Annotated in this window: 40 protein-coding genes and 1 riboswitch (1 of these 41 only partly in view); of the genes, 18 read left to right on the top strand and 22 right to left on the bottom strand. The window is 74.4% G+C overall.

Annotated features, from left to right (window positions below; genetic code table 11):
* Nucleotides 1-371 carry the 3' portion of an RNHCP domain-containing protein gene (locus AC07A4_RS15950; protein WP_478598319.1) on the top strand. It extends 64 nt beyond the left edge of the window, so 371 of the gene's 435 nt are visible here — the last part of the coding sequence; the start codon falls outside the window, past its left edge; the stop codon is at nucleotides 369-371.
* Nucleotides 372-591: 220 nt separating this feature from the next.
* Here AC07A4_RS15950 and AC07A4_RS15945 read toward each other — a convergent pair whose 3' ends face one another.
* Together AC07A4_RS15945 and AC07A4_RS15940 are read right to left on the bottom strand one after the other, a co-directional pair.
* A complete protein-coding gene (locus tag AC07A4_RS15945) occupies nucleotides 592-1293 on the bottom strand; it encodes a response regulator (protein ID WP_478598316.1) in 702 nt (233 codons plus the stop codon).
* Nucleotides 1290-2585: a histidine kinase gene (locus AC07A4_RS15940; RefSeq protein ID WP_478598313.1), complete on the bottom strand. Its 1296-nt coding sequence runs from the start codon at nucleotides 2583-2585 to the stop codon at nucleotides 1290-1292. The genes AC07A4_RS15945 and AC07A4_RS15940 overlap by 4 nt, the downstream gene beginning before the upstream one ends.
* A 222-nt stretch (nucleotides 2586-2807) precedes the next feature.
* Between AC07A4_RS15940 and AC07A4_RS15935 the strand changes: the two genes are divergently transcribed.
* The 3 genes from AC07A4_RS15935 to AC07A4_RS15925 all read left to right on the top strand — a co-directional run bounded on the left by AC07A4_RS15935 (nucleotide 2808) and on the right by AC07A4_RS15925 (nucleotide 5159).
* Nucleotides 2808-3500 carry an ABC transporter ATP-binding protein gene (locus tag AC07A4_RS15935; protein ID WP_478598310.1) on the top strand — a complete coding sequence of 231 codons (693 nt, stop codon included), beginning with the start codon at nucleotides 2808-2810 and terminating at the stop codon, nucleotides 3498-3500.
* Nucleotides 3497-3976 (top strand): hypothetical protein, encoded by a 480-nt coding sequence (locus AC07A4_RS15930; protein ID WP_478598308.1) that lies wholly within the window; start codon nucleotides 3497-3499, stop codon nucleotides 3974-3976. Before AC07A4_RS15935 ends, AC07A4_RS15930 begins: the two co-directional genes overlap by 4 nt.
* A 67-nt stretch (nucleotides 3977-4043) precedes the next feature.
* Nucleotides 4044-5159 carry a MerR family transcriptional regulator gene (locus tag AC07A4_RS15925; protein ID WP_478598305.1) on the top strand — a complete coding sequence of 372 codons (1116 nt, stop codon included), beginning with the start codon at nucleotides 4044-4046 and terminating at the stop codon, nucleotides 5157-5159.
* Between the two features lie 35 nt (nucleotides 5160-5194).
* Here the strand turns inward: AC07A4_RS15925 and AC07A4_RS15920 are convergent, their stop codons facing one another.
* From AC07A4_RS15920 to AC07A4_RS15910, 3 genes are all read right to left on the bottom strand, one after another.
* Nucleotides 5195-5860, bottom strand: a complete 666-nt coding sequence (locus AC07A4_RS15920; RefSeq protein ID WP_478598302.1) for a class I SAM-dependent methyltransferase — start codon at nucleotides 5858-5860, stop codon at nucleotides 5195-5197.
* A 130-nt stretch (nucleotides 5861-5990) separates the two neighbouring features.
* A complete protein-coding gene (locus AC07A4_RS15915) occupies nucleotides 5991-7451 on the bottom strand; it encodes a hypothetical protein (RefSeq protein ID WP_478598299.1) in 1461 nt (486 codons plus the stop codon).
* Between the two features lie 36 nt (nucleotides 7452-7487).
* Nucleotides 7488-7913, bottom strand: coding sequence for a hypothetical protein (locus tag AC07A4_RS15910; RefSeq protein ID WP_478598298.1), 426 nt, complete (start codon nucleotides 7911-7913; stop codon nucleotides 7488-7490).
* A gap of 177 nt (nucleotides 7914-8090) precedes the next feature.
* Between AC07A4_RS15910 and AC07A4_RS15905 the strand changes: the two genes are divergently transcribed.
* The 3 genes from AC07A4_RS15905 to AC07A4_RS15895 are packed head-to-tail and all read left to right on the top strand — an operon-like array spanning nucleotide 8091 to nucleotide 13816.
* A complete protein-coding gene (locus AC07A4_RS15905) occupies nucleotides 8091-9455 on the top strand; it encodes a hypothetical protein (protein WP_478598295.1) in 1365 nt (454 codons plus the stop codon).
* Entirely contained in the window at nucleotides 9452-10825 is a 1374-nt protein-coding gene (locus AC07A4_RS15900) for a hypothetical protein (protein ID WP_478598292.1), read from the top strand. Before AC07A4_RS15905 ends, AC07A4_RS15900 begins: the two co-directional genes overlap by 4 nt.
* Nucleotides 10826-10828: 3 nt before the next feature.
* Nucleotides 10829-13816: a tetratricopeptide repeat protein gene (locus tag AC07A4_RS15895; RefSeq protein ID WP_478598289.1), complete on the top strand. Its 2988-nt coding sequence runs from the start codon at nucleotides 10829-10831 to the stop codon at nucleotides 13814-13816.
* Between the two features lie 4 nt (nucleotides 13817-13820).
* Here AC07A4_RS15895 and AC07A4_RS15890 read toward each other — a convergent pair whose 3' ends face one another.
* Nucleotides 13821-15245, bottom strand: coding sequence for a short-chain fatty acyl-CoA regulator family protein (locus AC07A4_RS15890; protein WP_478598287.1), 1425 nt, complete (start codon nucleotides 15243-15245; stop codon nucleotides 13821-13823).
* Between the two features lie 385 nt (nucleotides 15246-15630).
* On the opposite strand from AC07A4_RS15890, the gene aceA reads away from it, so the two are divergent.
* The 5 genes from aceA (at nucleotide 15631) to AC07A4_RS15865 (ending at nucleotide 24949) form a co-directional block, all read left to right on the top strand.
* The gene (gene aceA / locus AC07A4_RS15885; RefSeq protein ID WP_478598284.1) at nucleotides 15631-16932 is read left to right on the top strand and encodes an isocitrate lyase; all 1302 of its coding nucleotides are present in this window, start codon (nucleotides 15631-15633) and stop codon (nucleotides 16930-16932) included.
* A 104-nt stretch (nucleotides 16933-17036) separates the two neighbouring features.
* Entirely contained in the window at nucleotides 17037-18617 is a 1581-nt protein-coding gene (aceB, locus tag AC07A4_RS15880; RefSeq protein WP_478598282.1) for a malate synthase A, read from the top strand.
* The gene (locus tag AC07A4_RS15875; protein WP_478598280.1) at nucleotides 18614-19492 is read left to right on the top strand and encodes a 3-hydroxybutyryl-CoA dehydrogenase; all 879 of its coding nucleotides are present in this window, start codon (nucleotides 18614-18616) and stop codon (nucleotides 19490-19492) included. The genes aceB and AC07A4_RS15875 overlap by 4 nt, the downstream gene beginning before the upstream one ends.
* Nucleotides 19493-19558: 66 nt before the next feature.
* Nucleotides 19559-19782, top strand: a riboswitch (cobalamin riboswitch).
* 171 nt (nucleotides 19783-19953) lie between these two features.
* Entirely contained in the window at nucleotides 19954-22272 is a 2319-nt protein-coding gene (metE, locus tag AC07A4_RS15870) for a 5-methyltetrahydropteroyltriglutamate--homocysteine S-methyltransferase (RefSeq protein WP_478598278.1), read from the top strand.
* A gap of 175 nt (nucleotides 22273-22447) precedes the next feature.
* Entirely contained in the window at nucleotides 22448-24949 is a 2502-nt protein-coding gene (locus AC07A4_RS15865) for a M14 family zinc carboxypeptidase (protein WP_478598276.1), read from the top strand.
* Here AC07A4_RS15865 and AC07A4_RS15860 read toward each other — a convergent pair.
* The 5 genes from AC07A4_RS15860 to AC07A4_RS15840 form a co-directional block, all read right to left on the bottom strand.
* On the bottom strand, nucleotides 24859-26094 hold the full coding sequence (locus AC07A4_RS15860) for an MFS transporter (protein WP_478598273.1): 1236 nt from the start codon (nucleotides 26092-26094) through the stop codon (nucleotides 24859-24861). The two genes, AC07A4_RS15865 and AC07A4_RS15860, sit on opposite strands and share 91 nt — an antisense overlap.
* Nucleotides 26095-26097: 3 nt before the next feature.
* Nucleotides 26098-28626 carry a class III lanthionine synthetase LanKC gene (gene lanKC / locus AC07A4_RS15855; protein WP_478598270.1) on the bottom strand — a complete coding sequence of 843 codons (2529 nt, stop codon included), beginning with the start codon at nucleotides 28624-28626 and terminating at the stop codon, nucleotides 26098-26100.
* A gap of 239 nt (nucleotides 28627-28865) precedes the next feature.
* The gene (lanKC, locus tag AC07A4_RS15850) at nucleotides 28866-31403 is read right to left on the bottom strand and encodes a class III lanthionine synthetase LanKC (protein WP_478598267.1); all 2538 of its coding nucleotides are present in this window, start codon (nucleotides 31401-31403) and stop codon (nucleotides 28866-28868) included.
* Nucleotides 31400-32464 carry a radical SAM protein gene (locus AC07A4_RS15845; protein ID WP_478598265.1) on the bottom strand — a complete coding sequence of 355 codons (1065 nt, stop codon included), beginning with the start codon at nucleotides 32462-32464 and terminating at the stop codon, nucleotides 31400-31402. Before AC07A4_RS15845 ends, lanKC (AC07A4_RS15850) begins: the two co-directional genes overlap by 4 nt.
* Nucleotides 32465-32658: 194 nt before the next feature.
* Nucleotides 32659-33414 carry a helix-turn-helix domain-containing protein gene (locus AC07A4_RS15840; RefSeq protein WP_478598262.1) on the bottom strand — a complete coding sequence of 252 codons (756 nt, stop codon included), beginning with the start codon at nucleotides 33412-33414 and terminating at the stop codon, nucleotides 32659-32661.
* A gap of 362 nt (nucleotides 33415-33776) precedes the next feature.
* On the opposite strand from AC07A4_RS15840, the gene AC07A4_RS15835 reads away from it, so the two are divergent.
* Nucleotides 33777-34568 (top strand): polysaccharide deacetylase family protein, encoded by a 792-nt coding sequence (locus AC07A4_RS15835; protein ID WP_478598935.1) that lies wholly within the window; start codon nucleotides 33777-33779, stop codon nucleotides 34566-34568.
* 57 nt (nucleotides 34569-34625) lie between these two features.
* Here the strand turns inward: AC07A4_RS15835 and AC07A4_RS15830 are convergent, their stop codons facing one another.
* The 6 genes from AC07A4_RS15830 to AC07A4_RS15805 form a co-directional block, all read right to left on the bottom strand.
* Nucleotides 34626-35948 (bottom strand): cytochrome P450, encoded by a 1323-nt coding sequence (locus tag AC07A4_RS15830; RefSeq protein WP_478598260.1) that lies wholly within the window; start codon nucleotides 35946-35948, stop codon nucleotides 34626-34628.
* A gap of 64 nt (nucleotides 35949-36012) precedes the next feature.
* On the bottom strand, nucleotides 36013-37158 hold the full coding sequence (locus AC07A4_RS15825; RefSeq protein ID WP_478598258.1) for an XdhC family protein: 1146 nt from the start codon (nucleotides 37156-37158) through the stop codon (nucleotides 36013-36015).
* A gap of 55 nt (nucleotides 37159-37213) precedes the next feature.
* On the bottom strand, nucleotides 37214-38671 hold the full coding sequence (locus tag AC07A4_RS15820; protein WP_478598255.1) for an NCS2 family permease: 1458 nt from the start codon (nucleotides 38669-38671) through the stop codon (nucleotides 37214-37216).
* Nucleotides 38672-38898: 227 nt separating this feature from the next.
* Nucleotides 38899-41289 (bottom strand): xanthine dehydrogenase family protein molybdopterin-binding subunit, encoded by a 2391-nt coding sequence (locus AC07A4_RS15815; RefSeq protein ID WP_478598252.1) that lies wholly within the window; start codon nucleotides 41287-41289, stop codon nucleotides 38899-38901.
* A gap of 4 nt (nucleotides 41290-41293) precedes the next feature.
* Nucleotides 41294-41887: a (2Fe-2S)-binding protein gene (locus AC07A4_RS15810; RefSeq protein WP_478598250.1), complete on the bottom strand. Its 594-nt coding sequence runs from the start codon at nucleotides 41885-41887 to the stop codon at nucleotides 41294-41296.
* The gene (locus AC07A4_RS15805; protein WP_478598248.1) at nucleotides 41887-42777 is read right to left on the bottom strand and encodes an FAD binding domain-containing protein; all 891 of its coding nucleotides are present in this window, start codon (nucleotides 42775-42777) and stop codon (nucleotides 41887-41889) included. Before AC07A4_RS15805 ends, AC07A4_RS15810 begins: the two co-directional genes overlap by 1 nt.
* Before the next feature lie 514 nt (nucleotides 42778-43291).
* On the opposite strand from AC07A4_RS15805, the gene AC07A4_RS15800 reads away from it, so the two are divergent.
* Together AC07A4_RS15800 and AC07A4_RS15795 are read left to right on the top strand one after the other, a co-directional pair.
* Entirely contained in the window at nucleotides 43292-45010 is a 1719-nt protein-coding gene (locus AC07A4_RS15800) for a PucR family transcriptional regulator (RefSeq protein WP_478598245.1), read from the top strand.
* A 163-nt stretch (nucleotides 45011-45173) separates the two neighbouring features.
* Complete coding sequence (locus AC07A4_RS15795; RefSeq protein ID WP_478598243.1) at nucleotides 45174-45950, top strand: hypothetical protein; 777 nt, start codon at nucleotides 45174-45176, stop codon at nucleotides 45948-45950.
* Nucleotides 45951-46291: 341 nt separating this feature from the next.
* Here the strand turns inward: AC07A4_RS15795 and AC07A4_RS15790 are convergent, their stop codons facing one another.
* Nucleotides 46292-47080, bottom strand: coding sequence for a GntR family transcriptional regulator (locus AC07A4_RS15790; RefSeq protein WP_478598240.1), 789 nt, complete (start codon nucleotides 47078-47080; stop codon nucleotides 46292-46294).
* A gap of 285 nt (nucleotides 47081-47365) precedes the next feature.
* On the opposite strand from AC07A4_RS15790, the gene AC07A4_RS15785 reads away from it, so the two are divergent.
* Nucleotides 47366-48235 carry a (2Fe-2S)-binding protein gene (locus AC07A4_RS15785; RefSeq protein WP_478598238.1) on the top strand — a complete coding sequence of 290 codons (870 nt, stop codon included), beginning with the start codon at nucleotides 47366-47368 and terminating at the stop codon, nucleotides 48233-48235.
* A gap of 236 nt (nucleotides 48236-48471) precedes the next feature.
* Nucleotides 48472-49536 (top strand): DUF2637 domain-containing protein, encoded by a 1065-nt coding sequence (locus AC07A4_RS15780; RefSeq protein ID WP_478598235.1) that lies wholly within the window; start codon nucleotides 48472-48474, stop codon nucleotides 49534-49536.
* A gap of 227 nt (nucleotides 49537-49763) precedes the next feature.
* On the opposite strand, the gene AC07A4_RS15775 is transcribed toward AC07A4_RS15780, so the two are convergent.
* The gene (locus AC07A4_RS15775) at nucleotides 49764-50147 is read right to left on the bottom strand and encodes an ATP-binding protein (protein ID WP_478598233.1); all 384 of its coding nucleotides are present in this window, start codon (nucleotides 50145-50147) and stop codon (nucleotides 49764-49766) included.
* A 308-nt stretch (nucleotides 50148-50455) separates the two neighbouring features.
* Between AC07A4_RS15775 and AC07A4_RS15770 the strand changes: the two genes are divergently transcribed.
* Complete coding sequence (locus AC07A4_RS15770) at nucleotides 50456-53515, top strand: alpha-mannosidase (protein WP_478598230.1); 3060 nt, start codon at nucleotides 50456-50458, stop codon at nucleotides 53513-53515.
* A gap of 250 nt (nucleotides 53516-53765) precedes the next feature.
* On the opposite strand, the gene AC07A4_RS15765 is transcribed toward AC07A4_RS15770, so the two are convergent.
* The 3 genes from AC07A4_RS15765 to AC07A4_RS15755 all read right to left on the bottom strand — a co-directional run.
* Nucleotides 53766-55508, bottom strand: a complete 1743-nt coding sequence (locus AC07A4_RS15765) for a pyruvate dehydrogenase (protein ID WP_478598228.1) — start codon at nucleotides 55506-55508, stop codon at nucleotides 53766-53768.
* A 55-nt stretch (nucleotides 55509-55563) separates the two neighbouring features.
* Nucleotides 55564-56847, bottom strand: a complete 1284-nt coding sequence (locus AC07A4_RS15760) for a protein phosphatase 2C domain-containing protein (RefSeq protein WP_478598226.1) — start codon at nucleotides 56845-56847, stop codon at nucleotides 55564-55566.
* 577 nt (nucleotides 56848-57424) lie between these two features.
* A partial coding sequence (locus AC07A4_RS15755) for a hypothetical protein (protein WP_478598224.1) occupies nucleotides 57425-57671 on the bottom strand: 247 nt, incomplete at its 5' end.

The following is a 57671-nucleotide window of genomic DNA, read 5'->3' as shown; positions in this document are numbered from 1 at the left end:
ACGTGCTCCACGAGCACGGCGGGCACCGCGGACGCGACTTCACCTGCTCCGGATGCCGGCTCGCCGTGTCCCTCGACGCGCCGGGCACCGGGCACCGCAACCACTGCCCGAACTGCCTGGTCAGCCTGCACGTCGACGCCCGCGTGCCGGGCGACCGGGCCGCCACCTGCCGGGGCCGCATGGAGGCCCTTTCCATGTCCGCGCGCCCCGACGGCGAGTGGCTGCTCATCCACCAGTGCCTGAGCTGCGGCGAGTTGAGCGCCAACCGCATCGCGGGCGACGACAACCCGCTCGCCCTGGTGCGCCTGGCCCTCAGACCGCTCCAGGGCACGGGCACCGACATCGCCCGACACGCGCTGCTCGCCTTGTGACCGCGCCCCGGGCCACGGGAACCACCGGCACCACGCCGACCCCCGTGGCCCGCCCGCCACCGGCCGGACACCACCCCCAACTCGACGACACCACCACGACTGACGACACCACCACAGCTTTGGAAGGAACCCCTCACTACGAGGTCAGGACCGAGACCCCGGCCGACGCGGTCAGCGCCACCGGCCCGCTCCCATGCCGTACGTGATCAGCCGTACGTGATCAGCCGTCCGCGTTCCGGGCGCCCCCTCCCGGGGCGATCAGTCCGGTCTCGTAGGCGAAGACGACGGCCTGGACGCGGTCGCGCAGGTCCAGCTTCGACAGGATGCGGCCGACATGGCTCTTGATCGTGGTCGGGCTGAGGACCAGCCGGGAGGCGAGTTCGGCGTTGCTGAGGCCCGTCGCGAGCAGGCGGAGCACTTCCCGTTCGCGTGCGGTCAGGGCGGACAGGTCGCGGTGCGGGGCGTGGGGCTGTGGTGCGCTGTGCCCGGCGAAGCGTTCGATCAGGCGGCGGGTGATCGTGGGGGCGAGGAGGGCGTCGCCGGACCGCACCAGGCGCAGGGCGGCCGCGAGGTGCTCCGGGGAGACGTCCTTGAGCAGGAATCCGCTGGCGCCCGCCGTGAGCGCGGCGTACACGTAGTGGTCGAGGTCGTAGGTGGTGAGGATGATGACCCGGGTCTCCCGCGGTCCGTCGCCGCCGAGGATGCGCCGGGTGGCCTCGATGCCGTCCATCTCCGGCATCCGGATGTCCATGAGGACGACGTCGGGCCGCGTGCGGCGGACCGCCGCGACGGCCGCCGCCCCATCAGGCGCCTCGGCTGTCACCTCGATGCCCTCCGCGGCCAGGATCATCTTGAAGCCGGTGCGTACGAGAGCCTGGTCGTCCGCGATGACCACGCGCAGCGGCGCCCTGTCCGCCGTCATGGCGCGCTCCGCGGGATGCGGGCCGTGACCCGGTAGCCACCGGTGCAGGTCGGACCGGCCGTCAACTCGCCCTCGTAGACGGCAAGTCGCTCGCGCAGCCCCAGGTGGCCGCGGCCGTTGCTCTCCACCGGCGAGGAGCCCGTCGCGCCGCCCGTGTCCGTCACCTCGATGTGCAGGACGGTGTCGGTGTGGCCGATGGAGAGGGACGCCTCCGCGCCGCGCGCGTGTTTGACGGTGTTGGTCAGCGCTTCCTGCACGACGCGGTACGCCGCGAGGTCCACGCCCGGCGGCAGCGGCTCCGGCGGCAGCGACACTGCCACGCGCACGGGCGTCCCGGCGGCGCGCACCCGCGCGACCAGCGGGTCGAGCCGCGCGAGCCCGGGCTGGGGCTCGAGGCCTTCGGGCTTCTCGTGGTCCGAGGCCGCCAACAGGCCCATCACGTGCCGCAGTTCCGCCATGGCGGCCCGGCCGCCCGCCTCGACGGCCAGCAGGGCCTCCTTGGACTGCTCCGGCATCACGTCCATCACCTTGCGCGCCGCACCCGCCTGGATCACCATCACGCTCACATTGTGCGTGACGATGTCGTGCAGTTCGGCGGCGATGCGGGCGCGCTCCTCCTCGACGGCCCGGCGCGTGGCCTGCTCCTGAGCCGCCTGGAGTTCGGTGACCCGGTCCCGGCTGGCCGCGAGCCGCAGGTGCAGGAGGCGGACGAGGCTGGCCAGCATCCCGGCCACGAGCAGCACGAAACCCGGACTCGACCAGCCCGGTGCCACCGGGTCCGCGTGCCGGAAGGCGAAACCGGACAGTACGGCGGCGATCACCAGGACGGCGATCGCCAAGATCCGGTACCGGCTGTACACGACGGCGCTGTAGGCGGCGATGACACAGGCCAGGACGGTGATCCAGGTGGCGGAGCCGCCGATGGCCAGGCCCGCGCCCAGCACCGCCGCGAAGACGGCCAGCGGGGAGCGGCGCCGGAGCGCGAGCGGCAGCGTCGACAGGAGCACCAGGGCCCAGGGCACCGGAGGAAGGTCTTCCGCCACGGGTGCCTGAGCGGGGCCGGGCGGCGGCGGGGCCGGGACCCCGGTGCCGACGTCGATCGTGGGCGGATCGATGGTCACCGGCCCGTCGCCGGGGTAGCGCACCGCGACGAACAGGGCGACGACGGTCAGCACGACCGCAAGGGCCGCGTCGGCGCGCACCGCTCGCCTGGACAGCGGGGCGGCCTTCGCCTCGGGGCGGAGCGAGTCGATGAGCTGTCGCCGCCTGCCGCGCCGGTCTTCCGTCTCCATCCGCACATTGTGCTGAGCCCCGCGCCCGCCCCGCGTCCGCCTGTCCGGCCAGGGCGTCGTCCTCGGGTCCTCGTCCTCAGGGAGGAGTCCGCGGCCGGATCGTCCGCGGGGAGGGGGCGAGAGGGGTTTCGCGGTCGACGCGCCCCGCCCGTGGCCGCCCCTAGGTTCACGGGGCCAGCAGGCGGCAGGCGCCTGGCGCGATCGCAAGGACGGGCCTCTCGTATGACTCAGCTGATCGAACTACAGGGTGTGGCCAAGCGGTACGACAACTCCGGTGCGCCGGTGCTGGGACCGCTCACGCTCAGCGTCGCCGCGGGCGAGGCCCTCGCCGTGACGGGCCCTTCCGGCAGCGGCAAGTCCACGCTCCTGAACCTCGTCGCCGGTCTGGACAGGCCGGCCGACGGCGCCGTGATCGTGGCCGGGCGGCGGATCGACCAGTGGGGCGAGCGCGCCCGCGCCCGGTTCCGTCGCGAGCACATCGGCATGGCCTTCCAGTTCTTCCATCTCCTCGACGACCTCACCGTCACCGACAACATCCAGCTCCCCGCCCAGTTGACCGGGGTCAGCCGACGCGAGGCCGCGGCCCGCGCGGGTGAGCTCATGGAGGCGCTGGGAATCCAGCGGCACGCCCGCGCCTACCCGGGCCGGCTGTCCGGGGGCGAACGCCAGCGAGTCGGTGTCGCCCGGGCGTTGGTCAACCGGCCCGCGCTGCTGCTCGCCGACGAACCCACCGGCGCGCTGGACACCGCGTCGGGCCACGACGTCCGCGACCTGCTCCTCGATCTGCGCCGCGGCGGCCAGACCCTCGTCCTGGTGACACACGACGTGTCGCTGGCGGCGGCGGTCGCGAGCCGCACGGTCCACTTGGCCGACGGCCGCCTCGCCCACGACACGCACGCGCGGGCCGTCCGATGAGGCCGTACGGCAACGGCGCGCTGAGCCGGGTCGTGCGCTCCGGGGCGAGCCGACGGCGCGTACAGACGGTGGTGATCGCCATCGCCACGATGATGGCCGTGGCCTCGGCCGTGGTCGCCGGGTCGCTGATGGTCGCCGCGGCCGCGCCCTTCGACCGCGCCTTCGCCGGGCAGCGGGGCGCGCACCTCACCGCGCGGTTCGATCCGGACGAGGTGAGCGCGGAGCGGCTGGCGGAGACCGGCGTGACCGGCGGGCTGCTGGGCGTGCCCGTGGGACACGTCCTGCACGGCCTCGTCATGCCAGTGACGGCACGCGCCATCGGCACCACCATGCCGCCCTCGGTGCTCGATGTGTACGGGCCGACGCGGCTGGCCCTGCTGGGACTCGGCGGTGTCGTGCTCGCCGTGCTGGGGGCGCTGGTCCCGGCGGGCTTGGCGGCCATGTCCCGTACGGCCAGCGCACTGCGCGCCGAATAGCACCCGGGGCGCCGCTCATCCGGTCGCGCTTGACCCTCACGTGGCGTGATGCCGCATGGTCGGCGGCATGGAGGAACACCTGACCGTGGGGCGCGTGGCCGGGCTGGCCGGAGTGAGCGTCCGCACGCTGCACCACTACGACGAGATCGGCCTCGTGCGGCCGTCCGCGCGGACCGCCGCCGGGTACCGGGCCTACGCGGCGGGCGACGTGGAGCGGCTGCGGGACGTGCTCGGCTACCGGCGCCTCGGCTTCGGCCTGCGCGAGATCGCGGACCTGGTGGACGACCCGGCCACCGACGCGGTCGCGCGCCTGCGCCGACTGCGCGGCCTGCTGCGGGAACAGCGCGACCGCACCGCCGCCATGGTGGCGGCCATCGACGAGGAACTGGAGGCACGGGCCATGGGGATCAGGACGACGCCGGAGGATCAACTGAAGGTGTTCGGGGCCCAGTTGTACGAAACCATCGGGTCGGCCTACCCGGCGACGCGGCGCACCGAGCCGCGGATCGCCGCGCGGATCTGGGAGGCGCTCGGGGACGCCCGGACGGTACTGAACGTGGGCGCGGGCACGGGCTCCTACGAGCCCACCGACCGCGAGGTCACGGCGGTGGAACCGTCGGCGGTGATGCGCGCGCAGCGCCCCGCGGGCGCGGCGCCGTGCGTGGCCGCCAGCGCGGAGCGCCTGCCGTTCGCCGACCAGTCCTTCGACGCCGCGATGGCGGTCAGCACCGTGCACCACTGGCCGGACCCGGTCGCCGGGCTGCGCGAGATGCGGCGGGTGGCCCGCCGCGTGGTGGTGTTCACCTACGACGCCAGCACGACGGGCTGGCTCCAGCGGTTCTGGCTCACCCGCGACTATCTGCCGGAGTTCGCCGACCTGCTCACCGGCTGGCCTTCCCTGGCCGACATGACCCGCGCGATCGAGGGCCGCGCGGAGCCGCTGCTCATCCCGTGGGACTGCGCCGACGGCTTCTTCGAGGCCCACTGGCGCCGCCCCGAGGCGTACCTGGACGCACACGTGCGCCGCGCGGTCTCGGTATGGACCAGGGTCGGGCCGGTGGCCGAGCGGCGGGCGGTGGACACCCTCCGCGCCGACCTCTCCTCGGGCCGGTGGGCCGACCGCAACCGCGACCTCGTCGCCCTCGACGCGGCGGAGCTGGGGCTGCGCCTGCTGGTCGCCTGAACCAGCGCCCGCGAGGGCGGGCGCGGGCGCTGTCCTCAGCGGGGCAGGGACTGGGTGACCCGCCACAGGCGGCGGGGCAGCTCGCCCTCCTCGAAGGCGTGGACCTCGTCCAGGCGCCAGCCCTCGGCGAGCGCGTCGACCAGGGCGCGGGGGAAGAAGTGCACGGCGAAGCCGCCACGCTCATGGATGCCGTCGCCGTGGGCGATGCCGGTGCCGTAGTGCGCGTCGCCGGTGTGGCGGACGGTGTAGACGAAGGTTCCGCCCGGCCGCAGCACCCGGCGGACCTCGCCGACCAGCGCTTCGATCTCCGCCGTGGACAGCGCCATGCACAGCAGCATGTGCGCGAAGACCCCGTCCGCCGACGCGTCCGGCAGCGGCAGCGGCTCTCGTACGTCATGGACCGTCGTGCTCACCGAGGCGCCGAGGCCCTGCTGTCCGGCGCGGGCGCGGAGCTGCTCAAGACCGGTGGGGCTGAAGTCGGTGGCGTGGACGGTGAAGCCCTCGCGGGCGAAGTGCAGGGCGTCGCGGCCGTGCCCGGCGCCCAGTTCCAGCACGTCCTTCGCGCCCGTGGCATGGAAGGTCCCGGCCGCGTGGACGGCCGGTGCGGACGGCTCGTCGCCGTACATGCCCGGATGGTCGGCGTAGGTCCGCTGCCAGTGCGCCCGCTGGGCCGCCGCCAGGTCCTGGTCCCGCCGCCGCATCCGTACTCCCGTGGTCCGCGTCTCCCCGGGCCGGGGGCGCTGTCCAGCCGAAGATCTCCAGGACGCGGCCGTCGCACGCGTAGCGGTTCCCGCCGGCCGTGGCCGTGGTCTCGCCGTTCATGGAGGGACCCTACGGGTGGTGATCGGCCGGTGTCAGGCCCCTGTCCCGCAGCACTGCCATGACCGCGTCCGCCACCGCGCCCATGCGGCGCTTGCGGAGGTCCAGGACGGGGCTCGGGTTCGACAGGCCGTGGGACGCCAGCAGGTTCATCAGGGGCCAGAGGGCGTCGGAGCGTCTGGGGAGCGGGAACTCCCGGCCGTCGCGGGCGATGACCTTGGCCGTGGTGACGCCCGCGAGGAGGTTGGTGCGGTTCCAGTCGACCACGTATGACCTGCCGTTCGGGCTGATGGAGAGGACTGCCTCCGTGGTGTGGTGCAGGACCGCCAGGTAGTTCATCGGCACCGTCAGGCGGCGGGCGGCGAGGAAGGGGGGTGTGCCGTCCATCGAGGGGAGGCGCAGGACCGTGTCGAGTACGGGGCCGTGGTCCTGGAAGGTGGTCCGGCCGCGCATCTCCAGGAACCGGGCCCGCGCGAGGTGGCCGCCGCGCCGCGACCAGCTTCGGCCGACGGCGCCGAACTGGCCTTGCGCGCCCGGGAGATCATCCACCAGGAGGCGGGCCTCCTCGCCCGGCTCGGTCACCGGGGCCCGGTCCTCGGGGCAGGCGCGGGCCCGGTCGGCCAGGGCGCCGTACCGCGCCGCCGTCTCCGCGTCCAGGCGCCGGAGGTCGATCGTGTCGCCGTCCATGGTGACGCCTCCGGCCGCGCGCGAGATCCGCATCTGCGCCAGTTGGCGGCCGGGGCGCCGGGTCACCTCGGTCCACCGGCCTTCGAGGTCGATCACCCGGCAGGTCCGCGTGCCCGCCAGGAGCGCGCTGCGCGGCCAGTCGACGATGACCCTGCCGGGGCCCTCGGGGCCGACCGGGCCCACCAGGACGGCCAGGCGGCCCGCCGTGATCGCCGACAGGCACAGGGACGGCACCCGCCACTCGTCCGTCACCTCGAACTCCCCGTGCCCGGCGTCGTGTTCGGCGTCGTGCCCGGCGTCGTGTTCGGCGTCGTGTTCGGCGTCGTGTGCGGGTTCGTCCGCCGCGCGCACCCGCAGTCGCAGCCTGACCGTCGGCGTGAACTCCGCGGGAGCGTAGTCGCCGTGGTACGTCGTGAACGTCGCCTCCCCTTCGGGGCTGTACCGCACGAGCGAGGCCTCGAGGACGTCCGCCCGCAGCAGCCGCGCGCCCGCCGGGCCCGGGGCGGACCGCGGCGCCCGCATCACGAACGTGTCGTCGCCGTAGGGGAAGCCGCCGCCCTTCGCCCGGTCCCCGCGCGTGAGCCGGGGAAACTCCTTCCGCGTGGCGGTGGCGGCCAGGACCGGGATCGCGGCGGTGCCTGCCGCGCTGAGCGCGGTCACCGCCCAGGCCCACTCGGCGCCGTCAAGCCAGGCGGCGGCCCCCAGGACAAGGCAGAACGGGAACACCGACAGGCAGAGCGCGGTGAACAGCAGGTTGCCGATGAACACTCCGGTACGGCTGGGCATGTGTCTCCCCTCTTCTCTTCTCTCGTGGGGCCGACGTCACGGGGCCACGCCGTCCCCGGCGTAGAGGTAGCCGCCGGGGCGGGCGGGGTCGGCGATCAGCAGGACCTGGTCGCCGGTGCGGGGGACGCGCAGCTTGGAGACCAGGGTCTGGAGGGTGATCCGGTCGGCGGTACCGGCCGGTTGGAGGACCAGGTCGACGACCGGGTCGACGTTGACGAGGCGGCCGGTGTCGCTGATCGACACGACGAGCGCGGGGGTGGTCGGCGCTCCCGCGGCGAGCAACTCCCTGACGTCGTGGCCGGACTGGTAGGCGCCGATCGACTCCTGGACCTTGGCGAAGTCCTCCGCGCCGAGGAACGCGCGCGTGGCCCGTCCGTAGAAGCCCTTGCCGCTCGCCACCTTGCCCGCGATCTCCGCGGCCCGCTCCTCGCGGTTCTTGCCGCGCCTTCCGAAGATTCCCATGACCGCTCCTCCTTGTGGTGATGACTTGTGGTGATGACTTGTGGTGATGACTTGTGGTGATGACCCGCGTTCGGCCGCCGGGGTCCGGTGCGGTGTGCGGTGGGGACGCTAGGCGGGCCCGGGCGCCTACCGATCCCAGGTTCGCCCGCCTGTTCGTGCGCGACGTACGCTCCCCTCATGTCACCCCCGGGCCCGACGGCCGCCGAGCGCCGACCGCGCGCCCTGGTCATCGACCGCGCCTGGCGCGGCCTCGGTCCTGGCCTTGAGTCACTGAGCGGGCCCGGCGGGGCACCGCTCACCCGGACGGTGAAACTGATCGTCCTCCCGCTGGTCGTCAGGCCCGCGCTGCGCCCCGAACTCGCGGCGGACTTCCTGGGACCGGACGAGGGCGCGCGGCTTGACGCGCTGATCCACGAGTGCGGTGCGCGGCTCGCGGCGACGGCACAGTGGTTCACGCTCCTCAAGAAGGCCCGCAGGGCGCTGGGCGTCGTGGCGGGCAACCCCCAGGACCTGTACTTCCAGCGCTGCTTCGAGCTGGCCACCGACCACGGCGCACCCGCGGCCGGGGCGGACGCGGTGGCCCGGGCCGTGGTCCAGGACGTGGCGGACGCGGGCGGCGGGCGCACCGTGGAGGCGCTGAAGACCCTGCTCGCGGACGCCGCCCTGCGCGCCCGGCTCGACGCGGAGCTGGCCGGCGCGTGGGAGAGCCGTCGGCCCGCCGGGGACGCGGCCGGGGCGGTGGCGCTGGCCGCCGAGGCCCTGGCAGCGTGCGGCACGCCGGAGCCGACGGCGGGCTCGGCGGCGTACGCCGCCATGGTCGGGGCGGCGCACGGCGGGCGGTTCGGCCGGGTCCTGTGGGCGCGCGCGAGCGGCGTCTGGGGCGGCGCGGACCCTCCGGCGCACCTGGGGCTCAGCGCGCGGCCGGTGCCGTCGCGGCCCGAGGTCGGCCGGGGCGCCTCGACGGCCACGCTGCCCGCGCCGCTGGACCGCACGCTCTTCGAGCGGCTCTTCGTGGTGCTCCAGTCGTCGGCGCGGCGCGAGGAGCTGCCGACGGTGCCGGAGCTCGTCACCTCCGAGGTCGGCCGCAGTTGCGCCCCTCTCGGCCTGTACGACGAGAGTTTGCGCGTCGCCGTCCTCCTCGGCGGATCGCTCGCGGTCGGCCTCGATCCGCTGGGCACCGGCGGCGCCTCCGCCGGGAGCACGGCCGCGCACCGCGCCGTCAACAGCCGGTGGCGGCGCGAGGCTTCGGTCCTGCGCGCCCGCAGGATGACCGTGTCCCCCCGCCCCGACCCGGACGGCGGCGCCCTGGACGCCCTCGCCCAGGACCTCCGTACCCCGTGGGCGGCGTACATGCGGCGGCTGTGGGTGCGGCTGCACGGGCGGGACGTCCACGGCGCGCCGCTGGGGGATCTCGCGGCGGCCTGGGCGGTGCTCGACGGGGTCGCCCGCTCGGTGATGATGGACCACCGCGCCAGGGTCCGGTCGGCGCTGCGCGCGCTCACGGCCACGGCCGTGGACCCGGCCGAGCGGAGGAGCGCGTGACGGCGGGGGCCGGGGCGGACGCCCACGTCGTGCGGGGCGAGGGCGGCGTGATCCGGGTCGCCACCGGTTCGGCCTACGACGACATGGCCGCCGGAGGCCCGGACTTCACGCGGTCCGTGCTCGACGTCGCGGGGGCGGTGCTGATGTGGCCGGTTCTCGCGGGTCCTGGACTGCCGGTGGCGGAGGTCCATGACGCGGGGCGGGCGCAGCAGTGGCTGTGGGCGGTCCACGGCGAGCGCGTCGCGGCCGCTGTGCACGCGGTCGCGGGGACGGGGGCGCTGGAGCCGGTTGAGCCGGTTGAGCCGCTGGTCGTACGGGAGTCGCCGGAGCGGCCCACGGCGCTCGCGGACGCCGCCGCGCGGCTCGCCTTCGGGCACTGGGCGGCCCGATGGTGGCCCGCGTCGTACACGGACGGGATCGCGATGCTCGAACCCGGAGTGCTTGGCCTTGAGCTGGCGGCGCTCACCCATCAGTGCCAGCAGCTCTTCGACGACACGGGCGGCGCACGTGACTTCGGGGACTCCGGCGACCAGCCCGATGACTGCGTGGCCGAGCTGGTCGAGGAGCACCGGGCCGCCCTCGATCCGCTGATCCAGTGGTGGCGTACGGCAGCCCAACCGGCACACACGGTGGGGCACTTGGAGTACGTACTGCGGCTGGTCGACGACGCGGCGGACTGCGCCGGTCTTGACGGTCCTGAGCTGCGCCGCCTGCGCTCGGCGCTCGGCCAGGAGCGGGGCCACGGCCGGGGCTCCGCCGCCGGTGTGCCGGTCGGCCCCGGCGCGCTGTTCGCGCGGCAGGACGGCTACGCCCTCGCGGCGGGCGCCCCGCCCGGCGGCGGGGGCCGGGTGATCGCGCGGGGTTCCGGGGTCAACGACTGGCGCCGCTGTCCGCCGGGGTTCGTCGACGCCGCCGAGGACGCCGTGTCCTGGACCGCCCGGGCGCTCGGTGCGCGGCGGCGGTTCGAGGTCGAGGCCGTCGCGCACGGCACGGCGCCCGCAGCCGTCGACGTGCCGCTGGTCGCGGAGGTCCGGGTGAACGGCGGCCGCCCGACCCGGGTGCCCCTCGCCCGGCGGGACGACGTGTGGGCGGGCCGGGCGGACGTGGAGCAGGCCGCGTACGCGCAGCTGTCGTCCGCGACGACGCCGCCGCGCATCGAAGCCGCCGTCCTGCTGCCGGGCTTCGACCCGGGCCCCGGGCCCGACGGCCGCGCCGACCGTGACGCGGTCCGTGCCCTGGCCCGGCGGCGGCTGACCGACGCGGCGCGGCCGACGCCGTACGACGGGTCCGGTTCCCCCTACGGCGGGTCCCCCTCGGGACCGTTCCTCGCCGAGGTCCTCGCCGCCCACGCCACCAGTGAGGACTACTGACGGATGCCGGACGAGAACAGCGGCCCGTACGAGACCGACAGCGGGCGCGAGACCCGTGGCGAGCCGGAGGCCACCGCGCCGGTCCCGCTGTACGGAGAGCCCTTCGACAGCGGCTTCGCCCGGGCCCACGAGCACCACAGGGACGCCGAGTTCGAGGCCGCGTCCGCCGTGTACGACGAGTTGCTCGGCCTGGCCGGGTCCCTGGAGGACTCCCCCGACGTACGGTTCCTGCGCGCGCACGTCCTCGCCGACCTCGGGGCCGTCCTCCTCGGGGCCTCGGACCTGCCCCGGGCCGAGGACGCCGTGGACCGCTCCCGGGCCCTCCTCGACGGCATCGCGGCGGCGCCGATGGGGCCCCGGGGCCGCCAGCTGTGGCTGGAGACACTCCTGAAGACGCTGGTCGCGCGGGCCGACCTGCTGCGCAGGACGGGGCGTCTGGACGAGGCGCTCGCCTGTCTCGACGAGGCGGCGGCCCGGCTGCCCGAGTTCGACGACCCCGACGGGCTGCGCGGCGCGGAACTCGGCCTGAACCGGGTGCTCCTGCTGATGGACCGGGGCGCGTGGGGAACGGCCGAGGAGCAGGCCGCGCTCCTGCTGTCCAGCACCCCGGCGGGGGCGGCGGAGGCCGTGCCCCGCCTGCTCTGCGCGCTCGGCGTGATCTGTTTCTCGACCGGACGGTACGACGCCGCCGAGGACCACTTCGCCCGCGCCGAGGACGCCTTCCGGGCGCTGGGGGACACCGGTGAGCGGCAGACGCTGCTCGCGCACCGGGCGTCCCTCGCCCTGCTGCGCGGCGAACCCGACCGCGCGGAGCGGCTGTTCACCGAGGCCTCCGCGCTCTTCGAGCGGCAGCGGCGGTTCGGCGAACTCGCCGTCTGCGAGCAGGCCCGGAGCTTCCTCGCCGACCGGCGCGGCGACGCCACGGGCGCGCGCGACCTGCTGGCGGCGAGCCTGGACCGGTTCGGGCGGCTCGGCGCCGCGGTCGCCGCCGCCGACTCCCAGCTCCTTGGCGCCCAGCAGGCGTACGACCGGGGCGACATCGAGGAGATGAAGCGGCTTGCCCAGGCGGCCCGCGACGTCTACCAGGAACGGGAGATCTTCGAGCGGTGCGCGCAGGTCGACCTCCTGCTCGCGCGGACCCTTGAGGACAACCTGAACCGGACGGACCACGGCGAGCACGAGACGCGTTCCGTCGACACCGCGCTCTCCCTCGCCGTCCCCGCCGCCCTGGCGCTTGCCGCCGCACGCCATGACTTCGTCACCGCCCACGCGCGCGGCCAGTGGCTCGAACTCGCCGACGACGCCCTGCGGTTGGCGTTCCGGCTCGCCGTGCGCCGCCAGGACCAAGGGCTCCTCTTCGAACTGGTGGAACACCGCTGCGCGGGTGCGGCACTGGCCCTGGGCGGTGGGTCAGGGCCCGCGCCAGTGTCGCCTTCCTCCGCGCCGGTCTTCCCGGACGCGGCGATGAAGACGTACGGGGACAGAGACCGAGACGGAGACGGGGGCGAGGGCGGAGACGCCGACAACGGCGTGACGGCGCTCGGTGGCGTGGCCGCCGAGGCCGCCGCCTCCGCCGGGCTGCGCGTCGCGCCGCCGCCGAAGGTGCGGATGTCGGCGGACACCGGCCGGATCGCGCTCCAGGAGTTCATCGCGGCGGCCGAGTTCCGCTACCGCCGACGGATCGTGGACGAGGAGGAGGTCCCGTTCTGGCACACCGACGACCTGGCGGACCGCCCGGTGGTCCAGATCCGCCTCGCCGACGCGGGCGACCTGTTCATGACGTGGACGTGGGCCGGTGGCGCCCGCGGGTTCGGCACCGGGCGGGCGCCCGCCGCCGACGTGGACCGGGCGGTGGGCGAGCTGGCCGCCGCGCTGCCCGGGGCGGACGAGGGAGCCGCGGGCCTGCGGCGGGCGTTCGCACCGGGCGCCCTCGCCGACCCCCGCGCCGAGCGCCGACTCGCCCGCACGCTGGCCGACGCGCTGTGGCCCGAGGGGCTCACGGCCCAGATACGCCAGGTGTCGCAGCGCCTGGGCCGCCCGCTGCTGCGCGTCCAGCCGTCGCCCCGAGTCGCCCAGGTCCCCTGGGAACTCCTGGCCGTCGACGACGCGGACGCGTCCGACGTGCGGCTCATCGACCTCGCGGACGTGGTGACCACCACGGCGACGTCGCTGCGAAGGCGGCAGCACGCCTCAGTACCTCCGGTGCGGGACGGCCGCCCCGTCGTCCTCGTCCTCGACCCCCGGGTGCCGGGCTTTCGGGCCGAATCGGCGCTCGGCTCGGTCCTGGGGCCGCCCGGCGCGGACGAGGACCTCATGTCGCTGGTCCGGGCGCGGCTCGACGCGGGGGCCGTCGAGCCGCCCCTCGCCGCCCCCGCCGAGGCCTTCCGCCGCACCGACCTGGACCGGGACTGGCTGAGCGGGGTGCTCCGGAAGGGGGCGCGCAGGCTCCTGTACGTCGGGCACGTCAGCGGCGCGCCGGTCGAGGGCGGGCAGAGCGAGGACGGCTCCCTGCACCTGTGCTGCGGTACGCGGAGCACGGGCCTGGCCGACGCGGTCCGCGCTCATCGGCCGCTGACGGCCAAGGACCTCCTCCTTGGCACGCTGCCCCTGCGGCCGGACGGGGAGGCGGGCGCGCGGATCTGGCCCGCGCCGCCGCGGGTCGCCCTGATCGGCTGCGAGAGCGGCGGCGACCTGCGGTTCGCCGAGTCGTTCGGGCTTGCCACCGCGATGATCCACAACGGCGCCGAGCTGGTCACCGCGACCCGCTGGGCCCTGCCGACCAGCTTCGCCTTCCACCGGTTCGCCGGGCTGCCCGCGTCCGTGCGCCCGCTGTCGGAGGCGATCGTCGCCGTCGACGCCGCGCACGAGGACCCCGACCCCGTGCGGCGGCTCGGCGCCTGGCAGCGCGAGCGGCTCGACCGCTGGCGCGCCGACGGCCGGATCGAGCACGCGCCGCTGTTGTGGGCGGCCCTGACGAACATCGTCACCTGACCGTTCAGGTACGGGACTCCGTCACCGGGTACGGGACGAACGTGCTGGTGTTCTCGTCGATGCGCAGGGCGTGGCCCAGGGGCGGTGCCGCGCGCTGGGGGCAGTCGAGGCGTTCGCAGACGCGGCAGCCCATGCCGATGGGGGTGGCCGCGGCGGTCCTGGCGAGGTCGAGGCCGTCGGAGTAGACGAGCCTGTGGGCGTGGCGGATCTCGCAGCCGAGGCCGACCGCGAAGGTCTTGCCGGGCTCGCCCCAGCCGCCGCGGTGGCGGGTGAGGGCGCGGGCGGTCCACAAGTAGCGCTGTCCGTCGGGCATTTCGGCGATCTGGACGTGGATGCGGCCGGGCGCGGCGAACGCCTCGTACACGTTCCACAGCGGGCAGGTGCCGCCCGCCCGGGAGAAGTGGAAGCCGGTCGCCGACTGGCGTTTGGACATGTTGCCCGCGCGGTCGACGCGCACGAAGGAGAACGGCACGCCGCGCAGGCGCGGGCGCTGGAGCGTGGACAGGCGGTGGCAGACGGTCTCGTAGCCGAGGCCGTAGTGGTCGGTGAGGCGCTCGATGTCGTAGCGCGCCTCCTCGGCCGTCGCGTGGAAGGCGCGGTACGGCAGGATCAGCGCGGCGGCGAAGTAGTGCGCGATGCCGATGCGCGCCAGGGCGTGGGCGGGCGCGCCGGGGGTGAAGTCCTCGGCGGCGTGCCGGTCCAGGTCGTCGGCGTGCTCCAGGAGGGCCAGCTGCGTGGCCATGCGGAAGGCCCGCTGGCCCGGGCGCAGGCGCGTCGACAGGTGCAGCGTCGCGGAGGCGGCGTCGTAGCGGTGCAGGCGCTCCCCCGCCTCCGTGCCCAGGCGCACGCCGTGCCGGGCCGCGAGCCGGGCCGTCAGCGCGCTCAGGACCTCGCCGGGGCGGATGCCGATCGCCGTGGCGAGGTCCTCCGCCGCCAGGTCGATCTCGTGGAGGTAGTTCTGGCGGCGGTAGAAGTAGTCGCGGATCTGCCCGTGCGGCGAGTGCGGCGCGGCGTCGCCGTGCGGGGAGCCGCGGCCCCCGGCGTCGCGGTCCCCGGCGTCCCCGACGAGTTCCGCCAGGCGCTGGTTGCGGCGGCCCAGGTCAAGCAGCACGGAGGCGACCGCGGGCATCCGCGAGGCCAGTTCGCCCAGGTCGGCCGGGGACACCCGGGCCGCGTCGAGCTCACCGGCCAGGGCCTCGCGCAGATCCGCCACCAGGCGGCTGGTGTCCCGCTCGGAGAAGAACCCCGGGTCGACGCCGAAGACCTCGGTCAGACGCAGGAGCACCGGGACCGTGAGAGGGCGCGAGTCGTGCTCCATCTGGTTCAGATAGCTCGGCGAGATGGCGAGCGCCCGGGCCAGCGCGGCCTGGCTCAGGCCGCGTTCCTCGCGCAGCCTGCGCAGTCGCGCCCCCGCGTACGTCTTGGCCATGCCCCTCCCCCTCCGAAGGCCCTCACCCTACGGGAGCGGGGGGTGTCACGAGGCTTGGCAACCTTGGCAGTCCGGGGCCGGAAGATTCACAGAAGTTGGCATGAAGCCATGGTTGTTGGCACTCAGTGCCAGTGCCAGAGTTCCTGTGCGGCCCACCGGTCCTCCGGGCGGGAGCCCACCGGATCCGGGGCACGACTCAGGCCCTGACGTCGGAGATCCCGGCGACGGTCGGCCCCGCGTCGGCAGCGTTGCTCAGCTCGGCCGCACGGCGGGCCGCTGGGCCGCGGCTTCACTTCCAGCCCCACTAGGACACGTAGTGCCACCCTCCCGCCGACATGCGGCGGGCGTCACTCACTTCGCAGCCCCGCAAGGAGACGTGCACCCCATGACACAGAAGCAGACACAGCACCAGACGCAGCCGCAGACAGCCGCCGACCTCGCGCGCCGCTGGGCCACGGACCCCCGCTGGCAGGGCATCGAGCGCACCTACAGCGCCGAGGACGTGCTGCGGCTCTCCGGCAGCGTCCGCGAGGAGCACACCCTGGCCCGCCGCGGCGCGGAGCGCCTGTGGCGGCAGCTGCACGAGAGCGACTACGTGCACGCGCTCGGCGCGCTGACAGGGGGCCAGGCCGTGCAGCAGGTCAAGGCCGGGCTCCAGGCCGTCTACCTGTCCGGCTGGCAGGTCGCCGCCGACGCCAACCTCGCCGGGCACACCTACCCCGACCAGAGCCTGTACCCCGCCAACTCCGTTCCCCAGGTGGTGCGCCGCATCAACAACGCGCTGCTGCGGGCCGACCAGATCGCCACCGCCGAGGGCGCCGACGACACCAGGGACTGGCTGGCGCCGATCGTCGCCGACGCTGAGGCCGGGTTCGGCGGTCCCCTCAACACCTTCGAGCTGACCAAGGCGATGATCGCCGCGGGCGCGGCGGGCATCCACTACGAGGACCAGCTCGCCTCGGAGAAGAAGTGCGGCCACCTCGGCGGCAAGGTCCTCGTGCCGACCTCCCAGCACATCCGCACCCTCAACGCGGCCCGCCTCGCCGCCGACATCGCCGACGTGCCGACCCTCGTCGTGGCCCGCACCGACGCGCTCGCCGCGAACCTGCTCACCAGCGACGTCGACGAGCGCGACGCGGAGTTCGTGACCGGCGAGCGCACCGCGGAGGGCTTCTACCGGGTGCGCCAGGGCATGGCCCCCGCCATCGCCCGCGGCCTCGCCTACGCCCCGTACGCCGACCTGCTCTGGATGGAGACGGGCACGCCGGACCTGGCGCAGGCCCGGGAGTTCGCCGAGGCGATCCACGCCCGCTTCCCCGACCGGATGCTGGCCTACAACTGCTCGCCGTCCTTCAACTGGAAGGCGGCGCTCGACGACGACCAGATCGCCAAGTTCCAGCGGGAGCTCGGCGCGATGGGGTACCGCTTCCAGTTCATCACCCTGGCGGGCTTCCACTCCCTCAACCACGGCATGTTCGACCTGGCCCGCGGCTACGCCGAGCACGGCATGACCGCCTACGTCGACCTCCAGGAGCGGGAGTTCGCCGCGCAGGCCCACGGCTTCACCGCGGTCAGGCACCAGCGCGAGGTCGGCACCGGCTACTTCGACCTGGTCTCCACGGCCGTCAACCCGGCCTCCTCCACCACGGCCCTCGCCGGGTCCACCGAGGAGGAGCAGTTCCACTAGGCCCCCTGGGACCCCTGGGACCCCCTGGACCGCTAGGACCCCTGGGGCCCTAGCCCCGTCGCCCGCCGACCGCCACCCCGCCCGCCCGCCCGCCAGGAGATCCGATGCCGCAGCTCCTCACGCACCGCGTCCGCGTCCTCGCCGCCCCCGGCGACCGCCACGACGAGATCCTCACCCCCGCCGCCCTCGACTTCGTCGGCGCGCTCGCCTCGGCCTTCCGCGAGCGCCGCCGGGACCTGTTCAAGGAGCGCGGCCGCCAGGCGATCCGGCTCGCCGCCGGGTCCCCGCTCGACTTCCCGGCGGTGACGCGCCGGGTGCGCGAGGACCCCCACTGGCGCGTCGCCCCGCCGGGCCCCGGGCTCCTCGACCGGCGGGTGGAGATCGCGGGGCCGCCCGAGCGCCGCGCGGCGGCGGCCGCCCTCGCCTCCGGCGCGCGGGTGTGGGTGGCGGACTTCGAGGACGCCACGGCGCCGACCTGGGCGAACGTGATCGACGGGCAGGTCGTGCTCCTTGACGCCGTCGAGCGGCGCATCGGCCACCCGACTCCCGTGGGCGCGGAGCACAGGCCCCCGGCCACGATCACGGTCCGGCCGCGCGGCTGGCACCTCGACGAGGAGCACCTGGAGTACGAGGGGAGCGCCGTGCCCGCCGCGCTCGTCGACTTCGGCCTGTACTTCTTCCACTGCGCCCAGCGGCAGCTCGACGCCGGGCACGGCCCGTACTTCAGCCTGCCCAAGCTGGAGAACCGCTACGAGGCCCGCCTGTGGAACGACGTGTTCGTCCTGGCGCAGGAGCTCCTCGGCATCCCGCGGGGCACGATCCGGGCGACCGCGCTCATCGAGACGGTCACGGCGGCCTTCGAGATGGAGGAGATCCTCTACGAACTCCGCGAGCACGCCGCCGGGCTGACCGCGGGCCGCTGGGACTACCTCTTCAGCGTCATCAAGACCTTCGGGCACCGCACGGACTTCCTGCTCCCCGACCGCGCCAGGATCACCATGACCGCCCCGTTCCTGCACGCGTACACCGACCTCATGGTCAGCACCTGCCACCGGCGCGGCGCGCACGCCATCGGCGCCATGGCCGCCCAGGTCCCGGACGGGGAGCCGGAAGCCGCCGCGGCCGCGCTCGCCGCGGTGCGCCTGGACAAGGAGCGCGAGGCCGAGGACGGCTTCGACGGCTCCTGGGTCGCCAACGCGGCGCTCGTCCCCGCGTGCCGGGAGGCGTTCGACGGCGTGCTCGGCGACGCGCCGCACCAGCTGGACCGGGCCCGCGGCGACGTGGACGTGACGCCCGCGCGACTCCTGGCCGTGCGGCGCGTCAGCGGGCCGCCGACGCCCGAGGGCGTGCGCGTCAACGTCTTGGTCGCGGTGCGCTACTTCGCCGCCTGGCTGCGCGGACAAGGCACCGTCGTCGTGGACGGGGTGACGCAGGACGCCTCGACCGCCGAGATCGCACGGGTGCAGATCTGGCAGTGGCTGCGCCACGGGGCCGTCGCACGGGAGGAGGTGCTGCGGGTCCTCGACGAGGAACTCGACGCGCTGGTGGCCGCGTTCCCCTTCGCTCCCCTGGCCGAGGTCCGCGGCCTCTTCGAGCGCTGCGCCCTCGCCGCCGAACTCCCCCGGTTCTTCACGCCCGACGCCTACAGCCGCCACCTCGTGCGCACCACGGAGCCCCGGTCATGAGCGCCGCCATCCAGCGCGTCGGAGTCGTCGGCGGCGGCCAGATGGGCGCGGGCATCGCCGAGGTGTGCGCGCGGGCGGGGCTCGACACGCTCGTGTGCGAGGCGGATGCCACCGCCGCGCACGGCGCCCGCGCACGCGTCGCCGCCTCCCTCGACAAGGCCGTACGGCACGGCAAGTCGACGCCCCGCGAGGCCGAGGCCGCCCTGGAGCGGCTCACCTTCACCGGGCAGCTCGACGACCTGGCCGACCGGCAGCTCGTCATCGAGGCCATCGTCGAGAACCCCGACGCCAAGACCGAGGTGTTCGCCGCCCTGGACAAGGTCGTCGAGGACCCCGAGGCGATCCTCGCCACCAACACCTCCTCGATCCCGGTCATGCGGCTCGGCATGGCGACCCAGCGCGCCGACCGCGTGGTGGGCCTGCACTTCTTCAACCCCGTGCCGGTGCTGCCGCTGGTGGAGGTCGTCACCTCGCTGCACACCTCGGCGCGGACCACGGACCGCGTACGGCACTTCGCCACGGCGACGCTCGGCAAGACCGTCGTGCACTCCCGCGACCGGGCCGGGTTCATCGTGAACGCGCTCCTCATCCCGTACCTCCTGGCGGCGATCCGGATGACCGAGTCCGGCTTCGCCACCGCGGCCGACGTGGACCACGGCATGGAGCTCGGCTGCGCCCACCCCATGGGCCCGCTGCGCCTCGCGGACCTGATCGGCCTCGACACCGTCGCGGCCATCGCGAACTCGCTGTACGAGGAGTTCAAGGAACCGCTGTACGCGCCGCCGCCGCTGCTCCAGCGCATGGTCGAGGCGGGCCTCCTTGGCCAGAAGTCCGGGCGCGGCTTCCACGTCTACGACCGGCGCCAGCGGGGCTGAGGCGGCCCAGGGCCCGCGCTGTCCGCATCATGGACAGCGCGTCCCCACGGCGGCGCGTTCCCGCCTAAGCTGACCCACGCAGCTGGTTCGCCCCGTCCGCCAGGCGGGAGCGTCGCAAGAGGGAACCCGGTGGGAATCCGGGACTGCCCCGCAGCGGTGAGCGGGAACGACCGCCGTCACACGCACTGGGCCCGACGAACGGGGCCTGGGAAGCGACGGCCAGTAGGAGTCCTCCGTCAAGGAAGGGCGTGCCCGCGAGTCCGAAGACCTGCCAACTGCCCGTGCGCGGACCCCTTCGCGCGCGGACATCCCGGTGACCTCGAGGGCGGGTCGGCGTACAGAGCGAACGGACGACCGCGCGGATATCGCGCCAGGTCGTATCCCTCCGTCCGCTCCGTCACCCTTCGCGCCCCCGTCCCGTCGCCGGGACCTCAGGGACTCATCTCGCGAAGGAGATCTCCGTGACCAGCAAGCCCGCAGCCGCGGCAGCACGGGCCACCGTGTACGGCTACCCCCGCCAGGGCAAGGACCGGCAGCTGAAGAAGGCCATCGAGGGCTACTGGAAGGGCCGCGGCACCGCCGACGCCCTCCACGCCACCGCCGCCGAACTGCGCAGCACCCACTGGCGCCAGCTCGCGGAGGCGGGCATCCACGAGGTCCCCACCGGCGACTTCTCGTACTACGACCACGTCCTGGACACCACCGTCATGGTCGGCGCCATTCCCGCGCGCCACCGCGACGCCGTCGCCGCCGACGCCCTGGACGGCTACTTCGCCATGGCGCGCGGCACCCAGGACGTCGCCCCGCTGGAGATGACCAAGTGGTTCGACACCAACTACCACTACCTCGTCCCCGAACTGGGCCCCGACACCGTCTTCACCGCGAACTCCGTGAAGCAGGTGGCCGAGCTGAAGGAGGCGCTCGCGCTCGGCCTCGACGCCCGCCCGGTCCTGGTCGGCCCCGTCACGTATCTGCTGCTCGCCAAGCCCGCGCCCGGCGTCGCCGCCGACTTCGAGCCGCTGACGCTCCTGGACCGGCTGCTCCCGGTGTACGCCGAGGTCCTCGCCGACCTGCGCGCGGCGGGCGCCGCGTGGGCGCAGCTCGACGAGCCCGCCCTGGTCCAGGACCGCACCCCGGCCGAACTCAACGCCGCCGCCCGCGCCTACCGCGACCTCGGCGCCCTCACCGACCGGCCGAAGCTGCTCGCCGCCTCCTACTTCGGCCGCCTCGGCGAGGCCCTGCCCGTCCTGGCGAAGGCCCCGGTCGAGGGCCTGGCCCTGGACTTCACCGAGTCCGCCACCGCGAACCTCGACGCGCTCGCCGCCGTCGGCGGGCTGCCCGGCAAGCGCCTGGTCGCCGGGGTCGTCAACGGCCGCAACATCTGGATCAACGACCTGGAGAAGTCCCTGGCGACCCTGGGCACCCTCCTGGGCCTCGCCGAGCGGGTCGACGTGTCGGCCTCCTGCTCGCTCCTGCACGTCCCCCTGGACGCCGCGGCCGAGCGCGACATCGACCCGCAGATCCTGCGCTGGCTGGCCTTCGCCCGGCAGAAGACCACCGAGATCGTCACCCTCGCCAAGGGCCTGTCGCAGGGCACCGGCGCCATCACCGCCGAACTCGCCGCCAACCGCGCCGACCTGGCGTCGCGCGCCGGGTCCGCGCTCACCCACGACCCGGCCGTACGCGCCCGCGCCGCCGCCGTCACCGACGCCGACGGGCGCCGCTCCCAGCCGTACGCCGAGCGGGCCGCGGCCCAGCGCGCCCACCTCGGCCTGCCGCTGCTCCCCACCACCACCATCGGCTCCTTCCCGCAGACGGGCGACCTGCGGGCCGCCCGCGCCGACCTGCGCGCGGGCCGCATCGACACCCTCGGCTACGAGGAGCGCATCAAGGCCGAGATCCAGGAGGTCGTCGCCTTCCAGGAGAAGACCGGCATCGACGTCCTGGTGCACGGCGAGCCCGAACGCAACGACATGGTCCAGTACTTCGCCGAGCAGCTGACGGGGTATCTGGCCACGCAGCACGGCTGGGTCCAGTCGTACGGCACGCGCTATGTGCGCCCGCCGGTCCTCGCGGGCGACATCTCACGCCCCGTGCCGATGACGGTGCGCTGGACCACGTACGCCCAGTCGCTCACGAGCCGCCCGGTCAAGGGCATGCTGACCGGCCCCGTCACCATGCTCGCCTGGTCGTTCGTCCGCGACGACCAGCCGCTCGGCGACACCGCCCGCCAGGTCGCGCTCGCCCTGCGCGACGAGGTCGGCGACCTGGAGGCCGCGGGCACCTCCGTCATCCAGGTCGACGAGCCCGCCCTGCGCGAGACGCTGCCGCTGCGCGCCGCCGACCACGAGGGCTATCTGGCCTGGGCCACGGAGGCGTTCCGGCTCACCACCAGCGGGGTGCGCCCGGACACCCAGATCCACACGCACATGTGCTACGCCGAGTTCGGCGACATCGTGGCCGCCATCGACGACCTCGACGCCGACGTCATCAGCCTGGAGGCGGCCCGCTCCCACATGCAGGTCGCCCGTGAACTCGCCGCCCACGGCTATCCGAGGGAGGCGGGGCCCGGCGTGTACGACATCCACTCCCCCCGCGTCCCCAGCGCCCAGGAGGCGGCGGCGCTCCTGCGCACCGGCCTGGAGGCGATCCCCGCCGAACGCCTGTGGGTCAACCCCGACTGCGGCCTGAAGACCCGCGGCTGGCCGGAGACCCGCACCTCCCTGGAGAACCTGGTCGCCGCCGCCCGTGCGGTGCGCGGGGAGCTGTCGGCCCCCTGACCGCAGGTGGCCGATCGCCCCGTTTCCCGTCTCCGCCCGCCGTGCTACACACGACTCACCCGGCGCGGCCACGAGGTGAGCGCGTGAGGGGGAGCGGGGAGGAGGCGGGGGTCGCGTGCGCGAGGGCCGGAGGCCGAGGGGCCCGCGCGGCAGAGCCGCCGGGGTCTGCCTACTCGTGAGCGCGGGCGCGGTCGTGGCGTCCCTGCTCGCCGTGGACTCCGGGGGCGCCGCCCGCGCGGCCCCGCCGGACGTGCTGCGGGCCGAACGGTCCTTCGCCCGGGCCTGTTTCGCCCGGCCGCTGGCCGCCGGGGCCGCGGGCGCCGACCGGCGCGAGGTGACCGCCACGGCCGACGGCCTCGTGCGGGCGCGGCTGTCCCCCGTGGCCCGGACGTCGCCCGGCGGCGCGCGGGGCGACTGGGACGTGGCCGTGTTCGACCGCGCCACCGGCGATGTCGTCGCCGCCTCGGCGGGCCCCCGGTCCCGGGAGCTCGCCGAGGGGTTCGTCGAGCGCGGGCAGCGGCTCGTGGTGCAGGGGTGCCGCTACGGCGGGCCCGCCGCAGCGGCACGGCTCGGCCTCGACTTCCTGGCGACGCCGCCGAGCGCGACCGGCGCCGCGCGGACGGGCACGCCCCGCGGCGCCCCGTCCGCCGCCGCGCCGCCGCCCCAGCTCGTCCGCGTGCGCGCCCCCGCCCGCGCCGACCGCGACCGGCTCGTAGGGCTCGGCTTCGACGTCACCGGCAAGGGCGACGGCGAAGGACTCGACGTCGTGCTCGCCGACGGCGGCGACCGGGCCGCCCTCGCCCGCCACGGCTTTAGGTGGCGGGTGGTGGAGCGCGACCTGGCCGCGCGGTCCGTGCGCGACGCCCGCGCCGACCGGGCCTACGCGGCGCGCACCGCCCGCTCGCCGCTGCCGTCGGGGCGGACCGGCTACCGGCATCTGTACGACTACGAGTACGAGTTGAAGGAGCTGGCCCGTAAGCACCCCCGTCTGGTGCGGGTGTTCACACTGCCCGAGCCGACCTGGGAGGGCCGGGACGTCGTCGGCGTGGAGATCACCGACGGCGTGCGGCACGCGGGCGACGGCAAGCCCGTCGACCTGACGATGGGGGTGCACCACGCCCGCGAGTGGCCGAGCGGCGAGGTCGCCATGGAGTGGGCGCACGAGCTGGTGCGGGGGTACGCGCTCCATCGCCCCCTGCGCCCGCTCGTCGCGCGCACCCGGAGCGTGGTGGTGCCCGTCGTCAGCCCGGACGGGTTCGCCGTGTCCCGCGAGGCCGCGCCCAAGGGCGACCAGTCCCGCTTCGACTACGAGTCGAAGCGGAAGAACTGCGCTGTGCGGGACGCGCCACCGCCGTACGCGACGGGCGTGTGCGCGGCCAACCCCGCGGGCCGCCTTCGCGGCACCGACCCCAACCGGAACTACGGCGGCTTCTGGGGCGGCCCGGGCGCCGGGCCCACCTGGAACGGCGACGCCTACCGGGGACCGGAGCCCTTCAGCGAGCCGGAGGCGCGCAACGTCCGCGCCCTGGTGTCCTCGCGCCAGGTGACCCATCTGACCACGCTGCACACGCCCGCCGCGCTCGTCCTGCGCCCGCCAGGACTCGCCGACACCCGGCCGCCGCTCGACGAGCCCCGCTACCGCGCGCTCGCCGAGAAGGTGGCCGCCCGCACCGGCTACCCGTCCCGGCCGAGCTGGCAGCTGTACGACAACACCGGCGCCACCGAGGACTGGTCGTACTGGGCGACCGGCGGCTGGGGCCTGACCGTGGAGCTCGCGGGCGGCGGCTTCCACGGGCCCTACGCCGAGGCCGTGGTCGCCGAGTACGCGGGTCTTCCCCCCTCGCCCGGCGCGGGCCGGGGCGGCAACCGCGGGGCGCTGCTCGCCGTGCTCAAGGACACCGCGGACCCGGCCGCGCACGCGACGCTGACCGGGCGGGCGCCCAAGGGGCACGTCCTGCGGCTGCGCAAGACGTTCCGCACGCCGACGTCGCCGGTGCTGCAGCCGGACGGCTCGACGAAGCCGCCGCTCCAGGTGACGGACCGCCTCGAGTCGGTGCTCGAGGCGCGCGGGGGCCGGTTCCGGTGGGCGGTGAACCCCTCGACGCGGCCGTACGTCGCCGGGCGGTACGGGCGCGACCCGCAGGGCCCGCCGCAGGACGGCCTCGCGGTGACCAATCCGCCGGGCGTGCCCCCGGTCAACGACGGCTACCCGGGCGACCCGGCGGCGGAGAGCTCCACGTTCCGCGTCGGCGGGCCGCCGGACGTCGACAACGGCAAGCTGACGGTGGGCGTCTCCTGGTCGTCGCCGCGCACGCACTGGGACCTGTACCTGTACGACGCGTCCGGGGCGCCCGTCGCCTCCGACACCAGCGGGGAGACGTCCGCGCGCGCCGTCCTCCTCGATCCGCCGCCGGGCACCTACCGGGCGGTCCTGGTGAACTACGCGCAGGCCGACCCGGCCGCCGTCGACGACTGGAGCGGGCGCGTCGACTTCGCCCCGCCGCTCCCGGCGACGTACGGCGAGAAGGAGGCGTACCAGCTGTCCTGTACGTCGCCGACGGGCCGGGTGGTCGGGCTGACGGACGTCTACGCCGAGCGCGGCGAGAGCGTCGACGTCGGTGACATCTGCGCGGTGCACAGCGTGAGCAGCAGGAGCAGGCCGCCGAAGGCGAGGTAGGAGACGGCGTCCGGGAACCATTGGAGCAGCGCGCCCGCGAGGGTCGCGCCGAGCGGCGGCGCCGCGAGCAGCAGCAGCCCGACCCCGCTGTGGACGCGGCCCTGCAACGCGTCGGGCGTGCGCGCGACTTGGGCGTACGTCATCAAGGAAGCGGACAGCGAGACGGCGGCCGCGCACGCGCACAGCAGCGGTGCGAGGAGCACCGGCGCGGCGCTGAGCGCCATCAGGGGCACGGCGAGCGAGCAGGCGGCTCCGCAGGCCAGGAGCACCGCACGGGCGGGCACCCGGTCGATCAGGCGCGGCGCGAGGAGGGCGCCGGCGAGCGCTCCGGCCGCCCAGACGTCGTACAGCACACCGATGGTGAGGCTGGAGGTGCCGTGCCGCCCGCTGACCACGACGACGGTGAGGGCGACGCCGTCGACGGCGAAGTTCTGCGCGGAGGCGACGAGGGTGAGGCGGCGCAGCACGCGGTCGCGCCACAGGAAGCGGACGCCTTCGGTGAACGCGGCCCACCAGCGGGCCAGGGTGCGCTCGGCGGCGTCCAGAGGGGTGCGCAGGGCGTGCACGGTCGCGGCGGAGACCAGGAAGGAGGCCGCGTTCAGCCAGAACGGCAGGCTGTGGCCGCCGGTGAACAGGGCGCCGCCCACGAGCGGGCCGAGCAGGGCGGCGACCTGGCCGCGGACGCGGCTGGCGGCGAGGGCCGTGGCGAGCCGGTCGGCGGGGACGATCCGTTGGAGGGAGGCGAGTCCGGCGGTGCCGAAGGGCGCGGCGAGCAGACCGAGGAGGACCCCGGCGCCGCACAGGACGGGCAGCGAGGCGTGGCCGAGGGCGATGGCGGTGGCGAAGGCGGCGCTGACGGCGGCGCGGCCGTACTCGCACCCCAGCATGACCGCGCGCCGGTCGCAGCGGTCGGTGACGGGTCCCGCGGCGAGGCAGGCGAGCGCGACCGCGCCCGTCCAGACGGCCTCCACCAGGCCGACCCGCAGCGGCGATCCGGTCTCGGCGAGGACGAGCAGCGGCAGGGTGAGGGCGGCCGCGCCGGAGCCGAGGACGGACAGGCCCTGGCCCCACAGCAGGAGCTGGAAGTCGCGGTTGCGGCGCAGCCGGTGCGGCGGCGTCGCGCGTTCGCTGCCCGGAGCGGTCACGGGTCACGGACCGGTGGTCGTCAGGAACGGCAGCGCGCCCGGGGCGACGCCGAAGCGCGCGGCGTGGACGGCGAGCAGGACGCCCGCGGTGCCGGTGGCGAGGTCCATCGACAGGCGCAGGCGGCCGTCGAGGGCGAAGGCGGTGCGGCCCTGGTGGCGCACGGCGTGCAGGCCGAGGGACCTCAGGTGCGGCGCGGTGGGCGCGCCGAGGTGGGCGCTGGCGTACAGGACGCCCGCCTGGCCGCTGAACAGGCCGCTGTTGAGGAGGAGTTCGGTGTCCAGGCCGTCGCGGACGCGGTCGCGCGCGTGGGCCAGGTGGGCGTCGTCGCGGACGCGCAGATAGGCGTCGAGGGCGAGGCCGATCCCGGCGCTCCCGGCGTCGAGCCCGCAGCGCCACAGCGGCCCGGAGCGGACCTGGAGGCGGCGGCCGCTGGGGACGCCCAGGTGGCCGAGGTCCCGGGCCAGGGCGGTGCCCGCGTACCGCAGCCACGAGGAGTCGCCGGTGGCCTCGTACAGGCGCGTGAACAGCAGGGCCGGTCCCGACCAGCCGCGCATCAGGCCGGTCGCGCCGGACTCGGCGGCGAGCCTGCGGGCGAGCGCGCGGCCGATGGCGGGCGCTCCCCCGGCGCTGCCGCGCCCTGCGGCCGTGGCCGCTTCGGGGCCGAACCGCAGCAGTGCGAGGCCGATGCCCGCGAGCCCGCCGAACAGCGATGACCCGCACCGCTGAAGGTCGAACTCCCGTAGCCGGGCGAGGACTTCGAGGGCTTCGGCGCGCAGGCCGAGGTCGTCGAGTACGCACGCGACGCCCGCCACGCCGTCGTACAGGCCCGGCCGCGGCCAGCGCTCGGCGCGGGCGGCGCGGACGAGCCAGTCGGCGTGTTCCGCGGCGCCGGGGTGCGGGGCGCGGCCCGTGACGCGCAGCGCGTGCAGGACCCCGGCGGCGCCGAACGCGAGGGACGCGCCCTGGTGCTCCAGCTGCCGGACGTCGCCGGGGAAGAGCCGGTCGTGGCGGTCGGGGGTGGCGCTGGCGAGGACGGCGGCGCGCAGGTCGTCGACGAGGGCCTGCCAGGCGGCGTCGTCGTCGCCGTCGGGCCAGGTCGCGCGTGGCGCGTCCGGCTCGTGCGGGGGCGCGAGGCGGCGGCGCAGCGACGGGCCGAAGTCGTCCGGCACCGCGAAGCGGTCCTCGGCGGCGGCGATGAGCTCGCGGTGCTTGCCGGGCGCGAACCGCAGCAGTTCGGTGAGCGGCAGGTACAGGGCGAGGCGCAGGCAGGCGAGGGCGTGCTCGTCCGCGGCGCGGCCGCTCCGCGCCCAGGGCGCGCTGAAGCCCTCGGTGGCCAGGGCGCTCGCGCCCTCCGCGCCGCTGTCGCGGTCGGCCTCGCGTGCGGTCTCGAAGTCGACGAGGCAGACGGAGCCGTCGGGGCGGACCATGACGTTGCCGGGCTTCAGGTCGCCGAACACGAGGCCGCGCTCGTGCAGCGCGGTGAGCGCCCGCTCGATCCTGGTGTACGTGGTGTGCGCCCACGCGGCGTAGGCGTCGCGCTCGGCGGCGGTGGCGCCGGGCCGCAGCAGCGGGTGGCGGCGTCCGATGGCCTCGTGGAGGGGCTCGCCCTCAATGAACTCCTCGACGAGGAAGTGGTGTTCCCAGTGCCGGACGCGGCCGTACGTCCTGGGCGCCTGCCCGTCCAGGCCGTCGAGGGCCTCCAGCACCGCGTGTTCGTGGGCGAGCCGGGCCACGGCGTCCGTGCCGCGCAGGTCGAGCCCGGCGTGCGGGCGGGCCTCGCGCAGCACGACGGGCCGCCCGGTGGCGGTCTCGACGGCGCGGTAGACGCCGCCGCCGTTGCTGAACAGGAGTGCCTTCTCCACGCGGTAGGGGAACGTGCCCGCGCGCCGCTCCCGCGCGGCGGTGGCGATCTGCTCCTGGACGAAGGCGGGCACCTCGGCCCACTCGGGCACCTTGAACGAGGCGCCGCGCGTGTCCGGGACGAGGACGCCGTCGGGCCGCTCGACCGCCGCGACGTAGGCGCCGTCCGGGGCGAAGCAGTAGCGCTCCTGGAACGCGCCGTAGCGCACGTACAGCGGTCCTGGGCCCCAGCGCAGGTCGTTGAGGACGTAGGGTCCCGCGACGCCGTGCAGGAGCGACGTCAGTTCCTTCAGGGTGAGTTCGAGGACCGCGTCGTCGGCGGGGTAGAGGGTGACGAGCTTGCCGCCCGACGAGCGGGGCGCCGGCTTTCCGTTGATCTGCTTCAGGAGGGCGCCGCCGCGCAGGAACTTGAAGGCGATGTCGCGGGCGACGCAGTAGTCCCAGACGGTGTCGACGACCCGCTCGGCGTCGGCGGCCCTCGCCGAGGCGTGCGCCTTCCAGCCCTGCCGGGGCAGGAGGGCGCCCTGGGGCCGCAGATTGACCCAGATGCCCTGGTCGGCGCGCTCCCAGCCGTCGGGCACGGGGGCACGGCCGCGGGCGAACCAGGTCGCCTCGTCGTCGAAGTGCTCAAGGCCGTCGGTGAACAGGGGGGCGTCGCCGGGGTAGCTCATGACGGGTGCGTCCTTCCGTTGCCGGGGCCGGTCGGGCGGCAGGGAGTGCGCGGAGAAAGCGGAAAAAGGGGCGGAAAAAGGGGTCGAGCGGCCGCGACCAGGGCGTCGCCGTCGGCCGCTCGACCGTCATGTGCTCCGTGGGCTTCAGAGGAACGCGAAACCGCTCTGGCTGCTGCCGGTGTTGCACGGCCACAGCGACGCGCTCTCCTCTTCGAGGTCCTGGAGTTCGAGGATGTCCGTCATGACTTCACCTCCTTCCGAGCGTCCGGGCGGACGGCTGGCCGGGGCGGCAGCAGGGGCAAGGCGGTGACCCCTTCGTACGCCGCGGCCAGGGCGAGCAGGACACCGGCGGAACCGGTGGCCAGGTCCATGGAGAGGCGCGGCATCCGCAGGCCCGGGAAGGCGAGGGCGCCCTTCCAGGTGCGGGCGTGCCAGGCGAGCAGCCGGATCTGCTGCTCCAGGGGCGCCCGGTGCGCGGCGTCGCGCGCCGCCGCGAGGGTGGCGATCGCCCCGGCGCGGCCGCGCAGCAGGCCGGGGAAGCGGACGTACAGGACGCCGCAGGCGCGGTAGACCCCGGCGAGGAGCGCGGCGCGGGTGTCGTCGGGGCGGTGGCGCAGCAGGTACGGCAGGACGGCGGCGAGGCCGCTGCTGCCGCCGTGCAGATACGGCAGCGTGGTGGTCGCGTGCCGCAGCTGGACGCCGCCGTCGGGCGCGGTCACGCAGCGGGCGAGGTCGTGCGCGAGGGCCCGCTCGGCCAGGTCGAGGTAGCGCTCCGCGCCGGTGTGCTCGTGCAGGCGGCAGAACAGGGCGGCCGCGCCGGTCGGGCCGTGCAGCAGCCCGATGGGTTCGTAGGCGTCGGGGCGCCCGGGCGCGGGGGCCTCGTCGGCGAGGGTCTCGGCGATGCGCAGGGCCTCGTCCTCGTGGCGCCGCTCGCCGGTGACGGCGGCGAAGTGCAGCAGGTTCAGGGCGATGCCCGCGCGCCCGGAGAACAGGTCGGCGCCGACCCGCCCGGTGGCGGAGGCACACCGGCCGAGCAGGTCGAGCGCCGCCTCGCGGTGGCCGAGGACGTCGAGGGTGTACGCGACGCCGTGCAGCCCGTCGTACAGGCCCGGCGGCGGGTCGCTCGCCGCGCGGGCGGTCGCGGCCAGCCAGCGCGGATAGGCGTCGGGGAGTTCGGCGCCCGCCTGGTGCAGGGCGTAGAGGACTCCGGCGGCGCCATAGCCGAAGGCGGCCCCGCCGAGCCGCCGGGGCCCGGTGGGGGTCCCGGGGAACAGCCGGTCGGCGCGTTCCGGCGTGGCCGCCTGGTGGATGCCGCGCACCAGGGCGTCGCGGACGCGCGGCCAGTCCAGGGGCGTCTCGGTGAACAACTCCCCTGCGGTGTCGGCCCTTTCGGGCCCGCCCTGGGGCAGGAGCGCGGTGAGCATCCGCTCGCCGTGGCCGGGCGGCACCGGGTGGTGGCGGCCGATCTCGGCGACCAGGGTGGGCACCTTCACCGGGTCGCCGTGGTCGACGGGCAGCAGCAGCGCCATGCGCACGCAGTTCAGGAGGTACGCGTGCGCCTGGGCGCCGGTCAGGCCCGGGGGCACGGTGAAGCCGGGGTCGCCGTGGGCGGGCGGCCGGTCGTCGTCGAGGGCGGTCGCCGACGCCAGGTCGATCAGAACGATGTCGCCGTCGCCGCCGGGCCGCAGCACGACGTTGTGCGGCCGCAGTTCGCCGAGCCTGAGGCCCCGTGCGCGCACCGCGTCGAGGGCCCGCTCCAGGCGGTCGAGGACGCCGAGCGCCCAGCGGGTGTAGCCGGGAATCTCGCGGCGGGCGTACGCGCTCGTGCCGAGCGGCAGGCGCAGGCTCTCGGCGAACAGGTTGGTGCCCTCGACGTGCTCGCGTTCGAGGAAGTGGTGCCCGCCGACGGTGCGGTAGGGGCCGGGCGCGGGTACGCAGCCGAGGCCCGCGAGGCGGGTCAGGTTGTGGTGCTCGCGGGCGAGCCGGGTGGCGGCGTCGTCGCCCCGGGCGTCGAGACCGGCGCCGGGGCGGGCCTCCTTCAGGACGACGGTCCGTCCGGCGCTGGTGCCGGTGCTGGGGGCGGCGGGCTCGGTGGCGGCGAGGTAGGTGCCGCCGCCGCAGCCGAGGCGCAGGGCGCTCTGGACGCGGTACGGGAAGTCGGCCGCGGGCCGGGTGCGCCGGGCCGCCAGGTCATCGGCGAGGACCGGGGGCAGCGGCCGGTCCTGGGGCGGCGCGAAGACGGCGCTCGGGGGCCCGGCGCGGGTGCCGGGCGGGGCGTAGGCGTCGTACCGCACGTGCAGCGGTCCCTCGCCGTGGGTGAGGGCGCCGAGGACGCGCGGTCCGCTCATGCCGTGCAGGAGCACGCCGAGGTGGTGGAGCGTCTCGGTCAAGGCGGTGTCGTCGACGGCGTAGACGGTGATGAGCTTGCCGCAGCCGAAGCGGTCCGCGCGGTCGCCGTTGACCTCGCGGGCGGTGGTGGTGCTGCGGATGAAGTCGAAGGGGACGCCCCGGTCGAGGCAGTGGCCCCGGACGATCTCGACGGCCTTCTCGACCTCCGTCAGGCCGACGGAGACGTGCACGAGCCAGCCCTTCTCGGGCAGGGCGGGGCGCGCGGGGCGCAGCTGTATCCACCAGTCCGACGCGGTGCGCCGCCAGCCCGGGGGCGCCGGGACGTCGCAGGCCGCGAACCGCTCGGCGGTGTCGTCGAGCAGTTCGGGGCGTTCGAAGAAGTCGGGGTCGGCGAGGCTGAACCGGTGGAAGTCCTCCGGTGTCATCATCGGGCGGGCCTGGCGGTCAGCGCGACCGGCACCGGACCCTTCCGCCGTTCGAGCCGCTCCCGGTCCGCCTCCGCGGCGAAGCGGTCGTTGAGCTGCCGGGCCGCCGCGGCCCACTCGCGGACGGTGCGCACCGGCCGCAGCGTCCGCAGGACGTACGGGTCGCCCCAGCGCTCCTTGGCCCGGGCCCAGACGGCGTAGGGGTCGTCGCGCAGGAGGTTGCCGACGGAGCCCTCGTACACGGGCATCCAGCGGACCTCGCCGTCGGGTTCGACCTGCATCACGTGGGAGCCGTCGCGGGGCGAGCGCGGGTCCGGCGGCATGATGAGGCCGAGGTTGTCGGTCGTGAAGACGCGGGTGTGCTCGCTCGCCAGGGACCCGAGGCTCTCCTGGAATTCCTTGGTGACGAGCCACTCCATCTGTTCGTCGAACAAAAGCTCGGTTTCGCCGAATTCGACGCCGCTGCCGAGTCCGGAGGGCGCGGCGGCGTTGAAGGTGATGCTGGCGAGATGCGGAAAACGGTCGGCCATGAGGCGGACGAAATCCTCGAGTTCGTCGAGGTTGCCGCGCATCACCACGTATTCGACGGTGTAATTGAGCTGTCCGAGGCCGGCGGCGGCGCGGCGCACAGCCGTCCGCTCAAGATGGCCCAGTGCCGTCATGGCCCGGTCGAAGGAGCCGGCCCGGCCGCGGACGCGGTCGTGGGTGGCGGCGCGGGCCCCGTCGACGCTGACCGTGATCTGGCTGAACACCTCGGCGAGGCGGTCGGGCAGCGTCTCGTCGAACAGCCAGCCGCTGGTGTACAGGCAGGTGGCGATGGACGCGTCGGTGAGCTTGCGGGCGATGTCGAGGACGTTTTTGATCAGCAGCGGCTCGCCGCCCGCGATCGAGACCACGCGCGGCTTGAGGGCGAGGAAGGCGTCGGTGACGCGCATGCCGTCCTCGGCGGAGCGCAGCTGCCGCGAGGGCCTGCGGCCGGATTCGGAATAGCAGTGGACGCACCGGAGCGGACACGCGTACGTGATGTCCCAGATGATGATCTCCGGACCTTCGGCATCGTGCATGAATTCCCCCAGAATCGTCTCGCATGCGCGCGTCCGGCAGCCTGCGGCGGTCCGCCCGGTTTCCGTCCCCGAATCCGGCTGGCATTCCTCCGGAGCGGGTGACCTCACGATGGCCAAAGGCGCGGGGGCCGCGCCACAACTGTTCCGCTCACCGGAACAACGGCGCGGCCCCCGCACGGGACGGAAGCGGGAATTCAGTACCGCAGCAGGGAGGCCGCCGCGGCCGTGCTCCTGGGCGGCATCCGGGCCAGGCGGGCCTCGATGGCCGCGGCCGCGGCGGCCGCCGCGGCCGACACCGCGGCCAGCTTCGCCGCCGCGGGCACCACCGCGGCGAGCGCGGCGACGGTCCGCCCGTCCGGTGCCCGCACGGGCATCGCGACGCAGGACACTCCCTCCTGGACCTGCTCGCGGTCGAGGACGGGCCCGCGCGGGCCGTCGGTGAAGACGCGGCCCGCGGCGGTGTCCAGCGGGAAGCTCATCCCGTTGTGCACGGGCACGAGCCCCTCGACCCTGCCGGGCACCGAGGCCACGGTCAGGGCGAGTTCGTCGCGCAGCACGGTGAGCACGACGCTGGCACCGGTGGAGGCGCGAAGGCGGTGCAGCGGGATGCGGGCGGCGGGGCGCAGGCCCGGGTAGGGCTGCCAGGCCTGGCCGAGCCGGAAGAGCTGCGGCCCGACGACGTAGCGGCTGCCTCTGCGTTCCACGGCGCCGACGAGGCCGAGCTGGTCGAGGAGGCGGTGGGCGCTGCCCTTGGGCACCGAGCAGGCGAGCGCGAGTTCCGTGAGGCTCGCCTCGCCGCCGCGCCGGCGCAACGCCTCGAGCAGGGCGAAGGCTCCGACGAGCACCCCTCGGCCCTGCTGGAGGGATGCCCCGCGGTCGTCCGGTGGCTCCGCCTCCGCCGCGGGCCGCAGTCGCGCCCGTCCCGTACCGTTGCGCCCGCGTGCGGGCATGGCTGATGACAGTTGGGTCCCTGGCATGGTCGTTCTCCCCCGTTCGCACACCCGCGTCCCCCCTGACGAGGCCGCGGGCAACTGGCCATGCTGCGCGGGTTCGTGGCATTACCGCCAGACGAGAATGCGCCGACTCACGGCCACCACGGGGCGCTCCCCCCAGCGCCTCTGTCAGCCCACCCGCCCCTGGCACCTCTGCCCTCACACGCACCGGGCGCCACCCGCACCCGGGTGCGGCACACGCGGACCACCCGGCGCTCGGGGGCGCGCAGGGCTCATTTGCGGGGCGGGGCCCGGCGGGGGCGCTATGAACTACACGTATACACCCCATGTATAGTTCCGGCATGCGTCCGATAGTCAAGATGAAGAACCCGGGGAAGGGGTTGCGTTCGCGCACGCCCGTCCTCGGCGCCGCCGCGCTCGCGGCGAGCGTGGCGGCGAGCCTCGCCCTCACCGGCTGCACCCAGCTGGACACCGTCTCCCCGAGCGCCGTCCGCAAGGGCGCCGCGGACGCGAAGGGCAAGGACCAGGCGGGCTTCGGCAGCGTCGACTGCCGCAAGGCCAAGTGCATCGCGCTGACCTTCGACGCGGGCCCCAGCGAGAACACCCCGCGCCTGCTGAAGATCCTGAAGAAGGAGAAGGTGCCCGCGACCTTCTTCACACTCGGCAAGAACCACATCGAGAAGTACCCCGAGCTGGTCAAGCAGATGGACGCCGAGGGGCACGAGGTCGCGAGCCACACCTGGTCGCACAAGATCCTCACCAAGATCAAGCCCGCGGAGGCGCGCGCGGAGCTCGAGCGTCCGAACAAGGCGATCGAGAAGCTCATCGGCAAAAAGCCGACGCTGATGCGCCCGCCGCAGGGCCGCACGAACGACGCGGTCAACAAGCTCTCCCGCGAGCTCGGCCTGTCGGAGATCCTCTGGACGGTGACGGCCAAGGACTACACGACCAACGACTCCGCCCTGATCACCAAGCGGGTCCTCGAGCAGTCGAGCCGCGACGGCATCATCCTGCTGCACGACATCTACAAGGGCACGGTGCCCGCGGTGCCCGGCGTCATCGACGGGCTCAAGAAGCGCGGCTATGTGTTCGTGACCGTGCCCCAGCTGCTCGCACCGGGCAAGGCGGAGCCTGGCAAGGTCTACCGCTAGGGCTGTCGCCCCCGTCCGCCGCGACTCGCGCCCCGTCCGCCGCCACAGGCCCCGCGCTCACCAGGTGACGTGCAGGGCCTCCGGCGCGCGGTGGATGAGCGTGGGCCGCATCGTGACCGGGCCCCCGTCCTCGTCGAGCCGCAGCCCCGGGAACCGCCGCGTGAACAGCTCCAGCGTCACCCGCAGCTGCTCCCGGGCCAGCTGCGCCCCCGGGCACGCGTGCGCGCCGAGGCCGAATGCCACGTGCCGGGCGGCGGTGGGCCGCGTGAGGTCGAACACATCGGGCCGGGGGTGGCGCGCGTCGTCGCGCCCCGCCGCGCCGAACCCCACCAGGAGTTCGGCGCCCGGCGGCAGCTCGGTGCCCGCGAGGGTCACCGCGCGCGTGGTCACCCGGCGGAACCCCTGCAACGCGGTGTCGTACCGCGCGGCCTCCTCGATGGCGGCCGGAATCCGCTCCGGCTCCGCGCAGATGAGGCGCCACTGCTCGGGGTGGCGCAGCAGGTGCAGGAACGTGGTGCCGATGAGGGCGGTCGTGGTGAGGTGCCCGGCCAGCAGGAAGTTGTTCAGGTGGGACACCAGCTCGGCGCGCTGAACGAGCGTCAGCACCCGCCCCTCGCCCCGGACTTGCAGGTCCCCCCGCTCTCCCTGCTCCCCCCGGTCCTCGGCCTCCCTGAGCTCCTCCCCGTACCCGTCCCCCTCGTCCGGTACGAGCGAGGTGACCATCTCGCTGCACAGGTCGTCGCGCGGGGCCGCGTACCGGTCGCGCACATAGCCGTCCAGGAGGCGGCGCAGGGCGACCATGTCGTGGGCGGCGGCGATCTGCTCGTCCTCGCCGAGCGGGCGGAACAGCAGTTGCTCGGTGCTGTGGCCGCCCCGCACCACGGCGGGCACGTCCGCCGGGTCGAAGCCGAGGACGTGCCCGATCACCTGCCCCGGCAGCCGCAGGGCGTACGCGCTCATCAGCTCCGCGCGACCCTCGCCCGCGAGCGCGTCCACCAGCGCCTGGGCCCGCTCGGTCACGTACGGCAGCGCGGCGGCGACCCGGGCCGGGCTCAGGCCGCGGCTGATCGGCGCGCGCAGCCGCTGGTGGGCGGGGCCGTCGGAGGTGACCACGACGCGGCTGCGGCCGCCGTCGCCCGCTCCGGAGCCCGCGAGCACGGCCAGGGCGGCCGGTGAGGGGACCACGTCCCCGCGGACCGCATTCGCCGACGAGAACACGTCCGGGCGGCGCAGGACCTCCCGCACGTCCGCGTCCCTGGCGACGAGCCAGGCCCGCATCTCGGGCACGTACGTGAGGCCCCGGGCGCGCCGGGCGCGCGCGTACAGCGGATAGGGGTCACGCATCAACTCATCGAGCCTGGCGTGCTGTTCGCGATCCATGAGCTCCATGGTGGCGACGCCGCACGCCCTGCGAAACCCTGCGAACACGCTCCGCTTTCGTGCCTCAGGCCACCGAGTCGACGCGGCGGGGACGCGGGCCCTCGTGGTGGATCGGGGTGTGGGCGCCGGTGAGGGAGCGGCCGGAGCCGCCGCGGCGGCTCGCCACGACCTCCGCGGCGATCGAGAGGGCCGTCTCCTCCGGTGTCCGCGCCCCGAGGTCGAGGCCGATCGGGGAGCGCAGGCGGGCCAGTTCGAGCTCGGTGACGCCGACCGCGCGGAGCCGGTCGTTGCGCTCCAGGTGGGTGCGGCGCGAGCCCATCGCGCCCACGTAGGCGACGGGCAGGCGCAGGGCGAGCCGCAGCAGCGGTACGTCGAACTTGGCGTCGTGGGTGAGGACGCACAGGACGGTGCGGGCGTCGACGTGGGTGTCCGCGAGGTACTCGTGCGGCCAGCGCACGACGATGTCGTCGGCGTCGGGGAAGCGGGCCGCCGTCGCGAAGACGGGCCGCGCGTCGCAGACGGTGACGTGGTAGCCGAGGAACTTCCCGGCCCGTACCAGCGCCGACGCGAAGTCGATCGCGCCGAAGACGATCATCCGGGGCGGCGGCACTGAGGACTCGACCAGGACGGTCAGGGGCCGCCCGCAGCGGGAGCCGTCCGCGCCGATCTCCACGGTCCCGGTGCGCCCGGCGTCGAGCAGCGCGCGGGCCTCGGCCGCCACCGCGCGGTCGAGCTCGGGGTGGCCGCCGAAGCCGCCCTCGTGTCCTGCGCCCTCGCGCACCAGCAGGGCCCGGCCGAGCAGCTCGTCGGGTCCTGAGGTGACGCGCGCGACCGCCGCCGCCTCGCCGCGCGCGGCGGCGAGGACGGCGGCGGCGAACACCGGCCGCGCGGGACCGTCCGCGCGGACCGGTGTGACCAGGATGTCGATGACGCCGCCGCAGGTCAGGCCCACGGCGAAGGCGTCGTCGTCGCTGTAGCCGAAGGTTTCGAGAACGGTCGCGCCGTCCTGGAGGACCTGCTGGCACAGCTCGTACACCGCGCCCTCGACACAGCCGCCGGAGACCGAGCCGATCGCCGTGCCGTCGCGGTCGACGGCGAGCGCGGCGCCCGGCTGGCGCGGGGCGCTGCCGCCGACGGCCACCACCGTGGCGACGGCGAAGTCGCGTCCCTGCTCGACCCACCGGTGCAGCTCTTCGGCGATGTCCAGCATTGTCGGCCTCCTGTTTCCAGTAAACGGTAGAAACGGCGGAGCGGGGCGGGTGCGCTTAGTGCACGCCGAGCCAGCTCTCGATGGGGTTGAGCGCGAAGTACACGAAGAAGATCACGGTCAGGCCCCACATGAAGGCCCCGATCTCCCGCGCCTTGCCCTGGGCGGTCTTGATGGCGACCCAGGAGATGACCCCGGCGGCGACGCCGGTGGTGATGGTGTACGTGAAGGGCATCAGGACCACGGTCAGGAACACCGGGATCGCGGTGGCGCGGTCGGCCCAGTCGACGTGCCGGGCGTTCATCATCATCATCGCGCCGATGACGACGAGCGCGGCGGACGCGACCTCCTGCGGGACGATCGCGGTCACCGGCGTGAAGAACAGGCACGCGGCGAAGAACAGGCCGGTGACGACCGAGGCGAGACCCGTGCGGGCGCCCTCGCCGACGCCCGTCGCGGACTCGACGAACACCGTCTGCCCCGAGCCGCCCGCGACGCCGCCGATGGCTCCGCCCGCGCCGTCGATGAACAGGGCCTTGGACAGGCCGGGCATGCGGCCCTTGTCGTCGGCCAGGTTGGCCTCGGTGCCGACGCCGATGATCGTGGCCATGGCGTCGAAGAAGCCCGCGAGGACCAGGGTGAAGACGATCATGCCGACCGTCATCGCGCCGACCTCGCCCCAGCCGCCGAACTCCACGTCGCCGAAGAGCGAGAAGTCGGGCGACGACACCGCGCCGCCGTGCAGCTCGGGGGCGCCGTTGGCCCACTGCTTGGGGTCGATGACGTTCATCGCGTTCAGGGCGACGGCGACGAGCGTGCCGGTGACGATGCCGATGAGGATCGCGCCGGGGGTCTCCCGGGCCTGCAGCATGAAGATCAGCAGCAGGGTGCCCGCGAAGAGCAGCACGGGCCAGCCCGTGAGCTCACCGGCGGGGCCGAGCGTGAGTGGGGTGGCCTTGCCCTGGTGCACGAAGCCGCCCTTGACCAGGCCGATGATGGCGATGAACAGACCGATCCCCATGGTGATGCCGTGTTTCAGGGCGAGCGGGATCGCGTTCATGATCATCTCACGCAGCCCGGTGACCACCAGAAGCATGATCACCACGCCGTACAGCACGCACATGCCCATGGCCTGCGGCCAGGTCATCTCGGGCGCCACCTGCGAGGCGATCACCCCGGACACGGAGAGCCCGGCGGCGAGCGCGAGCGGCACCTTGCCGACGAAGCCCATCAGCAGGGTGGTGACGGCCGCGGCGAAGGCGGTCGCGGTGATGAGGGCCTTCTGCCCCATCGTGTCGCCCGCGGCGTCCTTGCCGGACAGGATCAGCGGGTTGAGCAGGACGATGTACGCCATCGCCATGAAGGTGGTGATGCCGCCGCGCACCTCTCGCGCGACCGTCGATCCCCGGTGGGATATGTGGAAGTACCGGTCGAGCCAAGACCGCCCGGCGGGGACGCGCGAGCCGCGGCCCGCGTCCTCCGCGGTGGTCTTGGGCTCCAGGGACTGCTGGGTCATGGTGCCTACTCCCAAGGTTCACAGGGGCACCCGCGCGACGGCGCGGGATTTGGGATGGTGACTGGCTGCACGACCCGGGGGACGGCCCGAGACGAACGGGGGCTCACAAGGAGCGTGACGACCGCGAGCGGCGCGGTACTGGGGGGCTCCGGGCGGTGTGGGCTTGAGGGAAGTGTGACGTTCCTGGGAGGCGCACACCGCCCGGAGAGCGCGGGGTGGTGGAGCGGTCAGGTTCCGGTGAGGTGCTCCGGGCGGACCGGCGTCCTGTTCAGTTCGAGACCCGTCGCGTTCCGGATGGCGGCGAGGACCGCCGGAGTCGACGACAGGGTCGGGGCCTCGCCGATGCCGCGCAGCCCGTACGGGGCGTGCTCGTCGGCGAGTTCGAGGACGTCGACCGGGATGGTCGGCGTGTCGAGGATGGTCGGGAGCAGATAGTCCGTGAAGGACGGGTTCCTGACCTTCGCGGTCTTGGGGTCGACGACGATCTCCTCCATCACCGCGACGCCCATGCCCTGGATGGTGCCGCCCTGGATCTGGCCGAGGACGGAGAGCGGGTTGAGCGCCTTGCCGACGTCCTGCGCGCAGGCCAGCTCGATGACCTTGACCAGGCCGAGTTCGGTGTCGACCTCGACGACGGCGCGGTGCGCGGCGAAGGAGTACTGGACGTGGCCGTTGCCCTGGCCGGTGCGCAGGTCGAAGGCCTCGGTGGGCCGGTGGCGCCACTCCAGCTCGATGTCGACGGCCTCGCCCTCCAGGACGTCCACGAGGTCGGCGAGGACCTCGCCGCCGTCGGTGACGACCTTGCCGCCCTCCAGGAGGAGTTCGGCGGTGGCCCACGCCGGGTGGTACGTGCCGAACTTCTCCCGGCCGAGCTGAAGGACCTTCTCGCGCACGGCCTCGCAGGAGTTCTTGACGGCGCCGCCGGTGACGTACGTCTGGCGCGACGCGGACGTCGACCCCGCGCTGCCGACCTGGGTGTCGGCCGGGTGGATGGTCACCTGGGTGACGCCGAGCTCGGTGCGGGCGATCTGCGCGTGCACGGTGACGCCGCCCTGGCCGACCTCCGCCATCGCGGTGTGCACGGTCGCGACCGGCTCGCCGCCGACGACCTCCATGCGGACCCGGGCGGTCGAGTAGTCGTCGAAGCCCTCGGAGAAGCCGACGTTCTTGATGCCGACGGCGTACCCGACGCCCCGGACGACGCCCTCGCCGTGCGTGGTGTTGGACAGGCCGCCGGGCAGCTGGCGCACGTCCGAGCCCTCGGTGGTCTCCCACTGGCGCTCGGGCGGCAGCGGCATCGCCTTGACCCGGCGCAGGAGTTCGGCGACCGGGGCCGGGGAGTCGACCGGCTGCCCCGTCGGCATGATCGTGCCCTGTTCCATAGCGTTGAGCTGCCGGAACGCGACGGGGTCAAGGCCCAGCTTCGCGGCCAGCTTGTCCATCTGCGCCTCGTAGGCGAAGCACGCCTGGACCGCGCCGAAGCCGCGCATGGCGCCGCAGGGCGGGTTGTTGGTGTAGAGCGCGATGGCCTCGATGTCCACGTCGTCGACGACGTACGGGCCGACGCTCAGCGAGGAGGCGTTGCCGACCACGGCCGGGGACGCGGAGGCGTACGCGCCGCCGTCCAGGACGATCCGGCACTTCATGTGCGTGAGCTTGCCGTCCTTGGTGGCCCCGTGCTCGTAGTGGAGCTTGGCGGGGTGGCGGTGGACGTGCCCGAAGAAGGATTCGAAGCGGTTGTAGACGATCTTGACGGGCTTGCCGGTGCGCAGCGCCAGGAGGCAGGCGTGGATCTGCATCGACAGGTCCTCGCGGCCGCCGAACGCGCCGCCGACGCCGGCGAGCGTCATCCGGACCTTCTCCTCGGGCAGGCCGAGGACGGGGGCGATCTGCTTGAGGTCCGAGTGCAGCCACTGGGTGGCGACGTACAGGTCGACGCCGCCGTCCTCGCCCGGTACGGCGAGGCCGGACTCGGGGCCGAGGAAGGCCTGGTCCTGCATGCCGAAGGTGTAGTCGCCCGTGACGATCACGTCGGCCCGCTTCGCGGCCTCGTCCGCGTCGCCGCGGATGATGGGCTGGCGGTGCACGATGTTCGGGTGCGCGACGTGGCCCGCGTGGTGGTCGTCGCGGCCCTCGTGGACGAGGATCGCGTCCGGCGCCGTCGCGCTGGCCTCGTCGGTGATGACGGGCAGCTCGCGGTACTCGACCTTGATCTTGGCGGCGGCGCGGCGCGCGGTCTCCGGGTGGTCGGCGGCCACCAGGGCCACCGGCTCGCCGTGGTGGCGCACCTTGCCGTGGGCGAGGACCGGGGTGTCCTGGATCTCCAGGCCGTAGTTCTTCACGTCCGTCGGCAGGTCGTCGTACGTGAGGACCGCGTAGACCCCGGAGGTCGCGAGCGCCTCGCCGGTGTCGATGGAGACGATCTCGGCGTGCGCGACCGGGGAGCGCAGGATCTGGCCCCACAGCATGTCCTCGTGCCACATGTCGGACGAGTACGCGAACTCGCCGGTGACCTTGAGGGTGCCGTCCGGGCGCAGCGTGGACTCGCCGATGCCGCCCTTGGTCCGCGACCCCTGGGTGACGTTGCCGGGAATGCCCGTCGTGCGGGTGTCGGCCATGACCTCAGACCTCCTCGGTCTGGCGCGCGGCGGCGAGGCGGACCGCGTCCAGGATCTTCTCGTAGCCCGTGCAGCGGCACAGGTTGCCGGAGAGGGCCTCACGGATGTCGGCGTCGGACGGGTCCGGGTTGCGCTCCAGCATCTCGTCGGCGGCGACGAGCAGGCCCGGCGTGCAGAAGCCGCACTGCACGGCGCCCGCGTCGATGAACGCCTGCTGGACGGGCGAGAGTTCGGCGCCCTCGCCGGTCTGGGAGTCGCCCGGGGCGGCCTGCCAGCGCTTGGCCTGGTCCAGCGGAACCCCGCAGGCGCCCGCGGCTTCGGACGCGCAACCGGCGTGCTCCGCCCGCTGCTTGGCGTAGTCGGCGAGGCCCTCGACGGTCACGACCTCGCGGCCCTCGACCTGTCCGGCCGCGACCAGGCAGGCACATACGGGCACGCCGTCGAGGCGTACGGTGCAGGAGCCGCACTCGCCCTGCTCGCAGGCGTTCTTGGAGCCCGGCAGGCCCATGCGCTCGCGCAGCACGTACAGCAGGGACTCGCCCTCCCACACGTCGTCGGCTTCCTGCGGACGGCCGTTGACCGTGAAGTTGACACGCATTACGCGACTCCCTCCGTGCCGCGGCCGGTGCCGCGATAGGACTCCCAGGTCCAGCCGAGCGTGCGGCGGGCCATGATGCCGACGGCGTGGCGGCGGTAGCTCGCGGTGCCGCGGACGTCGTCGATGGGGTTGGCGGCCCCGGCGGCGAGCTCCGCGAACTGCTTGGCGACCGACGGGGTGATGATCTTCTTGCTTTCCCAGAAGCCGCCCTCCTCCAGGGCCGCGTTCAGGAATTCCTCGGCGGCCTTCGCCCGGATCGGTGTGGGGGCCGCGGAGCCGATGCCGGTGCGCACGGTGCGGGTCTTTGGGTGCAGCGCGATGCCGAAGGCGCACACGGCGATGACCATGGCGTTGCGGGTGCCGACCTTGGAGTACTGCTGCGGTCCGTCCGCCTTCTTGATGTGCACGGCGCTGATCAGCTCGTCCGGGGCGAGCGCGTTGCGCTTCACGCCGGTGTAGAAGTCGTCGATCGGGATCCGCCGGGTGCCGCGCACGGACTCCACCTCGACCTCGGCGCCCGCGGCGAGCAGCGCCGGGTGGGCGTCCCCGGCCGGGGACGCGGTGCCCAGGTTGCCGCCGACGCCGCCGCGGTTGCGGATCTGCGGCGAGGCCACGGTGTGCGAGGCGAGCGCCAGACCGGGCAGCTCGGCGCGCAGGTGCTCCATGATGTCGGTGTACGGAACGGAGGCGCCGAGCCGGACGGTGTCCTCGCCGACCTCCCACTCCCGCAGCGCACCGACGCGGTTCAGGTCCAGGAGGTACTCCGGCCGACGGTGGTCGAAGTTGATCTCGACCATGACGTCGGTGCCACCCGCGATCGGCACAGCCGTGGGGTGCTCGGCCTTCGCGGCGAGCGCCTCCTCCCAGCTGGCGGGGCGAAGGAAGTCCATGAGTGGCTCTCTCTTCGTAATCGTGCTCTTGGTGATCGTGCTCTGCGTAGTGGTGCTCGGTTCTCGGTGATCGGTGATCGTGTTCGGCGTCGCTCGGTGATCGTGTGCTGTGATCGTGTCCAGCGCTGTCCGGTGATCGCGTTCCACGGCCGCGGCCGCGGCCGTCCGGGGGAAGCCGCCGTACGCCGTCCGGGTGGCGGCGGAGGTCCGGCTTCCGAGGGGAGGCGATCGATCCGGCCATGTGGGCCGTTCGCCTCTCGACTGCTCGTTCATGTGCTGTTAACGCGGAGTGGGGTCAGTACACCGTCCCGTCCTCCGATGGGGTCAGTCACCGAAACCATGAAGGAGTTGGCTGGCCAAGCCAGGAGTCTTGTAGATTCGTATGAAGAACGGGTCCCAGTAACCTCGCGGATTCCCCCGGGAAACCGAATGGCCTTCCAGGCCCCGCGGCCTCCGGTACCTCCGGGACGGCCGGGTACACACGAAATCGAGACAGATCGGCGGCGACACCATCATGCGGCTGCGCGCACTCCTTGACACCGACGTCCTGGGCCTCAGGCTGCTCGGCGGCGAGGACGAGCTCGACCGCACCGTCCGCGGCGTGATGACCACGGACCTGCGCGACCCCAGCCGGTACCTGGCAGGCGGCGAGCTGGTCCTCACGGGCCTCGCCTGGCGCCGGGACGCGGCCGACACCGAGCCCTTCGTCCGCATCCTCGCCACCGCCGGGGTCGCGGCCCTCGCGGCCGGGGAGGCGGAGCTCGGCGACATCCCCGAGGACCTGGTGGAGGCCTGCGCCCGGCACCGGCTTCCGCTGTTCGCCGTGAACGAGTCGGTGGCGTTCGCGACGATCACCGAGCACGTGGTGCGGCAGGTGTCCGGCGAGCGCGCCGGGGACCTCGCGGCCGTCGTGGACCGCCACCGCCGCCTGATGACCTCGGGTCCCGCGGGCGGCGGCCCGGACGTGGTGCTCGACCTGCTCGGCTCCGACCTGGACCTGCGCGCATGGGTGCTCTCCCCCGCGGGCCGCGCCATCGCCGGGGCGGCGGCGGGCGCGCCCGCCCTGTCCGCGGCGGTGCGCGCGCGCCTCGCGGGCGAGCACCTGGCCGCGGCGCGCACCGGGCGGCGCGGCCCGCACCGGGTGGGCGTGGACGGCGTCACCTACTCCCTGTTCCCCATCCGCTCCAGCGGCCGGGGCGCGGCGGGCGCCTCCCGGGACGTGCGCGAGACGGTCCTTTCGGACTGGCTCCTCGCCGTCGAGGCCGACGCGGGCGACTGGCCGGAGGAGCGGCTCGACCTGCTGCAGGGCGTCACCCAGCTGATCGCCGTGGAGCGCGACCGCAGGGACGCGGCGCGCACGGTGCGCCGCCGCCTCGCGCAGGAGGTCCTGGAACTGGTCCAGACGGGGGCCGCCCCCGCCGAGATCGCCGCCCGCCTGCGGGTCGCGGCGCCGGTGCTGCTGCCCGGGCTCGGCGCGGCGCCGCACTGGCAGGTCGTCGTGGCCCGCGTGGAGTGGCAGGACGTGCAGGGCGGTCCCGCGGGCGCCGACGGCGGGCGCGGGGCCGGAAGCGTCGCGGGCGGCCCGGTCGCGCAGGCGCTCCTGGAGGAGATCCTCGTCGACCCGGCGACGGCGGGCCCCGACCCCTCCGACCGGATCGCGGTCGCCCACACCGGCGACGAGGCCGTCGCCCTGGTGCCGCTGCCCGCGATGTCCCCCGACGGCGAGGCCACCGAGTCGGGCCTGCTCGCCGACGCCCTGCTTGCCGCCGTGCGCGAGCCCCTGACGGCGGGCCTCGCCGACGACGGCCGCCTCACGCTCGGCGTCAGCGCGGCCGTGCACTCCGCCGAGGGGCTGCGGGGCGCCCTGGAGGAGGCCCGGCACGCCCGCCGCGTCGCGGCCGCCCGCCCCGGCCGGGTGTGCGCCGCGGGCCATCAGGAGCTGGCCTCGCACGTCCTGCTGCTGCCGTTCGTGCCCGACGACGTGCGCCGCGCGTTCACGGCCCGTCTCCTGGACCCGCTGCGCGAGTACGACCGCCGCCACCGCGCGGAGCTCATCCCGACCCTGGAGGCGTTCCTCGACTGCGACGGCTCCTGGACGCGCTGCGCGACCCGGCTGCACCTGCACGTCAACACACTGCGCTACCGCGTGGGCAGAATCGAGCAGTTGACGGGCCGTGACCTCGCGCGCCTGGAGGACAAGCTGGATTTCTTCTTGGCATTGCGGATGAGCTGAAGTCCTGGCGCCCGTCCGCGTCCGCGCGACGGACGCCAAGAGTCCGTCTCGGCCTCCCCCAACTTTGTGAAATCCTTCACCCGCCCCCTTGGCCCCGCGCGCCGATCCGTGCTGAGATTCGCCCACGACTCAACAGCTCAATGGTGCGCTAGGGGAGGGCAACGTGGCGCATACCGCCATGTCTGGTACCGGAACGGACTCAGGGCACGATCCACTCCAGACCGCGGTATGGCGGCTGCGCTCGCGCGGCTGCTGGACCGACGCCGCAGCGCTGCTCGCGACACGGGAGGGCGCGGCGCACGCGCTGCAGAGAACGTCACTGCTCGTGGAGCGCTGCCTGTTCACCGGTGAGGGCTGGGGCGAGGCCGAGGACAGCCTGCGCACGGCCGAGGCGGTCGCCGACGATGACGACGCGCGCGGGGCCGCGGCCTGCGAGCGCGGCCAACTGGCCTACGCGGCCACCGTGTTGGGGGTACGCGACCGGGCCGACGAGGCCCGCACCGCGCTCGGCCGCGCCGCCGCCCTGTTCCCGCCCGGTGCCGCCGGGCGGGCCCTGCTCGACTTCCGCCGGGGCCTGGTCGCGGAGCACCTCGCCGACTCGCCGCAGGCCGCGCGGGCGGCGTACCGGCGGGCCCACGCCGGGGCCACCGCGCACGGGGACTCGCTGCTCCTCTCCTTCACCTGGCGGCACCTCGCCGGACTCGCCCTGCGGGAAGGGGAGTTGGCGGACGCGCGGCACGGCTTCGCCGAATCCCTGCGGCTGCGGGAGGAGTTGGGGTTCCTGGTCGGTACGGCTCCGGCGCTCGCCGCGCTTGCCGACGCCGAGCCCGAGCCGGAAGCCTCCCGGCTGCGGGCCGAGGCCGGGCGCCTGTTTCGCCTCCTGGGCGGAGTGCCCTCCTGGCTGGCGGCCCAACTCACCCCACCGGCCCCGGCGGCCTAGTCGGCCCCGTGTCCTCAATCGCCGGACGGGCTATCCCCCACCCGCCCACCCTTACACCTGCGGCTGCCCTCGCACCCCCCGACCTAGCGGCTCGCGGGTGGGTGGGTGGGTGGGAAACCACCCGTGCAAGCGCGGTGATTCAGCCCGTCCGGCGTTCGAGGACGAGCGCGTCAGCGCGAAGATCCAGCCCGTCCGGCGCTTGAGGACAAGCGCGCAGCGCGGGCATTTCAGCCCGTCCGGCGCTTGAGGACGAGGCGCGAAGCGCCAATGCTTGTGAGCGGGGGAACGGGGGCAGCCGCACCCGGAGCGGGAAGGGGCGGGCCTGGGGCGCCCCGCGAGGGCTAAGGCGCGGCCGGGAAGTGGGCCCGCACCACGGCCGCCACCCGCACCAGATCCCCGGCGACCACCGCGTCCAGCAGAGCGACATGCTCCACCGCGTCCGCGACGAGCTCGGCCCGCCGAGCCCCCCGCCCGCTCCCGCTCCCGCCCCCACTCCCACCCCCACCGACGACCGGCCACTGCACCCGCCGATGAAGATCGTCAGCGACCTCGACCAACTGCTCGTTTCCGGACAGGCCAAGCACCCCCCGGTGAAAGGCCCGGTCCGCCTCCGCGTACCGCGCCAGGTCCCCGGTCCGCGCCGCCCCCACGGCCGCATCGGCCAGCGGCCGCAGCGACGCCCACCGCCCCGGCGAAACGCTCCGCGCGAGCCGCAGCAGCACCGGCACCTCCAGGAGCGCCCGCACCTCGGCCAGCTCCCCCAGTTCCCGCGCGCTGCGCCGGGCGACCCTGAAGCCCCGGTTCGGCACGACCTCCACCGCCCCCTCGGCGGCGAGCCGCTGCATCGCCTCGCGCACCGGCGTCGCGGACACCCCGAAGCGCTCGCCGAGCGCGGGCGCCGAGTACACCTCGCCGGGCGTCAGCTCACCGCCGACGAGCGCGGCGCGCAGGGCGTCGAGGACCTGCCCGCGCACGGAGTCACGCCGGACCGCGCCGCGCGCCGGCGGCGCCGTGTGCGTGTGCTCGCCGCGCGCCGCCCGGTCACCGGGCCCGGCGCCCGGCTGCTCCGGCACCCTCGCGGTGGCGCACCAGGCGGACCCCTCCGCCGCGTGCGCTCTGGCCCGCTCCACTCACGCCTCCCGCATCCCGCGTCCCACCCGGCAACGTCCGCCACCCGGCGTTCCGGTGCGCAGGGGCGGGCCGGACACGGATCGGATGCGGATCAGTCGGATGGTTCGGATGGTCCGGATCAGAGTCGGATCGGATGCGGATCGGATGCGGATCAGAAACGTACGATCCGAACCATCCGAACCATACGAGAAGCACGATAGGCGGACCGGGCTCCAGTTGAAACCTCGATCATGTTGGGTAAGGTTAGGCTAACCTGCAATCGATCGTGATTCGGCGGTCCCCGCATGTCCGTTCCCACCCTGGAACCCGGCGCCCGGTACACGGAGCGCACCCACAGCCCGGTCACGGGTGCCTACGCCCGTCTGACCGAGGTATACCCCGGACTGCGGATCCAGGAGCTCGCCGAGGACGAGAAGGCCCCCCAGGGCGGCGGCTGGGTCTCGGTCGCGCGGCTCGCGGAGGCCGGGGCGGAGTTCGATGAGTTCCTCGCCTGGGACGAGGCGCAGGTCCTCAAGGACTACGGCCAGCGGGCCAGGCCCGACGTCGTGGCCAGCTTCGCCCTGCACCGCTACGCCTGGCCCGCCTGTCTGCTCTTCACCGTGCCGTGGTTCCTGCACCGGCGCGTCCCGCGCTATCCGGTGGAGCACGTCTCCTTCCAGCGCGCGCTCGGCAAGATGGCCGTGCGGACCACCGCCTTCGCCTGCCTGCCGGACGACCCGGCGGCCGCCCTGCCCGGCGCCCGCGTGGTGGCGGACGAGGAGGCGCTGCGCGCCGAGCTGCGGGCCGCCGTGGCCGAGCACCTGGGCCCGCTGCTCGACGGCTTCGGGCCGCGCATGCGACGCCGCGGGCGCGCGCTGTGGGCCGTCGCCACGGACGAGATCGTCGAGGGCATCTGGTACGTCGCCCACCTGCTCGGCGAGGAGGAGCGCGCCACGGCCGAGCTCGAGCGGCTGCTGCCCGGCGCCACCAAGCCGTACGTGGGCACGGCCGCCTTCCGCGAGCTGACCGGGCCGAGCGGCGAGAAGCTGCCCACCCGCGACCGCGCCAGCTGCTGCATGTTCTACACGCTGCGGCCCGAGGACACCTGCGTCACCTGCCCCCGCATGTGCGACGCGGACCGCGCCGCCAAGCTCGCCGCCGCGGCCGCCGCCTGAGCCTACGGGCGCCACCTCCGCGCCCCCACCCGCAACCCCTTCACCCCGAACCACCCCTTCGTGTCCGCGGAATCGAACTCAACTCCGGGATTTCTCCCAGCAGTTCGAGCGATTCGGCGCCTGGCTCCCCCCTTGCCACCCACTTGGCGTCCTCTTGCCGGAAAACCCCTTGAGCGCCGTCGGGCGTGGGTCACTATGGCGCCCGAAACGCCCCACCGCGACGCAAGGGACCCCAGATGAGACTGACCGACATATCGCTGGACTGGCTGCTGCCCGCCGGCGTGCTGCTCTTGGGCTTGGCCGTGGCGGTGGCGGTGCTCGCGCGGGGCAAGAAGGCCCAGGCGAAGGCGGCCACCTCCGAGGACTCCTGGGAACGCAGCGAGGACCGCCGACGGCGCAAGGAGGCCGTCTACGGCACCGCCTCCTATCTGCTGCTCTTCTGCTGTGCGGCCGTCGCCGCCGCGCTCTCCTTCCACGGCCTGGTGGGCTTCGGCCGACAGAACCTGAACCTCTCCGGCGGCTGGGAGTACCTGGTGCCGTTCGGGCTCGACGGGGCCGCGATGTTCTGCTCCGTCCTCGCGGTGCGCGAGGCCAGCCACGGCGACGCGGCCCTCGGCTCGCGCCTGCTGGTGTGGACGTTCGCGGGGGCCGCCGCCTGGTTCAACTGGGTGCACGCGCCGCGCGGCCTGGGCCACGCGGGCGCCCCGCAGTTCTTCGCCGGGATGTCCCTGTCGGCCGCGGTCCTCTTCGACCGCGCGCTGAAGCAGACCCGCCGCGCCGCCCTGCGCGAGCAGGGCCTGGTGCCGCGGCCGCTGCCGCAGATCCGGATCGTACGGTGGCTGCGCGCGCCCCGGGAGACCTTCGGCGCCTGGTCGCTGATGCTCCTGGAGGGCGTGCGCACCCTGGACGAGGCCGTCGAGGAGGTCCGCGAGGACCGGCGCGAGAAGGAGCAGACGCGCACGCGCAGGCGCGACAAGGAGAAGCTGGAGCGGGCCCAGCTGAAGGCCATCAGCCGGGGGCGCGGGTTCCACGCGCGCGGCGGCCGTCAGGTGGACGTGCAGGCCATGACGCAGTCCGTGGGGTCCGGGCAGGTCGGTGCGGACCCTGCCATAGCGGCTTCGCCGCATCCCTCGCAGGACCAGCTGCCCGTGCGCTCCCGTCCCTCCCTCCAGGCCGTCAAGAGCTCCCGTGACGCCGAGACCGTGACCGTCGATCTCACCGCCGAGGACGATACGCAGACGATTCCGCGGCTCGACTCCCTGGAGCAGAAACTGAAGGACCTGGAACAGCAGTTCGGCTAGCCCTCGCGGTGCGCCCCAGGCCCGCCCCTTCCCGAACCAGGGGGCGCCGCCCCCTGACACCCCCGAAAAGCATCGGCGCTCCGCGCCTCGTCCTCAAACGCCGGACGGGCTGAATCTCTGCCGGTTGCGGCGGTCTTTTAGCCCCTCCGGCGTTTGAGGAGCGGGGTCTGGGGCGGAGCCCCAGTTCGGGAAGGGGCGGGTCTGGGGCGTCCCACGCGGGCCAGGCTTCAGCGGACGCCGGCGTCCAGCTCGAACCACACCGCCTTGCCCACGCCGTGCGCCCGTACTCCCCACGCGTCCGCGAGCGACTGCACGAGGACGAGCCCACGCCCGTGCGTGGCGTCCCCCGCCTCCGCCGCCCCCCGCACCCGCGGCCGCCGCCCCACGAAGTCCCGCACCTCGACCCGCAGCCGCCGCGGCCCTACCGTCGCGGTCAGGATCGCGTCGTGGTCCGTGTGCACAAGGGCGTTGGTGACCAGCTCGCTGGTGAGCAGTTCGGCCACGTCCGTCGCCCCGGGCCGCCCCCAGTGCCGCAGGAGGTCCCGCAGCGCCTGGCGCGCCTCGGACACCCCCCGCAGGTCGGCGCGGCCGAGGCGGCGCCGCAGTTGCACTCTGCCGTCGTTCGTCGCCCTTTCGACCGGATCGTCCTCTCGTCTCGATGAGGCCGCCCCCCAGCCGATGGCGCCGCCTCCGCGTACGTCTCTGCGCATGACCCCCGCCCACCCGTGGACGACCGGACCCCCCGCCCGGTCTGTGCTCGGTGTTCGCCTTGCGTCCGTCGAACACGCTCACGGGATGCATGCCCGTCCCTCTGGGAGCCACTCATGTCCATTCGTCAACCAACGAGAAGGATGCGCCGATGGGTTGAGGGGAAGTGAAGCCGAGGACCACCTCGGATCGACCAAGTGGAGGAGCCGCCGTGCACGACGACCGACAGCTGGTGGAGGAGCGCCTGGAACGCGCGCTGCGGCAGTTCATCCGGCCCGCCCAGTACGCGGACCGGGTGCCGCTCGCGCTGTCCGTGTGGCACGCGCCGGGCGAGCCGGTGCCGGTGGCCGAGGCGCTGCGCGCGGCGTACGAGCCCTTCGAGCCGGGCACCGCCTGGGGAAAGCCCTGGTCGACGAGTTGGTTCCGGCTCCAGGGCGAGGTGCCCGCGCGATGGGCCGGGCGGCAGGTGGAAGTGGTGATCGACCCGGGGTTCACCGGCGAGGGTCCGGGCTTCCAGGCGGAGGGGCTGGTGTACGACGCGGCGGGCGTCCCCGTGAAGGGCGTTCACCCCCGCAACCGTCACGTGCCGGTCGCGGCCCGGGCGCGGGGCGGGGAGCCGGTGAGCCTGTTGCTTGAGGCCGCGGCCAACCCGGCGGTCCTGCACGACTTCGTGCCGACGCCGCTGGGGGACGTCCTGACCGCCGGCGATCGGCCGATCTACCGATTCGCGGCTGCCGATCTGGCCGTACTTGACGAGACCGTGTGGCATCTGGTCCTGGACATCGAAGTCCTCTCCGAGCTGATGGGCGAGCTGGACCCGGACCGGCCGCGCCGCCACGAGATCCTGCGGGCCCTGGAGGACATGCTGGACGCGCTCGATCTGCACGACGTGGCGGGGACCGCCGCCGCGGGCCGGGCCGCGCTCGCCGAGGTGCTCGCGCGGCCCGCCGCCGCCAGCGCCCACCGCGTATCGGCTGCCGGGCACGCGCATATCGACTCGGCGTGGCTGTGGCCGCTGCGCGAGACGGTACGGAAGGCGTCCCGGACGTTCGCCAATGTGACGGCCCTTGCGCGTGACTATCCGGAGCTGGTCTTCGCGTGCTCGCAGGCGCAGCAGTACGCGTGGGTGAAGGAGCACCAGCCGCACATCTGGGAGCGGATCAAGAAGGCGGTGGCGGACGGCACCTGGGCGCCGGTGGGCTCGATGTGGGTGGAGTCGGACGCCAACCTGCCCGGCGGCGAGGCCCTCGCACGCCAGATCGTGCACGGAAAGCGGTTCTTCCAGGAGGAGTTCGGCATCGACACCGAGGAGATCTGGCTGCCGGACTCCTTCGGCTACACCGCCGCCTTCCCGCAGCTCGCGCGGCTCGCGGGGGTGCGCTGGTTCCTCACCCAGAAGCTCAGCTGGAACCAGACCAACAAGATGCCGCACCACACGTTCTGGTGGGAGGGCATCGACGGCACCCGCGTGTTCACGCACTTCCCGCCGGTGGACACGTACAACTCCCAGTTCCTCGGCTCCGAACTGGCCCACGCCGAGCGGAACTTCGCCGAGAAGGGGCGGGCGAGCCGCTCCCTGGTGCCGTTCGGCTGGGGTGACGGCGGCGGCGGCCCGACCCGCGAGATGCTGGAGCGGGCGCGCAGGCTGCGCTCCCTGGAGGGCTCGCCGCGCGTCGAGATCGAGAAGCCGTCGGCGTTCTTCGCGGCCGCCGAGGAGGAGTACGGCGAGCGGGCGCCGGTGTGGTCGGGCGAGCTGTATCTGGAGCTGCACCGGGCGACGTACACGACGCAGGCGGCGACCAAGCGCGGCAATCGGCGCAGTGAACACGCGCTCAGGGAGGCCGAGTTGTGGTGCACGGTGGCAGCGCTGAAGGACCCGGCGTACGCCTATCCGTATGACGCGCTCGACCGGCTGTGGAAGACGGTCCTGCTGCACCAGTTCCACGACATCCTGCCGGGTTCCTCGATCGCGTGGGTGCACCGGGAGGCCCGGGAGACGTACGCGCGCGTCCTTGCCGAGCTGGACGGGATCACCGAGGAGGCGGTGCGTCACCTGGGTGGCGGGGGGCCTGCCGTCCTGAACGCCTCGCCGTACCCGCGCGGCGAGGTCGTCGAGCACGACGGGGCGCTGACGCATGTCACGGTCGGCGCGTTCGGCAGCCGGAGCCTCGCCGCCGCCGCCCGCGAGGCCGCTCCCGGCGCGGTGACCTCGGCGACGCGGACCGGCACCGAGATCATCCTGACGAACGAGCATCTGCGCGTCACCGTCGACGCCGACGGGCTGCTCGCCTCCGTGCGGGACCTGGACCACGACCGCGAGGTCCTCTCCCCCGACGCCCGCGGCAACCTCCTCCAGCTCCACCCGGACCACCCCACCCGCTACGACGCCTGGGACCTGGACCAGCACTACCGCCACCGGCACACCGACCTGACGGACGCCGAGTCCGTGGAACTGGTCGAGGACGGGCCGCTGCGGGCGTCGGTGCGGGTGGTGCGCGCCTTCGGGGACGGCTCGCGGATCACGCAGGAGCTGCGCCTGGCCTCCGGCAGCCGTCGGCTCGACGTGGTCACGGACGTGGACTGGCGCGAGTCCGAGAAGGTCCTGAAGGCGGCGTTCCCGCTGGACGTGCACGCCGAACGGTCCACGGCCGAGATCCAGTTCGGGCATGTGCACCGGCCGACGCACACCAACACCGGCTGGGACGCGGCCCGCTTCGAGATCTGCGCGCACCGGTGGCTGCGGGTCGCCGAGGAGGGGTACGGGGTCGCCGTGCTCAACGACGCGACGTACGGGTACGACGTGTCGCGCGCCGAACACGCCGAGGGGCTCGGCACCAGCGTGCGCCTCACCCTCCTGCGCGCGCCGCACAGCCCCGACCCCGTCACGGACGTGGGCACGCACCGCTTCACGTACGCGCTCCTCGTGGGCGCTTCGGTCGGGGACGCGGTGGCCGAGGGGCTGGCGCTGAACCTGCCGGTGCGGGTGGCGGGTGCGGGTGAGGTGGCGCCGGTGGTGCGGGTCGGTCATCCGGGGGTGACGGTGGAGTCGGTGAAGCTGGCGGAGGATCGGAGCGGGGATGTGGTGGTGCGGGTGTATGAGTCGCGCGGGGCGCGGGTGCGGGGCGTGTTGACGGCCTCGTTCCCCGTCGCCAGGGCCGACGTCACTGACCTCCTGGAGCGGCCCCTGCACCCCGCGCCCACCTCCCCCGCGGGGCTTGCCCTGACCTTGCGCCCCTTCCAGATCGTGACCCTCCGCCTCCGCCCGGCCTAATCCCTCGCGGGGCGCCCCAGGCCCGCCCCTTCCCACTCCGGGTGCGGCTGCCCCCGTCCCCCCGCTCACCGATATCGGCGCTCCGCGCCTCGTCCTCAAACGCCGGACGGGCTGAATACCCCTGGGCCAGAGGTTTCAGCCCGTCCGGCGTTTGAGGACGAGGCGCGGAGCGCCAATGCTTTTCGGGGGTCCAGGGGGCGGAGCCCCATGGTTTCGGGAAGGGGCGGGGTGGGGGAGGCCCCCGGCAGGGTCAAGGACGGGGGACGTTGCGGAGGTTGGCGCGGGCCAGTTGGACCATGCGGCCCACCCCGCCGTCGAGGACGATCTTGCTGGCGGAGAGGGCGAACCCGGTGACCATCTCGGAGCTGATCTTGGGCGGGATGGACAGCGCGTTGGGGTCGGTGACGACGTCGACCAGGGCGGGCCCCTTGTGCGCGAAGGCGTCCCTGAGCGCCCCCGCGAGCTGCTTGGGCTTCTCGACGCGGACGCCGTAGGCACCCGCGGCCCGGGCCACGGCGGCGAAGTCGGGGTTGTGGTTGGTGGTGCCGTACGAGGGAAGGCCCGCGACCAGCATCTCCAACTCCACCATGCCGAGCGAGGAGTTGTTGAACAGGACCACCTTGACCGGCAGGTCGTACTGCACGAGCGTGAGGAAGTCGCCCATCAGCATGGTGAAGCCGCCGTCGCCCGACATCGACACGACCTGGCGCCCGCGGTCGGTGAACTGGGCGCCGATGGCCTGCGGCAGCGCGTTGGCCATGGAGCCGTGGCTGAACGAGCCGATGATGCGGCGCTTGCCGTTGGGCGAGAGGTAGCGGGCCGCCCACACGTTGCACATGCCGGTGTCGACGGTGAAGACCGCGTCGTCGGCGGCGAGGTCGTCGAGGACGGACGCCACGTACTCGGGGTGGATCGGGAGGTGCTTGTCGACCTTGCGGGTGTACGCCTTGATCACGCCTTCGAGCGCGTCGGCGTGTTTCTTGAGCATCTTGTCGAGGAACTTGCGGCTGGACTTGGGGCTGACGCGCGGCGTCAGACAGCGCAGCGTCTCGCGCACGTCGCCCCACACGGCCAGGTCCAGCTTCGAGCGGCGGCCGAGGCGTTCGGGGCGCACGTCGACCTGCGCGATCTTCACGTCGTCGGGCAGGAAGGCGTTGTACGGGAAGTCCGTGCCGAGGAGGATGAGGAGGTCGCACTCGTGGGTGGCCTCGTAGGCGGCGCCGTAGCCGAGCAGTCCGCTCATGCCGACGTCGTACGGGTTGTCGTACTGGATCCACTCCTTGCCCCGCAGGGCGTGGCCCACGGGCGACTTGACCTTCTCGGCGAACGCCATCACCTCGGCGTGCGCGCCCGCCGTGCCGCTGCCGCAGAACAGCGTGACCCGGTCGGCCTCGTCGATCATCGCGGCGAGCCTGTCGATCTCCGCGTCGCCGGGGCGCACGGAAGGACGTGAGGTGACGAGGGCGCTCTCGGCGGCCTTCTCCGGCGCCGGTTCGGAGGCGATGTCGCCGGGCAGCGAGACGACGCTGACGCCGGACTGGCCCACGGCGTGCTGGATGGCCGTCTGGAGCAGCCGGGGCATCTGCCGCGGGTTGGAGATCAGTTCGCTGTAATGGCTGCACTCGCGGAACAGCTGGTCGGGGTGGGTCTCCTGGAAGTAGCCGAGGCCGATCTCGGAGGACGGGATGTGGGAGGCCAGGGCGAGGACGGGGGCCATGGAGCGGTGCGCGTCGTACAGGCCGTTGATGAGGTGGAGGTTGCCGGGGCCGCAGGAGCCCGCGCAGGCGGCGAGGGTGCCGGTGATCTGGGCCTCGGCGCCGGCGGCGAAGGCGGCGGTCTCCTCGTGCCGGACCTGGATCCAGTCGATGGCCCGGGTGCGCCGGATCGCGTCCACGACGGGATTGAGGCTGTCGCCGACGACTCCGTAGAGCCGTTTGACCCCGGCGCGGACGAGGATGTCGACGAACTGCTCGGCGACGTTCTGTTTGGCCATGTCTTTCACGCACCCCTTCGGTCGCTATGGGTCCATGAATTCACAGGGCGGGCGCTCACGCCTCCCACACGGCGGCGGCCGTCCGGTCGTCGGCGTATCCCTTGACCCGCACCTGGGTGTCGGCGAGGAACGCGGCGAGTCCGGGCGGGCCGCCCTCCGCCCACCGGCGGGTGAGGTGCCGGGCCAGCTCGGGTTCGCCGCGCAGGGGCTCGGCGAGGCCGCCCGTGCACAGCAGGAGCGTGTCACCCGGGCGGGCGACGGAGGCACGGAACCGGAAGGGGTCGCGGGGCGGCGCGGGCGCGGGCTCGTACGGGCTCGGGGGCGTGGTGATGCCGAGGTCCATGGTGAGCCGGTCGCCGTCCGGGGTCTCAGAGGGAGGGGCGGGAGGGGCGGACGGGGAGCCGAAGCCGACGACGGCGGCGCCCGTGGTGGTCGCGACGCGCGGTTCGATGTCCTGCCACTCGCCGCCGCGCAGCCGGAAGAGGCCGCCGCCGCCCACGCCGAAGAACACCCGGGTGCGGCACCGGGGGTCGGCGGGCAGCAGCAGGCAGCGCAGCGACGCCGTGTACTCCTCCGGCTCCAGGCCCAGTTCGGCGGCGCGGGCCCGGAGCTTGCCGAGGCTGCGGTCGGTGAGCCGGTGCAGGCCTGACTTGAGGTCGCCGCGCCGTGCGGCCCGGATGTCCTGCGCGAGCCGCGCGTGGCTGCGGCCCACGGCCCGGCCGATCCAGCCGCAGGCGTCGGCGGCCGCGCGGTGCGCCCCCGCCGTGGCGCGGGCGCCGGTGGCCATGGCGACCAGGACGAGCGCGTCGTCCCCGGCGCCGAAGCGGGCGGTGAGCAGGGCGTCGCGGCGGGGTTCGCCCCGGTAGCGGGCGGAGTCGCCGCGCAGGGATGCGGCCCGCAGGGTGCTGGAGCCGTAGCGGGCGCCGTCGAGCACGGTGTCGGCGACGAGGCTGCCCAGGTCGTCCGGGTCGGCGGCGGGCAGTCCGGTGGGTTCGGCCTCGTACGTCGGGGGGCCGTCGCCGACGTACGCGAGCGCCTGCGGCACGGCGGCCGCCACGGGGCCGCCGCCCGCTTCCGGCACCGCCGACGGCTTGTCGGACGCGGACACCGTGGCGGTGCTGCTCTCCGTGGACGCCCGGGCGCCGGAAGGACCGGCCTCCGGCGGCTTGGGCGCCGAGGGGAAGGTGACCGGGCCGGAGGGCGCCGCGAGGGGCGCCCAGGGGGCGGGCGCGCGGTAGGCGGGGGGCTCGGTACGTGGCGCCGGGGGCGTCGGGGGCGGGGAGTCACCTGGGCGGGGGGTCGGGGGCGCGGAGTCACCCTGGTGGGGTGCCGGGGGCACGGAGTCACCCTGGCGGGGCGCCGGGAGCGCAGAGTCGCCCTGGCGGGGCGTCGGCGTCGGGGATTCCCCGGGCCGGGGCGGAACGGACGGCGGCGCGGCGGCCGACGCGGGTTGCCTGGGCGGCGCCGATTCGCGGTCTCGGGGCGGGGGCGCGGTGGGGGGCTCTGGGACGCGGGGCGCGGAAGCAGGCGGCGGTGCGGAATCCCGTGCGGCGGGTGGCGGCGCGGAGGGGGATGCCGGATAGCCGCCGACACGGGCCCGGGGCGACGGAGGCGCCGGGGGCGGAGGCGGCTCAGCGCCGCGAGCCGGGGGCGGAGTCCCGGCGGGAGACTCCGGGAACCCGGAGCCACGGGCCCGGGACGACCCGGACGACGAAGACCCCGAAGCCGGGGGCGAAGGCGGCTCGGAACCGCGAGCCCGGGACGGGGGCACGGCCGGAGACTCCGGGAACCCCGAGCCACGCCCCCGGGACGACCCGGACGACGAAGACGACCCCGCAGCCGAATCCGAACCGCGAGCCGGACGCGGAGGCACCGAAGGCGACTCCGGGACCCCGGAACCACGCGCCCGGGACGACCTAGGCGACGAAGACCCCGAAGCCGGAGGCGGCTCGGAACCACGAGCCGGACGCGGCGGCGGAGGCGGAGGCGGTTCTGAACCGCCAGCCCGGGACGGCGGCACCGCCGGAGACTCCGGGAACCCCGAGCCACGCCCCCGGGACGACCCAGACGACGAAGACGACCCCGCAGCCGAATCCGAACCGCGAGCCGGACGCGGAGGCACCGAAGGCGACTCCGGGACCCCGGAACCACGCGCCCGGGACG

It is taken from the genome of Streptomyces sp. NPDC043996 (assembly GCF_056435225.1).
Note: the sequence above shows the minus strand (reverse complement) of the source record. Positions and strands in the feature narration are given on the sequence as shown.

Excerpts from the sequence above, each read along its gene's own strand:
- AC07A4_RS15945 (WP_478598316.1), bottom strand. The coding sequence starts at position 1,293 with ATGACGGCGGACAGGGCGCCGCTGCGCGTGGTCATCGCGGACGACCAG.
- AC07A4_RS15940 (WP_478598313.1), bottom strand. The coding sequence starts at position 2,585 with ATGGAGACGGAAGACCGGCGCGGCAGGCGGCGACAGCTCATCGACTCG.
- AC07A4_RS15935 (WP_478598310.1), top strand. The coding sequence starts at position 2,808 with ATGACTCAGCTGATCGAACTACAGGGTGTGGCCAAGCGGTACGACAAC.
- AC07A4_RS15930 (WP_478598308.1), top strand. The coding sequence starts at position 3,497 with ATGAGGCCGTACGGCAACGGCGCGCTGAGCCGGGTCGTGCGCTCCGGG.
- AC07A4_RS15925 (WP_478598305.1), top strand. The coding sequence starts at position 4,044 with ATGGAGGAACACCTGACCGTGGGGCGCGTGGCCGGGCTGGCCGGAGTG.
- AC07A4_RS15920 (WP_478598302.1), bottom strand. The coding sequence starts at position 5,860 with ATGCGGCGGCGGGACCAGGACCTGGCGGCGGCCCAGCGGGCGCACTGG.
- AC07A4_RS15915 (WP_478598299.1), bottom strand. The coding sequence starts at position 7,451 with ATGCCCAGCCGTACCGGAGTGTTCATCGGCAACCTGCTGTTCACCGCG.
- AC07A4_RS15910 (WP_478598298.1), bottom strand. The coding sequence starts at position 7,913 with ATGGGAATCTTCGGAAGGCGCGGCAAGAACCGCGAGGAGCGGGCCGCG.
- AC07A4_RS15905 (WP_478598295.1), top strand. The coding sequence starts at position 8,091 with ATGTCACCCCCGGGCCCGACGGCCGCCGAGCGCCGACCGCGCGCCCTG.
- AC07A4_RS15895 (WP_478598289.1), top strand. The coding sequence starts at position 10,829 with ATGCCGGACGAGAACAGCGGCCCGTACGAGACCGACAGCGGGCGCGAG.
- AC07A4_RS15890 (WP_478598287.1), bottom strand. The coding sequence starts at position 15,245 with ATGGCCAAGACGTACGCGGGGGCGCGACTGCGCAGGCTGCGCGAGGAA.
- aceA (WP_478598284.1), top strand. The coding sequence starts at position 15,631 with ATGACACAGAAGCAGACACAGCACCAGACGCAGCCGCAGACAGCCGCC.
- aceB (WP_478598282.1), top strand. The coding sequence starts at position 17,037 with ATGCCGCAGCTCCTCACGCACCGCGTCCGCGTCCTCGCCGCCCCCGGC.
- AC07A4_RS15875 (WP_478598280.1), top strand. The coding sequence starts at position 18,614 with ATGAGCGCCGCCATCCAGCGCGTCGGAGTCGTCGGCGGCGGCCAGATG.
- lanKC (WP_478598270.1), bottom strand. The coding sequence starts at position 28,626 with ATGAGCTACCCCGGCGACGCCCCCCTGTTCACCGACGGCCTTGAGCAC.
- lanKC (WP_478598267.1), bottom strand. The coding sequence starts at position 31,403 with ATGATGACACCGGAGGACTTCCACCGGTTCAGCCTCGCCGACCCCGAC.
- AC07A4_RS15845 (WP_478598265.1), bottom strand. The coding sequence starts at position 32,464 with ATGCACGATGCCGAAGGTCCGGAGATCATCATCTGGGACATCACGTAC.
- AC07A4_RS15840 (WP_478598262.1), bottom strand. The coding sequence starts at position 33,414 with ATGCCCGCACGCGGGCGCAACGGTACGGGACGGGCGCGACTGCGGCCC.
- AC07A4_RS15835 (WP_478598935.1), top strand. The coding sequence starts at position 33,777 with ATGAAGAACCCGGGGAAGGGGTTGCGTTCGCGCACGCCCGTCCTCGGC.
- AC07A4_RS15830 (WP_478598260.1), bottom strand. The coding sequence starts at position 35,948 with ATGGATCGCGAACAGCACGCCAGGCTCGATGAGTTGATGCGTGACCCC.
- AC07A4_RS15825 (WP_478598258.1), bottom strand. The coding sequence starts at position 37,158 with ATGCTGGACATCGCCGAAGAGCTGCACCGGTGGGTCGAGCAGGGACGC.
- AC07A4_RS15820 (WP_478598255.1), bottom strand. The coding sequence starts at position 38,671 with ATGACCCAGCAGTCCCTGGAGCCCAAGACCACCGCGGAGGACGCGGGC.
- AC07A4_RS15815 (WP_478598252.1), bottom strand. The coding sequence starts at position 41,289 with ATGGCCGACACCCGCACGACGGGCATTCCCGGCAACGTCACCCAGGGG.
- AC07A4_RS15810 (WP_478598250.1), bottom strand. The coding sequence starts at position 41,887 with ATGCGTGTCAACTTCACGGTCAACGGCCGTCCGCAGGAAGCCGACGAC.
- AC07A4_RS15805 (WP_478598248.1), bottom strand. The coding sequence starts at position 42,777 with ATGGACTTCCTTCGCCCCGCCAGCTGGGAGGAGGCGCTCGCCGCGAAG.
- AC07A4_RS15800 (WP_478598245.1), top strand. The coding sequence starts at position 43,292 with ATGCGGCTGCGCGCACTCCTTGACACCGACGTCCTGGGCCTCAGGCTG.
- AC07A4_RS15785 (WP_478598238.1), top strand. The coding sequence starts at position 47,366 with ATGTCCGTTCCCACCCTGGAACCCGGCGCCCGGTACACGGAGCGCACC.
- AC07A4_RS15780 (WP_478598235.1), top strand. The coding sequence starts at position 48,472 with ATGAGACTGACCGACATATCGCTGGACTGGCTGCTGCCCGCCGGCGTG.
- AC07A4_RS15765 (WP_478598228.1), bottom strand. The coding sequence starts at position 55,508 with ATGGCCAAACAGAACGTCGCCGAGCAGTTCGTCGACATCCTCGTCCGC.